The following is a 57,671-nucleotide window of genomic DNA, read 5'->3' on the forward strand; positions in this document are numbered from 1 at the left end:
TAAAACAAAAAAACCAGCCCACTGATACAAGTGAAGTCTGGTCTACTAATAAATATTCTAAGGCAAATCATTACCTGCAGCCAGGTAGATTTGGTACCATTCCTTGCGCGTTAGGGTGACTGTTGCTGCTTTCCCCGCTTCAAGGACATGCTGGGGTTTGGTCGTGCCGATGATGGCCTGCATCTTACCCGGATAACGAAGTACCCAAGCCAGGGCGATAGCTGTCGGAGTGACCTGGTATTTTTTCGCCAAGTCATTAAGGACGTGATTAAGGGCCGCAAACTCTTCCTTGCCGACAAAATTTCCCTTGAAAAAGCCATGTTGGAGGACAGACCAAGCTTGAATCACCGTATCGGTTAAGCGACAATACTCAAAGACACTGCCATCTCGCACGGCTGCTTTTGGCCCTTCCATATTAACGTGAAAACCAGCCTCAAAGCTCGGTGTAAAGGCGGCACTCAACTGCAACTGGTTGACCTTGAGAGGCTGTTTGACAGCCGTTTTGAGCAATTCCATCATCATAGGATTTTGATTGGACACCCCAAAATGACGGACCTTGCCCGCTTGCTCTAAGTGATCAAAAGCTGCTGCCACTTCTTCAGGCTCCATGAGAGCATCCGGTCGGTGAAGGAGGAGACTATCTAAGCGCTCGATTTGCAGACGATCGAGGATGCCATCGACGGAGTCCAAAATATAGTCCTTAGAAAAATCAAAATAGGTAAAGCCGTCTTTGCGAATCCCACACTTGGACTGGATCCACATCTGGTCCCGAAGATCCGGACGGCGCTTTAGAACCTTCCCCAGCAGGACCTCACACTGGCCATCGCCATAGATATCCGCTAGGTCAAAGGTGTTGATGCCAATCGACAAGGCTGCCTCCACCAAGGCCTCCACCTCATCTTCACTCATCTGACTGATCCTCATCATCCCAAGGACAATCGTGGACAGACGCTCATTTTCAGCAAACTCAATATACTTCATGTCCGCCTCCTTTTCATTCTACTTTCATTATAAAGTAAAGAAGACCAAACAGCAATGATTTCACAAAGCAAAACACCTCCAGTATCCACTGAAGGTGTCTCTTTTAACGATAGCTTAAAGCTTTTTTAACAGTCTTGACTAAACCTAGATCATCTGTTTGTAAGATGAGACTAGAATAGATTTTTCCAATGATCATGGTGCCGAGGAGCGTGAAGGCCAAGGCAATTCCGAATGACCCCCATGATTCAAGTCCACTTGCATAGCCATTGATGGTACGGAATGGCATGAAGAAAGTTGAAATGAATGGAATGTAGGATCCAATCTTCAATAGAGGGACATCTCCTGCGCTACCCAAGGCAGTCACTCCAAAGAATCCAACCATCACTAACATCATCAGAGGAGAGATGGCCTTTCCTGTATCTTCAGGACGAGCAACTGTTGACCCTAGGAAAGCTGAAAGAACGACGTACATGAAGATTCCAAGAATGATAAAGAAGAAGGTATTCAAGGAAATGGATTGTCCAATATGTTGGGTGATAGGTGAGTCTGGAGATAAAATATCTTTCACAAGAGGAATGGAATCTCTAAAAATCCAAACGCCTCCCAAGCCAACTGCATAGATACCAATATGGGTAAAAATCACTCCGAAAAGACCAATCATGCGAGCATAGAAATAGTGAGTTGCACGAATGCTTGAGAAGACCACTTCCATGATCTTGGTTCCTTTTTCACTGGCTACCTCTTGAGCAGTGATACTTGAATAAAAGATCAGAATTATGTAAAGAAGAAAACCGATACCTCCAGCTACCATGGTCTGCACCATTTTCAGTCCTTCTTTCTTCTCATCAATTTTTTCAGTCAATGAGACCTGTTGAGAGAGGGCTGTTAACTGCTCTTGGCTTAAATCCGCCTTAGAAACATTGAGCATTTGTTGGACCTGACTCAATTTAGCCATAAGGACTGATTTGAAATCTGGCTTCATGGCATCCTCACTTTGGTAGCGAGCCTCTAGCTGGCCATCCTTTTCTTCAACTGTGAGGATTCCCTTGATCTCTTCCTCTTTCATGGCCTTCTTAGCTGCTGCTTCATCCTTATAGTCAAAGGTCAAGCCATCGGTTCCTTTCAAGCCTTCCTTGACAGGAGCTTGATCTGTTATCAAGGCGATATTGCTTTTCGCAGATGTAGATGAGCCAACGAAGTAGTTCAAACCAATCGACAATCCAATAAAGAGAAAGGGAGAAAGAACCATCAGGAAAAAACTCCATGATTTCACTTGACGTAGATAAGTTTCTTTGATAACAATCAGCATTTGTTTCATACTTCTACTCCTGATTCTAGTTTAAAGATTTCATCAATGGTTGGGGCTTGTTGGTCAAAGGTTGCCAGATAGCGACCCTTGGTCAACTGATCAAAGAGGACTGGACCTGCTGTTTCATCATCCAATACCAACTTCCAAAGGCCTTGCTTGGTCATGGTCACCTTGGTCACATGAGGCAATACTTCCAACTCCTCTTTACTGAAGTCATTGGATACAAAGAGACGAGTCTTCCCGAAGCTATTGCGAACTTCTTGTACAGGACCTGAGAGAATTACAGATCCATCACGAATCATGACCAACTCATCACAGAGTTCTTCCACATTGGTCATGACGTGGTCAGAGAAGATAATGGTCGCCCCACGTTCTTTTTCTTCAAAAATGACCTGCTTGAGGACTTCTGTATTGACAGGATCCAGTCCACTAAACGGCTCATCCAAGATGATCAATTTTGGCTCATGGATCATAGTAATGATCAATTGAACCTTTTGCTGATTCCCTTTTGAGAGGCTCTTAATCTTATCGGTTAATCTCCCTTTTACTTGGAGTTTTTCCATCCAGATTGGAAGTTTCTTCTTGACCTCAGCAGTTGACATGCCTTTGAGATTAGCAAGGTAACGGACTTGTTCGTAGACGGTCAACTTGGGCATGAGGCTCCGCTCTTCTGGCAGGTAGCCAATTTCCTTATAGGTTTCTTGACTGATTGCTTTGCCATCCAATTGGATATCACCACTGTAGTCAAGGAAGCGGAGGATACTATGGAAGATGGTGGTCTTCCCTGATCCGTTCTTCCCGATCAAACCTAAGATAGACCCTTTTTTCGCAGTCAAGTCAATCCCGAACAAGACTTGCTTCTTGCCAAAGCTCTTCTCTAAATTTCTGATTTCTAACATAGATGACTCCTCTACTCTTTATAATAACGTTTGGTAATCTTGTACTGAGAGACCAAGATATAGACATAAATCAGTGATACCACTACTAATGCTAACAAGATATCTGTATGGAAAGCAATGCCAACTAAGAATATCGCAATTAAGGAAAGCGGTAAGACATAATTGCTTAACTTGACGACCACTTCGAAATTTTCCTCGTAGCTAATCTGTTTTTCTGCTTCATCCATCATACTCATCGTGAATTCACGCACTTCCTTGGTATTGGCGTTGCGAGGAATCGGTTTTCCATAAAGCATATGGAAGGTCTTGCGAAAGAAGATATCTGATAAGAAAAATAGGACAATCAAGACAAGAAAAAGATAGAGCATGGTAAATGTTCCAAAGATAAAAGCTAAGTGCCCTGTGGAAGGTCTATCCATATACACCCATTGACTATAAAAGATGATGACTAAAAAGTATGGCAAGATCATGACTCCTTTAAAAATGGTCGCTAACCCAAACAGTTTTTTCTTCTGGATGTCATAGTGATAGGCTTCCTCTTCGTCTTCTATCTGGAGCATTTTTTGATGGACTTTTCTCGCGCTTATTAGTAAGGCTATCGTGACCATAAACACGATAAGAAACAAAAGTATTGAACCCCAAAGGAGTCCTTCTTTACTAAAGAAGGATTGGATTTCAAGGAGTTTTTCGGATCCGAACATGCCTGTCAAAAAACCAATGACTCCTCCAATCAAGCCGGAACCTGTGATGATTCCGACATTTCTCCAAAACCGGTAACGAGCGGATCGTTCTTGTTGTCGCTTTTTCATATTATTCCTCTCCCTCTACTAAACTAAAGACATTCTCCACTGGTTCATTGAAGACCTGGGCAATAGTCATAGCGATAATGACAGAAGGTGTATACTCACCACGTTCCAAGAGACTGATGGACTGGCGCGAGACCCCTGCTAGCTTGGCTAGCTCGGATTGGTTGAGACCATCACGCGCCCTCAGCTCTTTCAGTCGATTTTTTAAGATCATGGCTTTCGCCCCCTTATAGTTGAATACCCTGAATATCTTCGATGCGAACTAACTTGGTTTCCCTCTGTTGTTTATGATTCACACGAGTCAGTTTGACCCAATCTTCATCGATATCTATAATTTCATACTCAAATCCACCACCATCTACTGTAACAGTGGCCGTTTGGCCTTTCAATTCTTCTAAAAGTCTAGACATGTCTTGATTTCCTTTCACTTGTTTTTCTAATCGTCTGATGCGTTTGTTCAACCTTTTTATCTTCTTTTCTGAGTCCGTATAAATTAGAATCAGAAAAGGGATAAATAAAATCCACATGCCTCCCATAAGAATACCTCTCCTTCTTTATCTAAAACCATTGTAACGCTTCTTTTTATTTTTGACAAGTATCTTTATCAAAAATAAAAAGAATGTTGTCAAAGTTATTAAAAATATGATATCAATAGCACCTCTTTTCGAAATCTTTTGTAGTATCCCTCCTTCGATAAACTAATTAGAAAATCTACATTTCAACTTCACCTCTTAAAACAAATCCTTAAAATCAACCATCAAGATCTAGCAGATTTTTTAGTATTCAGTTCGCCAATTTAGTGGGAAAGATTTTAAAAAATTAATGGGCATGCTACCGCGATAATAAATCATTAATTAATCCGGTCAATTCAAAAAAAGACCAGTAGTGAATACAAGTACTTGGAAGTTTGGAGAATTGTCTTAACCTAAGCCTAAAAATTAAAAATCGAGGGAGCCAAACCTTACTCATGGAACTTCTTTGAAGGTCGCTGACATTCGCTATCATCTAAGGAAAGTTTTTAATTTCAAGCTATAAGTTTCCTTGGGTATTACAATTTTTGAGATAGAAAAATAACAAGATTTCTCAATCCTGCTACTTTTTTGTCTTATCATTTTGAAATTCTTTAGTCATAGTACAGCCAATCGCCAAACTGACTGCCTGAGCTAAAGTGATTACTTGTCGCCAAAAACTTTGAAACGACCTTCTGTTTGGATGTCTTTATCTCCTGCTGGTGCTACGATTTGACCAAATGGTGCTTGAGCACGGAGTTTCCAGTTAGCCGGAATGTCATATTTATCAGCTAATTGTGCATCAACAAGTGGATTGTAGTGTTGTACGTTCATGCCGATATTCTTCTCAGCCAAAGCCAACCATGTTGCATAAAGGGCGATTCCATGACCTTGCTCTGACCAAATTGGGAAATTTTCAGCGTATAGTGGGAATTGCTCTTGAAGACCTTTCACTACATCTTGCTCTTCGTAGAAAAGGATTGTTCCCTTAGCTTGAGCAAAACCTGCCAAACGTTCTTTTGTTGCCTCAAAGGCTTCTGCTGGCGTTACTTTTTCAAGCTCTGAATAAGCGATCTCATTCCAGAAAGCATCTGATTCTTCATCCAGCAAGATCACCACACGTGATGTTTGTGAGTTGAAGGCTGTAGGTGTGTTAAGGACAGCTCCTTGAATGGTTTCAATCAATTCTTGGTTAGAGAGCTCAAGGTCTTTTCCCAAAGCATAGATTGAACGGCGTTTTGTTTGTAAGTCTGTAAAGTAGGTCATAGTTATTCCCTCTTTCTTTATGATAAATAGTAATTGTTAAAATTGTTAAGCTGTTTTGTAATAATTTTGATTACAATAACCATTATAGCCGTTTTGAATGTAATGTCAATAGTTACGACTCAAAAAAATCACTAATTATTAATATTTTTTCTTACGCGTGTCAAAATACCATCCTTATCCTCTACTGTTAACTCATTAGAAGATAACCATTTGACCTTCGCTCCACGATTGTTAGCACGTTCTACAATGCCAATCAAATCTTCCTTCTCTTCCACTTCAACAACATAATAGGCTAATCCAGGCATATCTTTATCACGTTTGGCTAATTTTTTCCCACCCCATTCATTGACAGCCAAGTGATGATGGTAATCACCTGAAGCAATCCAACTAGCACTTGGAATGGTAAACTTATCCGCTAGCTTCAAAACATCCTGATAGAAAGTCCTTGCTAGCTGACTATCTTTGACCGATAAATGAATATGCCCCATGCGAGTATCCTTAGCTAGCACAAAAGGCTCAACCTTGCGTCCCATCTCGTAAATTTCTTGAGCTGATAGTTCTTCAGTTACACCAACGATGCGACCATCCTCACGAATATCCCATTCAGCAACCGGCTTGTCTCTATAAAGCTCAATACCATTACCTTCAAGGTCTTCCAAATAAAGGGCTTCACTATAACCATGGTCAGCAGCCCCGACAAAAGGATAGTCCAGCTCGGCAATATGTTTGAAAACATCTGCCAAATCCTCTCGAGACGGCAACAAGATTGCCATATGGTAAAGACCATAACTTGACTTGACCGCTTCCTCACGATTGGTCTGAATCAGATGGACCAAAGGTTTGTTTCCAGCTCCTAAAATAACTTCCCTTTCCGTTTGGGTTTGAATTTCAAGTCCAATAATCTGTGTATAAAAGGCCACTTGACCAGCCAAGTCCTTCACATTTAAAACTGCCTCTGCTAAATAAATCTTACTATTATATGCGTAAACCATGTTCTTTCTCCTTTGTTGTAATTATATATATTACATTATATTCATTCTTATTGTAATGTCAATTATGACATCTTGGCCACAAAAAAAAGAAACCGAAAAACTTTCGATTTCTTGGAGTCTCATGCCTAAAAATCAAGCTCCAGCTTCTTTCCAGTTGGCCTTAGCATCCTTTAAAATACCAGCCAAAGTTTTCTTTTCGAGTTCTTTTTCCATTGCCATTTGAACGTCTTCTAGGCTCTGATCCAAAATCCCATGGATATTACGTCCTACTGGACAGGATGGATTAGGATGTTCATGGAAGCTAAAAAGTTGACCGCTTGGTCCGATACTATCAACAGCATGGTAAACCTGTAGAAGGTTAATCTCCTCTGGTGATTTGACTAGTGTGGCTCCACCTGTGCCTCTTTGAACTGAAATCAAGTCTGCTTTCTTCAGTTGCGACAAGGTTTTGCGAATAATAACTGGATTAACCCCCACACTACCTGCCATTAAATCACTGGTTAGCTTAGTTTCATTTCCCTTATTTTGTGCTATAAGGGTCAAAATATGAACAGCAATGGTAAAGCGACTTGGAATTTGCATAACATAAACCTCCCATTTAATTGTATGATTTTCTTGATTATAACAGAAATTAAGTTGTAAATCAATGAGTTACAACATATAAAATCCTCTCAATTTAACCTAAAAAACAGATATCCTTTCACGGTCCTATCTGTTTTTTTGAGTTCTCATTTGTAACTAAAGCATTAATAATACGATTCTCACTGTGGCTCTAGCTTAGTTTTTTGCTTCTTACGGACACCTTGCCCTTCGATATGTTGTTTGACAAGTTCCACAACTTCATCATTGGTTGGTAAGTCCGAGTGCTGGGCATCTTCGCCCGTAACAGTGATTTCGGTATAGCTCTTTGCTTGATTCTGATAGATGTACTTCCCAGCTGAAACGCTAGCATCAGGAACCAACTCATCCGAGTCATAGGTGATAGTACCTGCTACCGAATAGACATGTAAGGTTGATGGGATATTTTTCTTGGCTGCTATGAAATCCGCCAGCATCACCGATTTATTTTTGATATTAGTTTCAGTGAAATTATAGGGCGTTCCGATAGTCATCAAAGAATTTATCTTGACATCGTAGTCGCTAAGATAATTTTCAATAAAGGCTGTATAAATAAGACCACCATTTGAATGTGCTAGGCCTTTGAAATTATTAAAATTATATTTATTTTGCAGGGCTTCAAAGGCCTGATTCATCATTTTGGCTTGTTTTTTGATATTGCTGTAGCCGTCGTTGTTATTTTCAAATCCGATAACAATAATAGGTTCATTGTCATTTTTCTTGATTTTTCCTTCAAAGGTAATACGCCCATTATTCCAAACCTTGACCTTGAGCAAGCTGTGCTTGGCCCCACGACGATCTTGATTAAGCTTACGCACTAGACCATCAAAACGATTTTCCGTAGCGGAACTCCCCGGAATCATGATAATAGGAGACAATTTCGAGTTGTAGAAAGTCTCAATTTCCTTGACATTTCTTTTGGTCCAGCTATAAGAAGGCACAGCTAAGCCGATGAGAAAGACAGCAACCAAAATAAAGACTAACTTCATTTTTTTATTGAGCTTCATTAGTTTCTCCTTCCTCTTTTAAACCGTGTTGTACCTTATTAGAAAGTCTTACGAAAGGAATAAAGATAGCGACATCAACCGCAAAACAAAACAGACTTACAGACAAGGCACGAAGGCTACCACCAGTACCGATAAAAGCATAGAGCAGGCTAGGGGTACCATCTGGTACAGGATAAACTGCCGCCGGCATAAGACGAAGCGCTAAAGCAATTGCTGCTATTCCCATGTTGACCATTGGTGCTAACAGAAAGGGAACCAGATAAACCAAATTAAGCAAAACTGGTACACCCACCATCAAAGGAGCGCCATTATTAAAGAGACTAGGGAAAACACTAAGAAGACTGACTTTCTTGTCCTTATAACTGGTTGAGGTTAAAAGAAGGGCTACCAAGAGAGCCAAGATTGATCCAACGCCAGCAACCAAACCGTAACTGTGATAAAGATTTGTCAGAGTAAAAAGATGGGGAAGCCCTGTCGTCGTATGATGGGAAACCGCATAAGTCAGATTTTCCAAAGCAAAGCTATCTTCAGCTATAGAATTGAGAGCGAAGGCTTGACTATTCCCAATCCAAGCAGAAAAAGTACTCAAAAGTCCCATCATAAAGGTTGAGAAAAGATGATTACCAGTGACAGTAATGGTCGATGTAAACTGTCTAATAGACTGAAAGATATTTTCCCGTTCACCAATAACCAATAGAATATTAAGTCCAATTGCCAAAATTAAGGACAAAAAAATGGGACGAACCGTCTTAGGCTGATAAATATAGTTCTTATCCACAATTTGGTCATCACTGGCTCTAGAAAATCGAAAAATCTGACCAACCAGATAACCCACGAAGATAGCCAACATAATATTAATCGAAGCCGGTAAATTGATACGTGTCAAATCGCCATCGTTTAGTGGAGACATTAGTAACTCTTGCGACCCTATAATCAAACTGACCAAAAGGGAAGTCACACCAGCCGTACCAGTACTTCTACCATAATGTCCAGCCGTGTATTTTCCAGCAAAATAAGTCGATAAGGGACCTGCTAATCCACCGAGAAAACTAGAAAGATTAATAAGCACCTGACCTGACGTCTTAAAGGCCGGAAGCCAATCAGAAACTGAAAAAAGTTGGTTAATATACCCCATCTCAGAAAAAACAGATAGTGAAATCACCCGAATAATCCCTGAAAATAGTAAAAAGGGGAATAGCGAAACCAAAGTTTTCTGTGTAATCTGAACAAAGCCACGCTCACGAAACCAGAGAAAACTTCGGATCAAATAGTTTGTCATAAAAGACTCCTAGAAAAAGGCCACACTCGCCCTTGTATTAAACATTCACTATCATTATAGCACAAAGGAAAGGGACTTACCTTAATCATGGGTTAAAGCAAAAATCATCACTTTCTCAATACTCCTAGCAATCACTTTCTTATTTATTTTTAGTTTTTTGAACCCTCTTTAATCATCACATACAAAAACCGTAAGCCCCCATTTTCGAGACTTACGGTCAATTATTTATTAAGCAAAAGTAGTCACATCAGAAGCATTCAAACGAACAGATTCGAAACCTTCTTCATTGGCCTTCCCAAGGGCAATGAGCAAGACTGGCACATGACGGTCAGCATCAAGTCCGAACGCTTTGGCAAGACCTTCTTTTTTATAGCCACCGATGGCATTGGTATCATAGCCGTATGAACGAGCGACCAACATCAATTGCATAGCAGCCAGACTAGCATCGATGTGAACAATTTCATTCATCACTTCGAAAGGAGCATTTTCATACATTGGTACAATGCTTGATAGTTGTTTCTCCTTGACCTCTTCGGGCATTTTTCCTTGCGCAACGGCCTTACCATAGATTTCTTCTGCTCTTTCTTGACTCTTCAAATCGGCAAAAATGAGAACCATGGCTGATGACGTTTCATTTTGTACACCATTGTAGCTGATAAAGGGTTTCAATTTTTCTTTGCCTTCTTCGCTATCAACGACAACAAAACGCCAGGGTTGCATGTTCACTGATGATGGTGCTGTAACAGTCTTGTCCAAGATTTCCAACATTTCTTCTCGTGGAATCTTGACAGAAGTATCAAAGTTACGAATGGAACGACGGTTATACACAATATCTGAAAAATCATTACTTATTACAGGCATCTTATGTCTCCTTTATTCAGGGTTAAAAAAAATTAATATAATCAAGATTATAACATAGGAGATTTTTTATCAAAAATAATTGCTACATAAGTGCTTAAAGATTGGTTTCCTTGAGTCCTAGTCGTTTCACTTCAGATGAATAATAAACCATGATGGTAATGAGGCTGAGTGTAATTAGCCAGATTGACTTAATATAAATGATGTGCATTAGAAGAGCTGATACAACAGCACCAACCACAAAACTGCCTACGACAAAGCCATAATTGACCGCCTGGCGACGATATTCTTTCTGATCCTCGCTACCCTGAATAACATAATAAAGTGCCGTCAGCATTCTTCGATAATTTCCTGAAGTCATAAAAATCACAAAGGGGTGATTTTCAATCTGACTACCGGTAAAAGTCTTCATCATAACACCTGCAGAAAAAGCGATAATCGGAAGCTCTAATAGGGCATTTGGTGTTAAAAATGGTAAAATGGCAGTCATCACACAAAGAGGAAGTAGACCATAAACACGCCAATAAGCATTCTTACGATGGTCTTTAAACCACATGCCAAAAAGAAAACCTAAGGTAAAGAAAAGAATAGAAAAGCATCGCAACATGTTATGGTACATGCTACCACTACGCCAGTCAGCAATTAACAGGAGAATATTCCCTGTCTGGGTAGCAACTAAACTATGGTAATACATATGACAAAAGACATCCAAAGCTCCCCCTGAAAAACTAAGCAAATTGGCCATCATACGTGTATTCTGAGGCAAAAGATTTCGAGACTCCATTACGTAACTCCCATCTATGAATAAGAAATGATAGTTTCATTATAGCAAATCTAAAGAAACACGCTAAAAAGCAACCCTCACGAGTTGCTTCTATCCTATTAAAAATTAACTGTATCAGGATCATCCTGAGTTTTAATGCCTTGAATCTTATCCAATACTGCCATATCTTCCTCTGACAAATCAAAGTCAAAGATATCCAAGTTGGCTTCGATATTTTTTGCTGTCACTGACTTAGGTAGTGGCAAGAAACCTTTTTGAAGGCTCCAACGTAAGGCAACTTGAGCAACTGATTTTCCGTTACGTTCAGCCACTGCTTCTACGTCTTCATTTCCAAAAATGCTACCAGTACCTAGTGGGCTATAGGCTTCAAGAAGAATGTCACGCTCTTGGCAATAGGCAACCAAATCTTCTTGGGCACAACCTGGAGCCAAAAGAATTTGATTGACATGTGGCACAATTTCAGCCGTTTCAAGGAGAGCATCAAGGTGATGCTGCATAAAGTTAGACACACCGATAGCACGCACCTTACCATCTTTGTAGGCTTCTTCCATTGCCTTCCAAGCACCTGCATTGCCAACCTTCCAAGCATCATTGTCACGAAGAGCCTTTGGATTAGGCCAGTGGATGAGCAAAAGATCCAAATAATCCACACCTAGTCTTTCAAGAGACTCGTCGATAGAGGCCTTAGCCAAATCGTAATCGTGCTTGTCATTCCAGAGTTTAGTCGTTAGGAAAATATCCTCACGCGCCACATCACTATCTGCAATCGCCTTACCTACAGAAACCTCGTTACCGTAGATTTGCGCCGTATCAATATGTGTGTAACCCGCCTTAAGTGCGAAACTAACGCTGTTATAAGCTTCTTCCCCTTCTGGAATCTGCCAAGTCCCAAAACCAATTTTAGGAATCGTAACGCCATTTGAAAGTGTATATGTTTCCATCCTGTTCTCCTTTTCAAGTTGTAACAGAATTATCTTAAAGGATATAAGATAAAATTGCAAAGATTTGCTACGGCTTGTTTGATGAATAGTTCCTTACTTCTTTTTCCGCTTCTTTTTAAAGACAACACCATTTTCTTTAAGGATTTCCATGCTCACCTTTCCAACTCCTCTAATCGCTGCTACTTCCTCTTCCGTTTTCTTTTTAAAATCTTTAAATTCTATTAAGCTATGTTGACGAAGTATACGCTCCACACTTATTGAAAGTCCTTGGAGGGCTTTGCTTGGTTCTATACTTTTTTCCAATTCTCTAATTAGTTTGTGCAATTCTGGATTTTTCTTTTTCGAAACATGTCTTTGTGGACGTTTTGCACGATATTTTTCGATTAACCAAGTAAAATAATATTCTGACTGGGACAGATCAACGACTTGATTAAAAACCATTAAAAGACTTTGCATACTATTGGCTTCAAATAAGATAGGGTTGACTTTAAGCGTTTCGGCAACTAGACGCTCTTCATCACCTTGTTCAATCATTTTTAAATAATTTTCGAACTCTGGATTTTTTGCATAGAGAAGATCAAAATAGAAATCCGCATCCTCACTATGTCCCGTCATTAGAGAGACCGTCATCATTGGTACTATCATCAAATCTTCTTCATGATATTCCATTTGCTCACATTCGAAAAAGCTTTTAGCCTTATCAAACTCCTCCAGATTACAATAGGTAGCCATCAATTCGTAACAGACTCCCATGTGATCTTGAACATCTATCTCTAGAATCTCTTCAAATTCCTTAATAGCAAACCGCTTCATACTGTTGCTTAAATAAAATTTAGCAAGATTATACTTCAAAGACAAATAAGGACGCTCGTCAAGATTAGCCCAGCCCATTTTTGGACCTTGATCCCACTTGGACCTTTGCTCTTTTTCTAAAGCAATTAGGCCTTTTAGATGTTCAAGTGGACTTTGAAAAGTTAAGAGCATCTGCTTAGCATCAAGATTTTCAGGATCTAGTTTTAAAGCTTCTGTCAAAAATTCCTGACTTCTCGAAGGATCTTCCTCGTGATAATGATAAGCCTCTTCAATGAGTTTCCAAGCTCTCTCCTGCTTTGAATCAGGGGAAGTAATCTCATCAAAAAGCCCTTGGTTGTATTGTCTTGCAAAATCTTCAAGAGCCATGTCCACACTGAGATACTCTGTAATATGTTCTTCTAAGAATGCTTCTGCTTTTTTTGTGAAGTCTTCAAAAGATGATGTCATCAATCTTCTCCAATCTATGTTTATTTCTCTAACTACTATTGTATACGTTTTCATAGAACATTACTATATTCTAAGTGAAATCAACAACCTCTTAAATTTTTATTGACAAAAATAGTCGCCAATCACAATACAGATAAGAATCCATAGAGTCTTATTTTTGGACATCTAGACTCAAAGTTGTACACTCATATTAGATAGAGTGCCATTGGACGATTAACATCAAGGCATAATCTTCAAGTTTCATTTAAAGCTACAAAAAATCATTAACGTCTTGGGAGTGGTTTAGTTCCTTTTCTATATCAATAACTTTAACTCACTTTTTCATAATTTTACTTGACCACTCCCATTTTTAAAGGAATTGAAAACTGAGTTAAATTTTAAAAGGAAACAGAGATCTGTTTCCTTTTTTCTTACTTCAAACCATGACAAAAGGAAACCCTTTCGAGTTTCCTTTATCATATATATCGTTGGAGGCAAAGTCCAATAATACTTTAGTTGAGTGGTTCAATCACGAAACTCAATTGATAGCTATCTGCTGAGCTAACCAAGAATTCGTCATGAACTGGAGCACCCCATGAGTCGTCACCACCGACACCCATTTGAGCAGCAAGAACTTTAATCCATGTAGCATCAGATTGTTGCAACTCATATTGATGACGAGCATTTTCAATTTGTTCAGTACTGTTACGCAAAGCACTGAATTCGAATGCCTTATTAAGTGCGGTGAATTTAAGACCATTATGGTTATCATCAGATACTGTAAATTCACGAGTACCATAGTGATTACCAGATTCTTGTGGCATTAGATATGGAGCAAATGTCTTTTCAACAGATGTTTCATATCGACCAAGATAGGCACCAGGAAGTTTATCAAGGTAGCTTTCTTCTGCACCGTATCCATAATAGCTTAGGTTTGTAAATTGTGAACCGATAGCAAATTCTAGACCAAATTCAGGGAAGTTTGGCAAACCTGCTTTACCATCATAGTTTGCAGTAACAAAGATTCGACCCTTGTAATCAATTTGATAAGTCACCTTAACTTCGACATCAGACAAGCCAGGCAATTCATGAACATAAGTCACTTTAACAGAGTCATCTTCAATTTGAATTTGAGTATCTGTAACCTTACTATAGTTTCCAGCAACTTTCCAGCCTGCCATTTCGAATGGATATCCAGCACCACGATCGTTGTCGGTGTAAGCACGAGTAAAGTTAAGTTTAGGACCTTTCTCAATGAATTCAACACCGTTATACTTAGCAGATACTAGCGTATTTTGTGCACGTGAAAGCAAGATAGAGAAGTTTTGTCCTTGAATTCCGATGTTGAAGTCGCCTTCAACAACATTCAAAGGTGCTTTAACTGGTGTTTCAGTGCTAATCTTTTCAGCAACATATTGACCACGAATAATTTCATGTCCTTTTGGAGCCCATTCAGTTGCTTCATTCTGAACACAAGCAACTTCATAAATTCGTTCAGCATTTGAAGCTCCAACAGCGAATTCTACTGGGAATGTTGCTTCTTCACCTGGTTTAACATCAAAGTGATATTCACTTTCGCTAACTTTTCTACCATCTTCGTAAACTCTAGCTAGGAAAGTATAAGCAGAAAGATCTTCAAAGACATTATCATTCTTGATAGTTACTGATTTTTCATCAACAGCAATCTTAATATTAGAGTAAAGATGTTTAACTGTTTGAAGTTTTGGAGTTAGGGTACGATCTGCGAAGACAATACCATTTCCACAAAATTCGTAGTCAGAAGGTCTATCATGCCAGTCACCACCATATGATAGAAATTCGCTACCATTTGGAAGTGGTTTGTAAATAGCTTGGTCAATGAAGTCCCAAATAAATCCACCTTGGTATTCTGGATATTTCTCTAAGTCAGTGTAGAGTTTCAATCCACCACCAGAGTTACCCATTGTGTGCATGTATTCACATGAAATATAAGGTTTTTGAGGATTGTTAGTGAGGTATTCTTCAATATCAGCTGGTTTCGCATACATACGACTTTCGATGTCTGTAATGTAATCAAATTCACGACACCATGTAACACCTTCATAGTGAACTGGACGAGTATTGTCAACACTACGGAAGTAATCAGCCATGTCAGCAATATCTTTACCAGCATATGATTCATTACCACAAGACCAAATGATAACACTAGCATGGTTCTTATCACGTTGGAACATGTTATTGGCACGATCCAAACAAGCAGGCAACCATTCTGGTTCACTAGCTGGGATATTCCATGAAGGTTCGCTTAGACCAAGTTTTTGCCATGTACCGTGTGTTTCAAGGTTGGCTTCATCGATAACATAAAGTCCATATTCATCACACAATTCATACCAACGTGTTTGGTTAGGATAGTGAGAAGTACGAACAGCATTGATGTTATGTTGTTTCATCACTTTGATATCCCAAAGCATATCTTCTTCAGTGATACAACGTCCTGTTCTAGCGTTAAATTCGTGTCTGTTAACCCCTTTAAAGACAATTCTCTTACCATTCAAAAGCATGAGTTTATCTTTAATTTCGAAGTGTCTAAATCCAACCTTAACTGGAACGACTTCAACAACTTGGTCATCATCCAAAACATGAAGGGTCAAATTGTAAAGTTTAGGACTTTCAGCACTCCAAGGTTTGATTTGCAAATCTTCAAGACTTACATATAGTTCACCGTCAGCATTAACAGATGCATCACCTTCTGTAACGATGCCTTCATGATCTGAAAGAACATATTTAATTTTCTTATCTTCGTAATCACCAACAGTCTTCAAATCAATATCCAATTGACCTGCTTTTGTTTGGTAATCATAATCTCCCTTAACAAAGAGATCTTGAACGTGAACTTTTGGAATAGCGTACAAGTAAACATCTCTGAAAATACCGTACAGTCTCCAGAAGTCTTGGTCTTCCAACCAGCTTGCTGTAGAGTAACGATAAACAGCTACCGCCAACTTGTTATCACCTTCAACAAGGTAATCACTAATTTCAAATTCACTAGGTGTAAATGAATCTTCACTGTATCCTACGAAGTTACCATTGACCCATACAAAGATGGAAGTGGCAACCCCTTGGAATGAGATAAATACTTTTTTATCTTTTAATGCATCATTCAAGGTAAAATGTTTAACGTATGATGCAACAGCATTTGATTCTTGAGGAACTTGAGGTGGACGAAGGAATTCTTTACCATCCCAAGGATATTGGGTATTCACATATTGTGGAGAACCAAAACCTTGAAGCTCTAAATGACCTGGTACATTGATGAAATTCAAATCAGTTTCATCAAATTCTGTTTTATAAAAGTCTTTTAAAACTTGATTTGTATTCTGAGCATAGTGAATTTTCCATTTTCCATTAAGAGATTGTCTTAACTTCATCTCCCCTTCAGAAAATTCTGCAAGAGATTCAAAATACTTATGATCTGAGTGAGCGTCAACAGTATTAACGCTAACAATCTTTGGATCGTTTAAGTAAGTTTGAATTTTTTCAGTCGTGTTCATAGATTATTCTCCTTTTTTGAAGGTAATAACTTCAGACAAAGCTTCTACCTTTTCTCCAACTTCTTGTTCAAGATGGAAAGCACTGAATTTTTCTGAATTAGTTACAGTGACAAGTACTGTGTCATCAAGACCATTTTTCTCAATAATTGGTGACCAGAACTCAAGAAGTTTATCTCCAACTTCAACACGATCACCTTGTTCTACGTAACTAATGAATCCTTCACCTTTAAGTTTAACTGTTCCGATACCAACGTGGATAAGAACAATGACACCATCTTCACTTTCAATACCAACTGCATGGCGAGTAGGAAGAACTTGACGAATGGTACCACTAATTGGTGCAAAGACAGCTCCATCAGTAGGTTTAATGGCGAAACCTTTACCCATGCTACCTGAAGCAAAGTGTTCATCATTAACACTTGAGAGGTCAACCAAATGACCAGTTGTAGGGTTTACAAGAGATACGACATTAGCTTTTACTTCATTTTCAGAAGTTGCTACGCTAAAGCGATGTTCCAATTCTTCAACAATTTCAGCGTGACGTGCTTCAGTCAAAGTGATTTTACGAGCAATAATGAAGGCTCCGATAAGCATTGCTGCTGCTGGGAAACCAAACATGCTAAGCTTAAAGATAGACTGTTGATGTGTTGTAATTGTTGATGCTGAGGCACCTGTTGTCATACCAGCAGCTACGGCAATTGTAGAAACAAGCCAGTTTGACATCGCACCACCAAGTTTATCAACAAGTGGACGAACTGACAAAGTAAGTGATTCATCACGGTGTCCCAATTTCCATTGACCATATTCTACTGAGTCAGAGATAATCATGAGGATAACAAGGAACACAAGAGGTTGTGGAATAAAGAAGAGTTCAGCAGCAGTCAAGATCATTGGAAGTGATGTTCCTGCAATACTAAAGATTCCGATACCACCGAGCATTACTGCAATACATCCATAGAACAAACGTTTACGGTTGAATTTACCAGCTAGGCTAGGGAAGAGTGAAACTGAAACCAAACCAACAACTGTATTCAATCCGTAAAGGATTGAGTATTTCCCTGGATCACCAAGGATAAATGTGAAGTAAAAAAGTTGAAGAGCATTAAGTGTATTAATACCAAGACCATAGAACCAATATCCGAGAGACAACCACATCAATTGGTCGTTTTTACCAAGAACTTTAAAGACTTGTTTAAGGCTAGTTTTTTCTTTGTTATCACGAAGTTTTGACTCAACTTCACGTGTACCAATACCAACAGCAATTGATGTAATCACACCAATGAGAGCAACGATAAATGCAAACCAGAACCATCCAGATTTATCTCCAGAGCCACTACTGTTCGTCATAGAGAAGAACAAAACGATTGGCATGATGGCAACACCTACAATATTGGCACCAATCGTAGAACCAATACGGGCAAAAGTTGCCATTTTTTCACGTTCATGACTGTCAAGAGACAAGGCAGGAATCATTGACCAGAAACCGATATCTTTAATTGAGTAGAAGACATCCATTACAAGGTAGATAATTCCGAAAAGTACAAGGTACAAGAAAGGATTTGTTTTATTCAAACCACCTAAATCGGTGAAGAGAAGCAACAAGGCGATAGAACTGATGATACCACCACCAACTACCCATGGTTTGAATTTACCATACTTAGTATGAGTGTTATCAATCATGTTACCGATCAATGGATCGATAAATACTTCCAAGATACGCAAAATAGCGATGATGTTAGTAATTAATAGTACGTAGTGACTATTTTGCTTTGGATCACCTGTGTTAAACAAGTGAGTTGTCACAAACATGATAAAGTATGTTGACAACGTTGCATAGAAGACGTCGTTACCAAAAGCACCAGCTGAATAGGATAGACGAGACTTCATTTGACCTTTAGATTTTCCCATTACGAAAACCTCCTGTTAGTTGTTTTTTTGAATACGCTTACATTATATAAGTATTAGTTTAAACCGTCAATAGTTTTAGTGGTTTTTTACTAAACTTTTACTAAAACATGGTTATTTTGATGAATTAAAATATTGGAAACCGATTTCATAGCTTACACTATGACCCTCCTCCAAGATGATATCTCCAAAATCTGTATGATTAACGGCATCTGGGAGTGTTTGAGCTTCCATAGCTATAGCTTCTCGTCCTTTTGCAATTGTTCCTCGATCTCTCGCAAAGTAAATATTATCCTCTATAATATCCATAGTATAAATAACTAAACCATTTCTGTTAGAGAAGATTTCAATACCATCTCCGCTTTCTTTGTCATGCAAAATAGCTACTTCTTTCACATGATCACAAGTTTCCCCTCCAACTACAAAGGCATCATCAAAACCATTATTTGCTTCAATTCGAGGTAGCAAGTCAGTTGTCTTTCTGAAATCATAATTCGTTCCATCTACATTAATTTTTTGTCCTGTTGGAATTAACTCAGAATCCAACTCTAAACGATAGTCTGAATAGATTTGTAACTCATGACTTGATAAATCCTGTTTGTCGCTAAGATTAAAGTAAACATGGTTTGTCGGATTAAAGACTGTTGACTCTGTAACATCGAAGGCTTCAAAGAGTATTGTTAAGCGGTTATTATTGTTAAGTCTATAACTAATAGAGACTGTAACATCACCAGGAAAGCCATCTACACTTGAATAAAGTCTTCTAATAAATTTTGTCTCAACATATTCATCATTCAGGTTTGTGACATAGTTCCAATTTTGAACCTGCATTCCTTTTGGACCGCCATGTAAACAGTTTTCTCCCTCATTCTTAGGAAGGCTATAAAGAACCATATCATGAGTATACGAAGCTTTTCCGATTCTTCCAGCAACCCTACCAATGGACTGGCAGGCACATAAATTATTCTTATAATAATCCTCGTAATCACTGAAACCAAGTACTATATTTTTAAGAGCACCAGTTTCCGTTGGAACCAAAAACTCCTGAAGTGTAGCACCTGTTGTGAGTGTGGAAATGACAACACCATTATTATTTTCCATTGAAATTTTACTGACATCGCCTGAATCAACTTTTCCAATAATTTCGCAGTTTATTTTCATATTATTTCCTCAAAAAACAAAGAGTACAATAATTATATATACTCTTTGACCCTTTGTTTATTATTTTAATTATCCTCGATCATCGTACCCTTTTGGATGGCTAGAATGCCATGCCCAAGCACTTGCGATGATTTTTTCGATGTTATCAAATTGTGGTTTCCATCCAAGAACTGTACGTGCTTTTTCAGATGAAGCAATCAATGTATCAGGATCACCAGGACGACGATCAGCTTTTTCAGCTGGAATTTCTTTACCAGTTACCTTACGAGCGGCTTCAAGAATTTGAAGGTTTGAGAAACCTGTTGATGAACCTAAGTTAAAGGCTGTAGATTCATTACCTTTACGAAGATATTCAACAGCAAGGAGGTGAGCATCAGCCAAGTCAAATGGGTGAACATAGTCACGAACATTTGTACCATCTGGAGTGTTGTAGTCATCACCAAAAATCATGATTTTTTCACGAACACCTTGAGCTACTTGAAGGATAATTGGAAGAAGGTGAGTTTCTGGACCATGGTCTTCACCGATAGATCCATCAGGTTTGGCACCAGCGACGTTGAAGTAACGAAGTGGCACATATTTAATACCATAAGCTTTATCAGACCACTTCATGATAGTTTCCATCATCAACTTACTTTCACCATATGGGTTGATAGGATTTTGTGGTGTTGTTTCAAGAATTGGAATTTCTTCTGGGATACCGTAAGTTGCTGCTGTTGATGAGAAGACAATGTATTTAACACCGCATTCGTTCATAACTTCAAGCAATTTAACCATTCCAGCTGTATTGTTATCAAAATATTTGAGTGGTTTTTCCATTGATTCACCAACCAATGAATAGGCCGCAAAGTGAATAACGGCATCAACATCAGGATTTTCTTTGAAGACCTTTCTCATAAAATCTTGATCAGAGAGATCGCCTTGGTAGAAAATAGCATCTGGATGTACGGCAGCACGGTGACCGGTTACCAAACTATCTACTACTACTACTTTTTCTTGACCTTTTTCAACTAAGCGATCAACCATGTGAGAACCGATATAACCAGCTCCACCTAATACTAAAATTGCCATTTCTTATCTCCTTTCTTCAGAAAAAACAATTAATCAGCTAAATTTACAAAATCTACAAATGCTTTAAACTGATCTAAGCCTTCACTATTAGTCTTATAAACACCTGCATCTTCTAGTACACGAGCAAAGATATCTGCAACAGATTGTCGAACAACTTCTGTCACTTCCTCAGCCGTAACATTCGGATTTTGAGCTTTGAGTTCATCTGCCCATTCTTGGTGAATTGGAGCAACTTGCTTACCTTGACCCAATAGATAATCTTCAACATCTTTAAGTTCTGTTTTCAAACGAGGTGGAAGAATGGCCAATCCCATAACTTCAATCAAACCGATGTTTTCTTTCTTAATATGTTGAACATCTTTATGTGGGTGGTAGATACCGTCTGGATGTTCTTCAGAAGTTTGATTGTCACGAAGAACCAAATCCAATTCAAATTTGCCGTCTTTTCTACGAGCAATTGGGGTAATGGTGTGGTGAGGTTGTCCATCAGACTCAGCCAAGACACCAGCTTTTTCGTCTGAATAACCACGCCAACAATTTAAAATTTTGGTTGCAAGAGCAATAAGTCTTTCCTTATCTTCACTTCTTAAACGAAGAACTGACATAGGCCAATTAACGATACCAGCCTCAACATCAGAGTAACCATCAAAACTAACTTTTTCTTTAATGCCTGCTACTTCCATTGGGAAGGTATGGCGACCACCTTGATAGTGTTCATGTGTAAGAATCGAACCACCTACAATTGGAAGATCGGCATTTGAACCTGCGAAGTAACCAGGAAATGCTTCAACAATTGATAGGAGACGACCAAACGTCAATGGACTGATGTGCATTGGTTCGTGCTTACTATAAAAGAAGATAGAATGTTCATTAAAGTAAGCATATGGTGAATATTGGAAGCCCCAGTCATTTCCTTCCATTTGGAAACGAATAACACGATGATTACTACGTGCTGGGTGATTGATGCGACCAAGATAACCTTCATTTTCCATACAAAGTTGGCATTTTGGATAATCAGAAGCTACCGCATTTTTAGCAGCAGCGATGGCTTTTGGATCTTTTTCAGGTTTTGAAAGGTTAATCGTAATTTCCAAGTCACCGTATTTAGTTGGTGCTTTATATGCAATATTTTGTGCAATGGCTTTGACTTTCACATAATCATTTCGTTTACTTTGTGCATAAAAGTCAGCAATTGCTTGCTCTGGGTTAGATTTATAAGTATCCCAGAAGTTACGATTGACAAGGCTAGGGCTTGGTGTAATCAAGTCCATGAGTTGAGCACCGATGATATCTTGTTCTTCATTAAGTTCACCTACAGAACCAGCTTTAACACCTGCTTGAAGCAACTGGTCTTTAAGGTCAATCAATTCAGAGCTATCTGTTTCAACATCAGAAACTCCTTCTCCAACCAAAGCAAAAACTTTGTTTGTCAAATAGATACGGTCCAATTCCTCATAATCACTATTTTCAATAACCTGAGTTACAAAAGTGTTTACTAAATTTTCAGCCATAATCTCTACTTCTTTCTCATTAATCAAGTACTCGTGAACCGCCAGCTACTTCAGCGATATAGAAGCTTGGTGCATAACCAACGACTTCTTCATAACGTTGACCAACTGCTTTTTTGAAGTCTTCAACTTTGTCTTTGTTTACAAGTGCGATGGCACATCCACCAAATCCCGCTCCTGTCATACGAGCTCCAAGGACACCTTCTTGTTCCCATGCTGTGTGTGCCAAAGTATCAAGTTCAAGACCTGTAACTTCGTAATCATGCTCCAATGATACGTGAGAAGCATTCATAAGACGACCAAAGCCTTCCAAATCTCCTGCTTCAAGAGCTTTACGAGCTTGAAGTGTACGTTGATTTTCAAGAACTGCGTGACGGGCACGTTTGATACGGTTTTCGTCTTTAATCAAGTAGCTGTATGCATCAAATGTCCAGAGGTCCAATTCTCCAAGTGTTTGGATATCAAGTTTTTCTTGGAGTTCAGATACTGCTGTTTCACATTCAGCACGACGTTCATTGTATTTAGAATCAGCCAATTCACGACGTTTGTTAGTGTTCATGATAACAACAACATTGTCTTTAAGGTCAAGTGGTACCAAGTCATACTCTAAAGTATTTGTATCCAAGTAAATCGCACGTTGATCAGCTCCCATACCAATAGCGAATTGGTCCATGATACCAGAGTTAACGCCGATAAAGTCATTTTCAGTCTGCTTACCGATTTTAACCAAGTCAAGTCGTTCCAATTTAAGGTCATAAAGTTTTTCAGCAATAACACCAATCAATAATTCCAAAGATGATGATGATGACAAACCTGATCCATTTGGAATATTACCATAAATGTAAATATCCATACCTGAATCAATCGTATGACCAGCTTCTTGCAAGAAATGAAGAACACCTTTTGGATAGTTTGTCCAGTTGTGTTCTTTTTCAAAACGAAGATTTTCAAGTGGTACTTCGATGATTCCCTTATCTTCAAAGTTACCTGAGAAAAAACGCAAAACTTTGTCATCACGTTTGCGGGCCGCTCCGTAAGTACCTAGAGTAATAGCTGCTGGGAACACATGTCCACCGTTGTAGTCTGTGTGTTCACCAATCAAATTAATACGACCTGGAGAAAAGAAAGTATGGTCTGCTTCTACACCAAAAACTTCTTTAAACTTTTCTCTTAACTGTGATGTCTTCATAGGATGTACCTCGCTTATTCTTTTTTACACTAACAGTGTAACCCCTTTCGCAAGGAAAATCAATATTTTTACTGTTTTTTAGTAAAAAATAGGTAAAATTTTAGAATTTATGGTATACTTTGGATGAAAGGAGAACAATATGGCTACATTAAAAGATATCGCAAAATTGGCTGATGTATCAATCGCAACTGTTTCACGTGTTCTCAACCAAGATGAGAGCCTCTCCGTTACTGAAGAAACCAGGCACCGTATTTTAACTGCGGCAGATGAAATCGGATATACCAAACATAAGAAAATCGGAAACTTGAAAAAAGAAAAACATCAAGTGGCAATTATCCAATGGGTAAGTGAGGAAGATGAGTTAGACGATCTCTACTACTACAACATTCGGCTTGGAATTGAAACAAGAGCCCATGAGCTAGACTACGAGATGCTTCGTTATTTCAATGACATTCCTTTTAGTCTCGCTGAAGAAGTCATAGGTATACTTTGTATCGGAAAGTTTAGTCGTGAACAGATTACTGAATTGGAATCATTGGGTAGATTACTGGTCTTTGTAGATAGTGATACCCTACTTCAGGGACATCCTTGTGTGACAACTGACTTTGAAAATGCTGTTCAAACGGCACTAAGTTATCTCACTGAGCAAGGGTGTAAGAGCATCGGTCTTTTAACAGGGCAAGAAAAAACAACGGATTCAACTGAAATCGTTCCGGAGCCTCGTTTACGTTCTTATCGTAACTACTGTATTGAAAAGAGCATCTATGACCCTCTTTTGATTCTTTCAGGTAATTTTACAGTTCAATCTGGCTATGACCTTTTAGCCTCTAAAATAGCAAGTGGTACACCCCTACCAGATGCCTACTTTGCTGCTAGTGATAGTCTGGCTATCGGTGCTCTTAGAGCCCTTCAGGAAAATGGCATTAATGTCCCAGAAGATATCCAGATTATCTCCTTTAATGACACCAGTCTAGCCAAACAAGTTTATCCGCCACTTTCTAGTGTCACTGTCTACACCGAAGAAATGGGACGAACTGCCATGGATGTCCTCAATAAACAAGTCTTGGCTCCAAGAGAAATCCCGACACTTACTATGTTGGGCACTAAACTGACTCTGAGAGAAAGTACGAAATAACAACTATTTAATAGATAAAAAGTGGTCGCCAACAGTTAGTTGACAACCACTTTTCTTTTTATTTCACTTTCACACAAATAGCATCCCAGGCTTGGAGTTTGCCTTGGTCTTTAATTGGCTCTAATTCGGTATTTGCAATGACAACTTCTGCTCTTTCGAAATCATAACAGAAGTCTTGTTCTTGGTCTGATAGGTTGACTACAACCAGATAACTGCTATCTTTGGTTTTCCGAATATAAGCAAAGACTTTGTCAGCAGTCTCTAAAAGTTCAAAGTCAGCATCAATTAGCCAATCCTGTGTTTTACGAAGCTCAACCAGTTTCTGATAGGTATAGAAAATCGAATCTGGATTGGCCAGGGCTGATTCAACATTTATGTCCTTATAGTTTGGATTAACAGGTAACCAAGTCTTATCCGATCTGCTAAATCCAGCATTTTTAGACGTATCCCATTGCATTGGTGTTCGAGCATTGTCACGACCCACCTGGCGGATTTGGTCCATGATAACTTCTATCGATGCCCCTTTTTCGAGAGCTTCTTTGGCATAGTTGAGAGATTCAATGTCATTCAATTCTTCCAAAGTTCTAAAAGGATAATTGGTCATGCCGATTTCTTCACCTTGATAAATGTAAGGTGTTCCTCTCATCAGATGAAGGAGGATAGCCAAGGCCTTGGCTGACTTCTCACGATAGACACCAGTATCTCCCCACATTGAGAGAATACGAGGCAGATCATGGTTATTCCAAAAAAGTGAGTTCCACCCTTGTCCCAACTCTAACTCGGTTTGCCATTTATTAAAAATAGCCTTAAGTGCTGAAACATCCAACTCCTTCTCATACTCCCATTTAGGGCTATCTGGCTTATGCTGAAGTCCAATATGTTCAATCTGGAAAACCATGGAAAGTTCTTGATTATCTGGATTTGAATACTGTTTAGCAATTTCAGGTGTTGCTCCCCAGGTTTCACCAACGGTTAGAAGGTCGTGCTTTCCAAAGCTTGCCTGGTTCATCTCCTTGATATAATCGTGAAGTTTTGGACCGTTTGTATCAATCAGTTGATCTGGGATCTTACCAATCATATCAATCACATCCATGCGGAAACCACCGATTCCCTTATCAATCCAGAAATTCATCATGTCATAAACTTTCTGGCGCAACTGTGGATTTTCCCAGTTGAGGTCTGGCTGTTTCTTACTAAAGAAATGCAGATAATATTGCCCTGAGGTCTCATCATATTCCCAAGCGGAGCCACTAAAGATAGACACTAACTCATTAGGTTTGTCTCGCCAGATGTAGAAATCTCGTTCAAGACTTTCTGGATTTTCACGCGCTTCGATGAACCATGCATGCTCATCAGACGTATGGTTAACCACCAAGTCCATAACAATTTGAATATCACGCTTCTTGGCTTCCGCCAAAAGCTCATCCATGTCACTCATATCCCCAAAAATATCCGCAATAGCCTCATAGTTAGCAATATCATAACCATTGTCGTCCATTGGACTGTCATAGACAGGCGAAAGCCATAGGGCTGTTATTCCAAGCTTTTGCAAGTAGTCTAACTTACTGGTAATCCCCTTGAGGTCACCGATGCCATCACCGTTGGAATCCATGAACGACTTGGGGTAAATTTGATAAATCGTAGCTTTATGCCACCAATGTTTTTGCATGATTCTACTCCTCGTAGTTATTATTATCGTGAGTCTGATAGTTCTATTTTACGTTTTTCTAGAAGTTATGCAAGCGTTTTCTTTTTGTTGTTTAAAACATTTCAATAATCTATACTCCAGACTCCTTAAACTTTTGGTAATATTAAAAAATAATAGAGTTGAAATGTAAGGTCAGCCTTTGCTTATTTAACAATACAAAAAAAACGATGGTTAATACCTTAACCATCGCTTTTTAATTTTTGGGCAAGACCATAACAAAGCGCCTCCCCGTAGAACTTTCTTCAAATCTATAGCTAAGTTCCTCATGCTCTAAAAGGTATTTGACCACAAAAAGGCCTAATCCTCCTTCTTTCTTAGACTGAGCTTTAGTTGAAATATTTTCTTTAGATACACTCGTATTTTCAATGACAAAATCAGTTCCTTCATTTTCTAAACCTATTCGAATCACTCCACCCTTATCAGAATGCTTGACTGCATTACTGATGATATTTGAGAGAACCAATTTCAAAATAGGTAAATTCATGAAAATACTAGTTGCCGGAAGATAATTGTCAATTGATAGGGAGCGATTCTCAACCAACACTTGATTTTGAGTGAGTATGCGATTTACCACATCATCTAACTGAATCCACTCCTTATCACCACCTAATTCTTGAACAGAAGATAAAGACAGGATCTCTAGGACAATCTGGTTCATCTCATCGACGATATCGAGGGAGACAGACAGATAGCGGTCCCGATCCTTGTAGCGACCAATTTTATCTCGCATATTTTCTAGGATAATCTTCAAGCTGGCCAGAGGCGTCTTGAGCTCATGCGAAGCCCCACGTAGGAATTCCACCTTCATCTGCTCCAACTTCAGATTTTCCTGTTTCTGCTGCTCAAGATTGTCGATCACCTCTAAAAGATGATGATAGAGGTCGTTGATCTGCTGCTTAAGAACACCAATCTCATCCTGTGAATGAATAGGAAGACTGGCTGTCCGATCCAGCCGCTTCATCCGCTTGGTCATCTGCTTGATCTCAAGGATTGGAGCAGAAATCATGCGGGCATAGAGATAGGAGGCAATCAGCGATAGAACAAAGGAAGCAAGGAGACTATAGGGAAGAAAGCCCAGACTGATGTCCCGCGCTTCCTTTTGCGAATCGACGGTCGCTAAGAATTGCAAGGTCAAGTCCTTCCCCTCTTTTGTCTGGATTTTTCGCTCTTCAATGACCAGGGAATTGTTCTGGCTATCCGGGTTCAGGAGCAAGTCATCCTTGACCTCTAGGGCATTTTGTTTTTCCTTGCCCTTGATAGAAATCTTGATATCATTGGTCTTGGAATAAAGATCGATGACGGACTCAATGGTCCCTTCTTCCTGACCTTGTAAACTCTTAGCCAGGGCCTCTGATTTCTTCAAAATCGTCTGACGCTGGGACTCGATATAGGTCGATGGAAAAATAAAGTAAACCGAAGCGTGTAGAAGGATGACTAAGCCACTAAAAAGGGCAAAGGTGATCAGAAAGATCTTTGCAAAGATACTCCGTTTGGTCATGGTCTCTCCAATTTATAGCCGACATTGCGTACCGTAACGATACAGTCCAGCTCTAGTTTTTTTCGTAGTTCCTTGATATAGACATCAATCACCCGGTCAAAAGGTATCTCCTCAGTCTCCTTCCAGACGGCATCAAGGATCTGAGATCGGGTCCGGGCCTTGCCTTCATGCTGGAGCAGGTATTCCAAGATTTCCAACTCCTTGGCATTCATGGAGATAGCTTGACCAGCTAGGCTGGCTGTATAGCTCTCAAAATCCACCCGTGCCTCTCCATAGGTGAAGACCCGGGAGGGCTGGAGCTTTTTAAAAATAGCTTCGATGCGGACCTTCAAGAGGGACAAGGAAAAGGGTTTTTCCAGGTAGCCATCTGCCAACTCTCCAAAGGCCGTCAACTTATAGTCCTCGTCATGGAAGGCCGTTAGCATGAGGACAGGGACTGAGCTGGTCTTGCGAATGGTCTTGAGGACTTCCAAGCCATTGAGGATAGGAAGCTGGATGTCCAGCAAGACTAGATCCGGCGCTTCTCTGTGAAAGAGGTCCAGGGCCTCCTGCCCATCACCTGCTTCAAAGACCTCATGGCCACATTCCATGAGATAGTCGCTCATCCCTTCTCGAATCAGGACTTCATCTTCTACGATTAGTATCTTCATACATTATCCTTTTAATCTATATATGGTCTCTTTCTTCCATTATACCGTTTTTTATAGGTGCAGCAAACTTATCATTCAACATCAACTAAGAGGTCCTTGGGTTTCTTGTGAAGAAGCCAGCGAGAAGAAATCAAGGATACCAAGCTTAAAATAAATCCACCGACTAGAATGACTACCAAAAGTTGCTTAGGTTGGACTGTCATGTGAATCTGAGTTAGAGTCTTACCGAAGCTTTCTGCCTCAGCCCCTCCACCAAGATTTGCAGCTAGAGATTCTTTGGTCATTTGCTTATTGATACCTTCTGTTACATTGGAAAGGACTGTATTACCAACTTTTTCGGCAAAGAAACTAGCTAAACCATATGACAAAAGAAAGGCTGGTAAGGCAATCATCAGCAATTCTATTAAAAATTGACCCGCAACCTGTGTCTTTTTAAGTCCCAAGGCCAAAAAGATACCAACTTCTCTACGACGAGCATTTAACCATAAAATTAACAGAAGAGTTAGCAATAAACTTGTAAAAATGAGACTTCCAATAAACATACGGTTTGCCACACGATACATCCCAAGAATAGATTTCTGTAAAGCAGGGTAATTTGACGAGCTCTTAACAAGATCGTAGAGGGACCAGTTAATATTCAACTTTTTAATCTTTGCTATCAAGGAATCAAGATTTTGATCGCCTTTAGCAAAGAAAGTGGCATCCTCATAAGTGGCAGTTTCTACAGTATTACCATAGAGTTTTGCTACTGTATCTAGATCAGTGATGAGGGTGTTTTCATATAACTCCTGAGCATAGGTAACGGCTGCTTTATTTTGACCAGAAAATAAACCTTTGATAGTCACTTCTACTGTTTCATCAGCCCTTTTTTCGTTATCAGCATCATAGAGATTAGATTTAAGCTTTACTTTATCTCCTACATTAAGACCATTCTTTTTAGCTAAATCTTCGTGCATCAAGATTTGATTATGATCCTTATCGGTTAGATGTTCTCCTTCAACTAGTTTATAAGCACCTGAAACAAATTTATCTTCTTTTGATGAGTCATTGACTCCTGTCAACATCAAGGTAGACTTAAAATTTTTAGCACGTTCTGGCGATTGATTTTGTAGCGTTTGCTCTGTTTCAATAATCTCATAATCTAGTAAATCACCAATACCATTTATCCGTTTAATAGTCGAAACAATTCCTTTAGTCTCACTAATCTTTTTAATATCTTCTCCCTTAAGATTTCCAGCCCCTCGAGGAGTTCCAGGATTCGTGTTACGATTAATCTGCATTGAAAAACTATTGGTAATTGCCCCTAGACTCTTGGATGCAGCTTCTTGGGTTGCACTTCGCATAGCAAGTCCTAACAAACTAAGAGTACTCATCAAAAGAATAATAATTAACAGTAATAGTGACTTTGACCATTTTCGTGTAATATATGCAAAAGCGTTTCGAAACATAAGAGTCCTTTCTTTATTTTTTCTTTTCTATGAGTTGTTTCTTCTTCAACTCTAAAACCACATCAGATGCCTGAGCAACTTCCTTACTGTGCGTGACAACAATAACACATTTTTGGCGATCTAAGGCCATTCTTTTAAGGATAGCAATAATATCCTTCGCAGTTTCCTCGTCTAGATTTCCTGTCGGTTCATCTGCTAAGATAATTGGAGCCTCTGAAACCAAAGCCCGCGCAATAGCTACACGTTGTTGTTGCCCACCTGAAAGTTGCAGGACATTTCGATTAATTTGTTTTTCATCTAATCCCAATTCAGAAAGTATCTTCCTATCGGCATTTTTATTAACAAGTCGTACATTTTCTAAAGGTGTAAGATAATCAATGAGATTGTAATTTTGAAAAACAAGCGCAACATGGTGTCTACGATGATAACTAGAGCCTTTTTTCTTGATATTTTCTCCATTAAACAAGACCTGCCCCTTCTTGGGATAATCAAGACCTGCCAAAAGGGAAAGTAAGGTCGATTTTCCCGCTCCAGATTGCCCAATAATACTATAAAATTTACCTTTCTCGAAACGATAATTCACTTTCGAGAGGATAGCTTCACTTTTATTTTGATAACTATACGTAACATCTTTGAGTTCTAACATAGTGTTCCTTTCTCCTTAACTCATATTAGATAAGATTTCTTTTGGAGTTTTACGCCAAATGAGACCTGTTGTCACACCGAGCGATAATATTACCAAGACTAGAAGACTTAGATAAGATTGGCCTAAAGGTAGTCCCTGAGGTATTTGATCTAATAACTGAAGAGCCTGCTGCTGTCCTTGCTGTCCTATAAATTCTTGCAAAAACAGTCGACTTAGTAGCCGTCCAATAGCAAGGGCAGGTAGCAAAGACATAAGGGACACCAACAATATCTCCATAAGAAATTGAGCAAAAATGCGTCCCTTACTCTTCCCAATTGCTAAAAGAATACCTATCTCATGATTTCGCTCACGCGTCCATAGTGCCATTAAAAATGAGAGGATCCCTGCTCCTGTAACAATTAAACTAATCATCATCGTTCTGACGATTCCTTGTAGCGCTTTAGACGATTCCTTCAAGGAATCAAAAGCCTTACGGTCCTCGTCTAAACGTAGACGATTCCAATCGATATTCAATTGTTCCACTTGTTTAATGACTTGATTGATTCTATCTGGATTCTTAATACCAAAGGATAATTTTGTCACTAACTTATCAGTCAAATTAAGCAGTTGGCTATTATCGTCATAATGGAGGAAGATTTGATTTTCACTTAAATCTGAGGACATTCCAGTAAAAGTCTCCTCCTTCTTGCCAGAAAAAATACCAACGATATCAAAGGTCATTTCCCTAGCTCCACTTTCAGTCATCTGGAAATTGGACAAGGTCAGCTTATCTCCGACGCTTAGCTTATTTTTCCTAGCAAGCGATTCATGAATCATAATTTGCCTTTTAGCAGATATGTGCTTCCCCTTAATGAGTTGAAAAGCACCACTCCTAAAATCAACACTTTGGCCTGTTTCCTTAGTAAAAGTGGCTCCCAAGGCTTGATTAGCCTCATTATCAAGATCATCACGTTCCACCGTTTGTTTTCCTGTAACTACCTTCTTATCGATAAGTCGCACCGGACTTACATATTGAGGTATCGTTGAAATCACATCAGATAGATGACTAATCTTTGCCCCCTCTTTCCAGGAAAAGGCACTCCCTCTTTCTTTACTTACCAGATCAAAACTGGCCCCACTTGACTTCCTGATTTGTGCCTCCATTCCTCCACCAACTTGCATAAGAGAAAAACAAAAATACAAGCAAGATAATATCAAAAATAAAATAAGAAAAAGGATAAAATTCCGCGTTTTTTTGCGGAAAATATAAGCAACTGCCTGTTGTAAGAGAACCATCTTCCACCTCCATTTAAGACATTGGCCCTCAGCTACACCAAAGATAAATGAGGACTCTTCATTTTTCTTATCCTAATTATAGACGACAAATGTGAAACCTTTATGAAATTCAATATTCTAAAGTGATTGTTATCTAAAAATCTAACTGCTGAGATGAGAACTCCAATTAAATAATAACTCTAAAGGACTATCATAAAAAAATACGTTTCATGATTGACTTCACCTCTTTTTCTCCCATAAATCGTCTCTCGCCAATAGCATTTACCTTCGGCATTTGATATAATTTTCCTCAGAGGTATTTTTATTTATGAAGAAACAAGCTTTTAGTTCTGAACAGTATTTGAATCTACAACGCGACCATATTTTGGAGCGTATTAACCAGTTTGACGGGAAACTCTACTTGGAGTTTGGTGGTAAGATGTTGGAGGATTTCCACGCTGCTCGTGTCCTTCCTGGTTATGAGCCTGACAATAAAATCAAGCTCCTTCAAGAGCTCAAAGATCAGGTTGAAGTGGTTATCGCCATCAATGCTAGCAATATCGAGCACTCTAAGGCTCGTGGTGACCTTGGTATTTCCTATGACCAAGAGGTCCTTCGTCTGATTGATAAATTCAACGAGCTTAATATTTATGTAGGTTCTGTTGTCATCACGCAGTATTCAGGTCAACCTGCAGCCGATGCTTTCCGTAACCAACTGGAAAAAAATGGCATCACGTCTTACATCCACTACCCTATCAAGGGCTATCCAACGGATATGAACCATATCATTTCTCCTGAAGGTATGGGAAAAAATGACTATATCAAGACCAGCCGAAACCTTATCGTTGTTACTGCTCCTGGTCCTGGTTCTGGTAAATTGGCGACATGTATGTCTAACATGTACCACGACCAAATCAATGGCATCAAATCAGGTTATGCAAAATTTGAAACCTTCCCAGTTTGGAATTTGCCGCTTCATCATCCAGTCAACTTGGCCTATGAAGCTGCCACTGCCGACCTTGATGATGTCAATATGATTGACCCCTTCCACTTGGAAACTTATGGCAAAACTACGGTAAACTACAACCGTGACATCGAGATTTTCCCAGTCCTCAAACGTATGCTTGAGCGCATCCTTGGTGAGTCACCTTACGCTTCACCTACAGATATGGGTGTTAACATGGTTGGTTTTGCCATTACGGATGATGAGGCAGCCAAAGAAGCTTCTAAACAAGAGATTATCCGTCGCTACTATCAAACCGTCCTTGATTTCAAAAATGAACGTGTTCCTGAGACTGCTGTCAAGAAGATTGAGTTGCTCATGAATGATCTTGGTATTACTCCTGAAGATCGCCAAGTGGTCGTTGCAGCACGCGCTAAGGCTGAAGAAACAGGTGGTTCTGCTATTGCCCTCGAATTGCCAAATGGTCAAATCGTCACTGGTAAAAATTCGGAACTCTTTGGTCCAACAGCAGCTGCTTTGATTAATGCTATCAAGACTTCTGCAGGTATTGATAAGGATACTAAACTTATCGAGCCTGAAGTGGTTAAACCTATCCAAGGTCTGAAAATTGACCATCTGGGTAGCCGTAATCCTCGTCTCCACTCCAACGAAATCCTTATCGCCTTGGCCATTACTGCTGCCAACAATGCGGATGCGGCGCGTGCCATGGAGGAACTTGGTAACCTCAAAGGTTCTGAAGCTCACTCAACAATCATTCTTACCGATGAAGACAAAAATGTTCTTCGTAAGCTCGGTATCAATGTGACCTTCGATCCTTACTATCAATACGACAAATTGTACCGTAAGTAATTCATGATTTAAAACAAGAAAGACCTCAGTTTTACCAACTGGGGTCTTTTCGAAATGACTTTAACTGGAGAAAGAAAAAAGGGAAACTCTATCGAGTTCCCTTTTTGATAACCCACTCTTTCGTCTCGACCCGTTCCCAATGAAAAGGGAGTGGCCTAGCATTATTATGAAAAAGTGAGTTAAAGGTATCAAACAGAGGGCTAAGCCACTCCCGATTCTAATCAGCCTACGATTTCTAACTTGAGAAAAGGTAAGCTAAAAAGCAAAATTATGGTAGATAGGACAGCAACAAACGGGAGGTAACGACCTCCAAAAAGGTAGAGAAACAATGGAGCTATCGCTATGAAACGATTTAGAAAATTACTAGTAACCCGAACAGTTTGTCCGTCCTCAACAGTAATCGTATTAGACTTGTAACCCAATTTACCAACACTCAAACGAGCTTTTGTTGAAGGTAGGGAAACTGTCACATCTTCAACCCCAGAAACCGTTCCCACAAGACTAGTGTCTACTCGAATGGGACTCTTTCTAGCCACCTTGCTCGCTTCAATTGTTATACTAGCCACTAGCCATCTCCTTTTCCTATCTTTCTACTTACAGTATACACTTTTTGAAACGCTTACACAAGTGAAATGACTGTTAAATCAGGATTTCTTGAAAATATTTTATGTTTTCAAAAGTTCTTAAACCGCTTTGAGGAACTTTGAAATTATTGGATTTTAAATAGCAAAAAGGGCTTAGTCCTATCTAATACAGAACTGAACCCTTTCCTATAAGAATTTGTCTATCCTGTTTGGATAAGTGCCAGAGGGGGATAATATTCCTATACGGGAATAGTGGCACTTCCCCTACAAAAGACCAAATTCACTTAGGCTAATCCATGAACATAAGCATCTACAGCAACGATGGCTTGAGCAATATCAGAAGCTTTCACTTCAAATGGCATTTGATGAATAGTCTCTCCTTCGATTGTTGCTTGTTGACCAACCTTGAGAAGATCTTCGTAGCTTGCATTTTCAAGATGCATTTCTTTAAGAGTGGTTGGCATGCCAATTTGTTGATAGAAACGAATGTATTTATCCAAAACTTCTTTTGGACGATTTTCTAGGAACAATTGTACAAGAGTTCCGTAAGCTACTTTTTCACCATGAGTCAAATGGTGAATATCGCCAGTGAGGGCTGTGAAACCATTATGGATGGCGTGAGCCGCAGCCAAGCCACCACTTTCAAATCCGATACCACTGAGAAGGGTATTGGCTTCAATGATGTTTTCAAGGGCAGGCGTTACCACTTTTGCTTCACAGGCAGCCATGGCTTGTAAACCATCTGCAAAAAGGATTTCTTCACAGCGTTCAGCAATGGCAACACCAGCAAGTGTTTGGTGTTTGCCTAGCATGGTTTTACCATTTGCTTGCATAACTGCTCGAGCTTCTACCCATGTTGCTAAGCCATCTGCAATACCAGATGCTAACAAGCGTTTTGGCGCTTGAGAGATAACCTTACTATCGACCAAAACCAATTCTGGGTTCTTAGAATAGAAGATGTAGCGTTCAAAGGCACCTTCGTCCGTATAGATAACAGACAAGGCTGAAACCGGAGCATCTGTAGATGCAATGGTAGGAGCAATCACTACTGGTGATTTAAGAAGATCTGCGATGGCTTTAGCACTATCAATAGTCTTACCACCACCTAAACCAATGACTAAATTACAGCCCTTTTCTTGGGCCAAACTTACCACACGATTAATTTCATTATCTGAAGCTTCACCATTAAAGAAGACTGGAACAACTGTAAGTCCATTTTGAACGAGGTATTCTTCGAAACGTTGACCCACAATGTCATAAACTACTGAATCACACAATAGTACAGGATGACTTCCTAGTTCCAAAATGGTTTTTGCATTTTCAAATAAGGCGTTTTCACCTTGAATGTAACGTGACGGACTTGCAAAATTTCTCATAGTCTTTCTCCTTTGATATAAATGTATTTATATAGAATCAATTAAATGACCTTAGTTCTATGGGATACAGAGCTAAACCCTCACTTTAATTGACAGTATATCTATTTAGAGTCAGTACATAAGTCTAATTTTTTACTCTGTTTGCAAAACTCCTACTCTTCTTCTGGGTAGGTCAAACCCCAGTCTTTGCGGAGTTGTGTCATGAGGTCCATGACATCTCGGCTGTAATTGAGGTAGGTATGATCATCCTCGCCTGCAACGGCTGCTTCCATATCGAGAACTTCATACTGAAGGGCTTTAGCGGTTTCTCCTGCTTCGATGACTTCTTGTGAGCCATCTTCCGTATAGGTGATGACCGCCTTTTGCCCACGTGGGTATTCATAAAGTTCGATATAGCCCTTGTCATAGGCGATAGTACCACGTTTAGGTTGTTTAGCATGAAGACTCAGGGTTACAGTCGCCATTTCCCCTTCTGCATTGGCAAGGAGAATACCCGCTTGTTCATCAACACCAGTTGGAGCTAATTTAACCTGTGAAACCATCTCTGTCGGTTGCGACGCCATGAACCAACGTACAAAGGAAAGGGCATAGACACCGATATCAAGCAAAGCTCCACCAGCCAAGTTACGATTGAAAAAGCGGTTGGTCATGTCATATTCTTTATAGGAACCAAAGTTCATCTGGATAACCTTAAGAGGTCCCAACTTACCACTTTCCACGATTTCAGAAAGTTTCCGATAAATAGGCATATGGAAAATGGTCATGGCTTCTGCCAGTTTGACATGATTTTCTTCGGCAAGTTGAATAGCTTCTGCCAATTCCTCACTATTTAGGGTGATAGATTTTTCACAGAGGACGTGCTTGCCAGCTGCTAAGGCCTTGCGAAGGTAATTAATATGCGTATTATGAGGCGTTGAAATGTAGATGATATCCACTTCAGGATCTTCAAACACTTGGTCAATCTCTTCATAAACCTTTTCAATGCCATATTTTTCAGCGAAGGCTACACCCTTGTCATAGGTACGATTGGCAACGGAATAGAGTTTCCCACCAAGAGCTTCCAAGGCTTGTGCCAATTCGTTGGCGATAACGCCAGTTCCAAGACTAGCCCAGTTGTACTTAATTTGGTTTGTCATAGTTTTCCTTTTTTCTATTTTTGAATAGTCAATTCGTTGATTTGAGATAAGATTTCAACCTCACTCGCTCCTGCCTGAAGCAAGGCTGCAGCCGCATAGGCCCCCTCAATGAGAGGTACCTGTTGAATAAGGATTTCCTTGTCTGAAAATTCCTCAAGCATTTCCAAGTTCATACGGGCACTGCCTAAGTCGTAAAAGGCCAAGAGTCGGTTGGCGGGCTGACTGTCCACAGCCACTTGCACATGGTCAAAACTAGATCCCAGGCCGCCATCTTCCAGACCACCTGTAGCCGTCAAAGGGATATTTGGAGCGACTTCTCGAATCAGGCTCACTAAACCTTTAGCAATATCCGCAGAGTGGGACACAATCACAATTCCAAGTTCTGGCATATCCTAGCCCTCCGCTTCTAGCAAGGCTTTGAAGAGTAGCCCAGACGAATAAGAACCTGGATCAATGTGACCAATAGAACGCTCACCTACATAAGAGGCACGCCCCTTGGTAGCCGCAACTTCCTTGGTTGAAAGAACTGCTTGATCAATGACATCATTGGTGAGTTGGCCTTGTTTGACCGCTTCAACAACTGGATGCCAAACATCCACCATGGTCTTTTCACCAACCTCTGCATGGCCTCGTTTTTTAATCATCTCGAGACCTGCCTCAAGCACTCCTGCCAAATCTTGACCAGCTTGTTCAGCCTTCATCATGCCCATAAAGGCAGACCCATAAAGTGGTCCTGAGGCACCACCAACCTTACTAATCAAGGCCATAGAGACCGCCTTGAACACTTCTGCTGCACTTTGTGGTTCAGTGTTGTTAATAGCCTCAATGGCTGCCGCCATGCCACGCGCCAAGTTAGCACCATGATCACCATCTCCAATAGGACCATCTAATTCAGACAAGTGGTCTTTTTCTGCTTCAACCTTTTGATCAAAGCATTGCATCCATTTTACTGCAACTGTTTTATCCATAATATACCTAATTTCTAGTTTTCATGTCAGACTACCAAGCGATGGTCTTAACAGGACTCTCCAGAGCCTCAAGCCAAGCGTCATTTTCAATCTTCATGAGCGTCAATGAAAGACCTGCCATATCAATCGATGTCATGTAGTTACCTAATTTTCTATAAACCACATCTAAGCCCGCATCTCCAAGAATACTTGCTACATCATTAGCAAAGACATACTGCTCCATGAGAGGTGTCGCACCCATACCATTGATGAGAAGGGCATAGCGTTCACCTGAATTAGCCTCAAAGGCTTCAAGGAGCTTCCCTGTCAATTCTTCAGCTAACTGTCGAGAAGGTTGCATAGACTCCTTGCGATAGCCTGGTTCACCATGGATACCAATACCGTACTCTATTTCATCCTCTGCTAGGACAAAACCAGGTTTACCAACCTCAGGAACCGTCGCACCACTAAGGGCCAAACCAATGGTGTGGATATTAGGAACAATCTTGTCAGCCAAGTCTTTGATTTCAGCCAGAGACTTACCTTCGCGAGCCGCATGACCTAGGATCTTATGCACGAAAATGGTACCTGCAACCCCACGACGGCCTTGAGTATAGAGGCTATTTTCCACAGCAATATCGTCGTCCACAACGACACTGGCAACCTCGATACCTTCCATCTCAGCCAATTCTTGAGCCATCTCAAAATTCATGATGTCACCAGAATAATTTTTAACAACCATGAAGACACCAGCTCCTTGGTCCGCTTCCTTGATGGCTTCCAAAATTTGATCAGGCGTTGGTGACGTAAATACTGCACCTGCGATGGCTGCAGAAAGCATACCATCACCTACAAAACCAGCGTGTGCTGGCTCATGACCACTTCCACCACCAGAAATGAGACCAACTTGACCAGCAGCCTGCTCATTTCTTACAATGATGTCAAAGCCGTCAACACGATGCACCAAATCACTGTGAACATAAGCCAAACCATCTAGCATCTCTGTCACAACATTTTCAGGTTTATTGATAATTTTTTTCATGGAATTGTCTCCTTTTCAAAGGTATCATCTATTTGCACTTACATTTGTTCCCTTCTCTAATTGCTAAGACCCCTATAAATAAAGGAATTAAACGCTTTTTAAGAAAGGTAGCGTAAAATATGTAAACGCATACATTTTATAATTTAATTGTAGCATTTGCCTCTACCAATGGCAAGGCAAAAGGCAAGCCCTCCATTTTCCTGCCCCCCTATCATTAAGTAGGAGAAAAATCTCATAGAAAGTCCTATTTTAGTCGTCAAAGCTATTGAAAAACCACCATTCAAGCCTTATAATGGAATGACGAATTAAGCGATAAGGAGGTTCAAATGACCATCGATTTTCCAAGAGAAACAGAAATAGAAACCAAAAATGAAATGGATGCCGTCCTTCAGGCAGGCCGTGTCCTGATGGAGAGCGGTGCTGAGATTTACCGTATCGAGGACACCATGGGACACATGGCCAAGTCTCTTGGTATCAGAGACTTCTCCACTTATGTGGTCAATCGAGGAGTCATGATTTCTGGACTCAACCGCTCAGGTCTTAAAGAGTCTCGTGTCCTAGCTACCTCAGTCCCGTCTATCCATCTGGGCAAGCTCGAGGAAGTTAACCGCCTGTCTCGTGAACTGGCAGAGCAGCCAAATCAGCCTGTGGCTAGTATTTTCCAAAAGCTGAAAACCATAGAGCAGAAGACTTTCTATCGTCCTTTAGAGGACATTATAGCCTGTGTCATTGGTGCAGGAAGCTTCTCGCTAGCCCTTGGAAGTAGCTGGATTGATGGAACTGCTGCGGCTATATCGGGACTTTTCGTAGGGATTGGTATGCAGCTTTTCTCACGTTTTATTCATACCAGTTTCTTGCAAATTATCCTCTCTAGTGCCATCGCTGCTTTATCAGCCAATGTTCTCTACTATCTAGGAATTGGCCAGCACCGTAGCGTGATTATCCTGGGAACCTTGATGATTTTGATTCCTGGGGCCTACTTTGTTAATGCCATTCGTGAATTCACCCAGAACAACTACTACAGTGGACTGGCCCTAATGCTGTCAGGGGTCTCCACTTGTCTGTCTATCTCTGTAGGTGTTCTTGCCATGATTTCCATTCTACCCTTTGCGGAACAATTATCAGGCATGTTCTCAACACCATCCACCTCTTGGCAGGAGGTCTTGATTCAGACCTTTATGGCAGGCCTAGGGACCGCAGCCTTCTCTGTGCTTTACCGAGTGCCCAAGAAATACTTCTTAGACCTCGGAACCCTAGGTGCAGGCTCATGGCTCCTCTACCTCTTGATTTGGAACAATACCCATCATGAGGTCCTTGCCATCCTCTTTCCTGCCCTACTGGTCACTTTCACCTCACGCTTTTTAGCACACTACCGTAGATGTCCAGCTACAGTCTTCCTAGCCTCAAGCATGTTCCCACTCATCCCAGGGATGAGCTTCTACCGTGCAGTCTACTTCCTCTTGATTGGAAATTCAGACCTAGGTCTAAGCTTCCTACGGGCTTGTTTCCTGGCCTCATTTACCATCGCCATCGCCGTCAGTTTGACACAACAAATCCCTAGCCATTATTTTGTACTAGGGAAGAAGAAATAAAAAACAAGAATACCCATAGCATTCGTACGCTAAGGGTATTCTTGTTTTATTTAGGCCTTGGACTCCATTTGTAACAACTGATAACATTCCACCTAAATCTTCTTTAATTCACCAAAATAAGATGTCACAATGACATCCAATTGTTTCGCAATGTAATCGAATGGTTGGTTTAAATCTAGTGTAGCAACACTAAATTGATTACCAAGAATATGATAAGTGTTATCAGGCTGAATTAATTCATCAGTTTTTGCATATAACAACATTCCTGAAACTTTGCAATTTTCACTTGAGTATTGGTATTCACAATTTTTCACATAGGCAAAAATCTGATAGAGATTGTGGGAATGAACAGTATGCTTATCGAAATGTGATTGTGTAGTACTCGAATAATATTTTGCATCAATTATTAAGATATTTTTCCCTCTCATTAAGACAATATCTGATCTCATACTTGGTAGCATCTCACCACTCCCATTATCTAACGCCCACGGTATCAAAGATGCACATGCATTCAACTCAGGATAATGCTTCTTATAGTATGACAGAAGGAACTTTTCATATAAATGACTCATTCGCTGGTCATCAAGAAACTCTCTGACCTTCATATTTCCATCAGTGGTTGACTGTAATAGACCCTCAAAAAACAAATAGCAAATAGAAATAATTAATCTATAGGATTGATTATTCCTATTGTATCGTATGTTCCAATTAACTTGTTTCAAATCGATTACTTCAATATCATTGAAAAACACCATTAACTTTCGCAATTCTTTTTTACGTTTTTTAGGAATATCAACTTTTAATAGTAATGTAAGTGTTGTCTTAATAATGCAGTTCATGGTATTGTTAACTGAAAAATCTTCGTAAGAACAAACAACCCGTTGCCTCAATGAACATTGATTTCGTATAGAATCACTGATTTCAATCTTCCCTCTTAATGTCTGTATTTCTTCAGTTTTAGGTATGTACTCTTTTAATAGACCTTTTTTAAGCTGATTTGAAATTGCACGAACCAATATAGCGCTCATCAAGTCAGCAGTATTTTGAAATTCTTCGGTAGAAATTTTTCTGTATCCCTGTCCCCTTAATGAACTATATGCATATGTCAACATATAATAGATATTTTTGATTGATATCACTGAATAGCACTCCTTAGGTTTTTAGACCATTCTTTTACTAAGCTTGGCTCATCAAACCAATATTCTTTTAACAAAGGGATCAATTCATATTCAACAATACTAGAAAGAATATCATCTGTTATAAATTCAGCACTAAAATTACAGAAATAGCTGTGCCCGATACAAAAGCCTTCGCCAAGAGAATCATCTGTTGAAATGATATCATTGAGATTTTTAATACAGTTAATAAGTTTATCGAATTTTTCATTATTAATTTCATCCTGATATTTTTTAAATCCATCTGTTTCAAATCCGGGCTTAAGCTCAAAGAAAGCGAATCTACGTCGCAACGCATAATCAAGCATAGCCAGACTTCTATCAGCTGTATTCATCATCCCTATAATATATAAATTCTTTGGAATAGAGAACTTTTCATCAGAATAAATAAGCTGTAAACTTGCTCCTCGTTTATCATTTTCTAGAAGCATAAAAAGTTCACCGAATATTTTACTTAGATTCCCCCGATTAATTTCATCAATAATAAAATAATAGTCGTTATCCTCATCACCTTCTGCTTTTTTACAAAAATTATAGAAGGCACCATTTTTTAATTTAAATCCATTGTCAGTCGGCCTATATCCCATAATAAAGTCTTCATAAGAATAACTCTGGTGAAATTGAATCATCATAACTCTCTCGCTATTTCTTTCACCCATTAAAGAATATGCTAATCTCTTTGCAGTGTATGTCTTACCTACTCCCGGGGCACCTTGTAAAATGATATTTTTCTTATATCGAAGAATAGAGCTCAAGCGTTCATATTCTTCTTCACTCATGAATACGTCATCTAAGAAATCATTTTTAGAGTATGGTCGATAAATCCTATCAATTTCATCAATCTCTGAAACAGAGTCATCCTCTAAAAGTACTGAATTCTCAGAAACTATACCATTAACTTTATCTTCATGGCTTATTATTTTTGAAGTTTTCCATGCCTCAAAGGATAACTCCTTAAAGCTCTTGAGTGTCGCTTCTTCACTATCTAAGTAAGTCTGTATAATCTCAATAGTATTAAAATAATCAACACCCGAAATTTTGGACTGAATTTTAGGCAGCTTTTCAGTAATTTTTATCGGAATTTGACCCGATTCAAAAATAAACCAAATATTACATCTATCTAAATTCAAGAAAGAATTTGGTGCAATCCAATAGAGCCCCATAGTTGTTTTACTATTGCCATTTCCTTTTCTAGTATTGACAATATCAAAAAACTCTATAACTTTTTCTTTATTCTCGATAACTGGCTCTTTATCATAATCTAAGGCTGAAATAAAAAGTGACCACAAATCATCAATGTCATTCTCTCCCCTTTCATCAATAAAATAGTAATAGGTTGCATTCAGGGGATTAAGAATTGGTATACTATCGAATGATGTTGGAACTTCACTTTCTAAATTGAATAGTTCTGCAATCGCACTTAAAATCTTTACGCGATTTTCATCTTTTATCCTTTTATTGAATAGACCGAAGACAGTAAAGGGATCAATATCTACGAGCTTATTATCTTTCTCTAAGGTTGGCATGGATAAACCTGTACGTTCGTAAATACCTTTCACTTTTTCGATTAATTCTGCTCTATTATCCTGATAATTCACTAGTTCTAAAGCAAACTCTTTGTAAAACTCTGCCCAGGCAAATTGATTTTTTTCTTTCATAATAAACAGCTCTCTTAATTTTAAAATATTGATAACATCTAAATTTATCATTAACAAGAACTATTATACCATGTTAAAAGTTTAGTTATCAAACAATTTAATAAAACATATAATCAAGGTTAGTTCAATGTAAGCGCAAAAGAAAAGACCGCTTTCACAGTCTTTTAACCTTTTTACCACAAACTAATACGTTTGCTTGGTGCTAAATACATGGCGTCTCCTTCCTTGATTTGAGGGTAGGCCTCATAAAACTCAGGAAGGTTTTTAAGTTGTTGGTTAACACGCAACTCATTTGGTGCGTGGACGTCTTGTACCATGGTATATTTATTGTACTGTAGGCTGGCCTTTTGTTTCCAGATATCTGCGTAGTTCTCAAAGTAATCCTTGAGATTAGGTTTTGTCATTTCTGTTTTGAGCACTTGGAGTGTGGATGAAAGACCACCAGCATCTGCGACATTCTCAGTGACTGTGAGTTTTCCATTTACCTTAGTCCCGTAAATTTCCAAACCATTCCACTGGTCTTCAAAGGCTTTGATCCTCTTGTCGAAAGCTTTAGTATCTGCTTTTGTCCACCAGTTATGCATGTCGCCGTTCTCATCATAGTCAGCACCATTGGAGTCAAAGGCATGGGTAATTTCATGTCCAATCACGACACCGATACCACCATAGTTCTTTTCAGTACTTTGGTTTTTGTCATAAAACGGAGCTTGCAAAATACCAGCTGGGAAGTTGATGCTATTGCTTTCTGGGTTGTAATAGGCATTGATATCAAAAGCAGAACCAGACCATTTATTCTTATCAATAGGATCATCAAAATGATCAATGGTATAACGTTTTCCGAACTGGGCAATGTCTTCCGACAATTCAAAGAAGGACTTGTTCGGATCAAGATGTAGTTCCTTAGTACCGGGATCCACATCTTCCTGATAACCTACAAAAACCTTCATTTTATCCAACTTTTCGATGGCCTTGTTGCGTGTATCTTCCGTCAACCAATCATTTTGTTGGAGACGGCCACGATAGACATTTTTGATTTTATCAATCATGCCTGTCACGTCAGTCTTGGCTTCCTCACCAAAGTATTTACGTCCATAATAGACACTCATGACATCACTAAACAGATGGACACTCATCTCGTAAACCGTATCTTCCTTAGAAATTGGCTTCTGTGTACCCATAATAGCCATGCTAATCGATTGAAAATTCAAGCGGTAATCTTCTGTCAGAGAATTTGAGGCCGCCATAGCTTCTTGAACCAAGATCCATGATTTGATTTTAGAAAAATTGTCCTGATTGACGATCTTACTATAATTCTCAAAATACTTGGTATTAGGGACGTTGATGGTTTCTAAATCACGTCCCATAATGCCTTTAATGACATCATATAATTTGAAGGAACCAGAGTAGGCATTAATCTCTTCTGCTGTTTTAGGGTGAACCAAATTCTTACTTTCAGACATCTCTTCGTTACTGAGACTGTACTTAGCAATGATTTCGTCGAACTCCAGTGCTTCTTTGACAATGCGTTTACTATTTTTTTCGCTATATCCAAGCATTTCCAAGGCTTTTTGCGTAGCTGTTTCAATTGGAGTCAAATATTGTTTCTTGCTGGCCTCGTCTTTATAAATGGACACATCTGGCAATAAGATACTTGGGGGACTCAATTGGATTTGTTTTTGGCTGGTATTCTCTGCGTTAGTTCCTACGTCATAACCAAATGGAAGAGGAATACCCTTATCAGTCAGATTAGCAGATTTACTGGCCAAATCATTTAGATCCTTGATATCCTCAATCTCTTTTAGATAAGGTTTGAGAGGTTCAAGGCCATCTTTCTCACGTTGCTTGTAATCACTAGCAGCCTTGTAGAAGGTGATAAACTCAGACATCCCTGTAATATCTGACGTTTCCTTGCCCTCCCCTAAATTTTTGATATCCTTCTTTAACTTTCCTTTGATATCTTCATCTAAAGTATAAAAATTATCAATACTTGGAGAATCAGCAGGGATTTTAGTTTTTAGGAGCCAGTCCTTGTTAACAGCTTGGTAAAAATTTGAGGCTACCGTAGCATTCTTGTCAATCGGTGTCTCTTGTGGGACAAAGGTTTTATAGGCCCAAAAACCACCTCCTGCAAGAGCCAAGGCCAAAGCTCCCGTTATGGAACCAAGAATAATTTTCTTACGCTTTTTCATAGATACTCCTTAGAAAATTAGATTAATATACTTGTATTATATCATTAGAACACTTGTTTTAGCAAGCTGTTTTTGGGAGACAAAAAGAAGTAATCAGACGATTACTTCTCTTTATTTTCTTAAATAGCGAAAATTAGGTATCATGACATTCAAGATAAATCATCTAAAAGACAAACTACCGAGTGATGTTAATCCTCTTGCTAGATTAAAGTTACGCTCTGATTTTTCTTGGAATTCTGTGAGCGTCTTACTCAAGTCACTCACTCCAGAACTCAGTGATTTGCCTTTAGAAAGATTGCGGACTGCTAGAACTTGAATAGCTCTGCATAATTCTGCTAGAAGTTCGTCATTATCCTTCTTTCCAACTTCGATTTCATTTTTAAACGTTACGAGCAACTCTCTCTCATTTTCAGTTGTTTCTGGATTTACAATCAGATTATAGATATTGTTTAAGATATCCGTAATTTGCGTGTTATTGCTTTTTGTCATCTAGATTACCTCCTATAACCTGTAGCAAGATTAGGTCGAGCAAGTGAATTAAATTGGTTAATTGTTTGTGTTGTCATGAGCAACGACCTCTTTCAATAGTTCGCTGTGACATCATTATACACATCTAACATAGCAAATTCAAGAATAATAATATCCTTCGACCACAAATGGTCCAAATATAGCACCAACAGACAAAAAGAAGTAAGCACATCGAGCGGTTATTTTTCTATTGCTTTATTGACATAAAAACATATGTCTAACGCTATTCCTTATATTTTTCTATCATTCTTTATGATACAATAGCATCAATTTATTTTTAGGAGGATAATATATGACTTCTACTATTGGTATTATAAGTTTATCTAGTGGGATTATCGGTGAAGACTTTGTCAAGCACGAAGTGGACTTGGGGGTCCAACGACTCAAAGACCTGGGACTCAATCCTATCTTTTTACCTCATTCGCTAAAAGGCTTAGACTTTATCAAAGAACATCCTGAAGCTCGTGCAGAGGATTTGATTCAGGCCTTTTCTGATGATAGCATCGACATGATCCTATGCGCCATCGGTGGAGACGATACCTATCGCTTGCTACCTTATCTTTTTGAAAATGACCAACTACAAAAAGTTATCAAACACAAGATTTTTCTTGGTTTCTCAGATACAACCATGAACCATCTCATGTTGCATAAACTAGGAATCAAGACTTTTTACGGCCAATCATTTCTAGCAGACATTTGTGAGTTAGACAAAGAAATGTTGCCATATAGCCGCCACTACTTTAAAGGATTGATTGAGACTGGTAGAATCTCAGAAATCCGCCCTAGTAACGTTTGGTATGAGGAACGGACTGATTTTAGTCCCAAAGCCTTGGGAACACCTCGTGTCAGCCATGCAAATACAGGTTTTGACTTGTTACAAGGCAATGCTCAGTTTGAGGGAGAAATCCTCGGTGGTTGTCTTGAGTCTCTCTATGATATTTTTGACAACTCTCTACACGCAGATAGCACAGACCTCTGCCAAAAATACAAACTTTTCCCTGACTTATCCGACTGGGAAGGAAAGATTCTATTGCTAGAAACAAGTGAAGAAAAGCCTAATCCTGAAGACTTCAAAAAGATGTTGCGAACTTTAAAGGACACTGGTATATTCGAGGTCATCAGCGGACTATTAGTCGGAAAACCTATGGATGAAACTTTCTATGACGACTATAAAGAAGCACTATTGGATATCATTGATAGCAATATCCCGATTGTCTATAATCTGAATGTCGGCCATGCCACACCAAGAGCGATTGTTTCCTTTGGAGTCCACGCGTATGTAGATGCAACGGAGCAAGTCATTCGCTTTGATAATCACAAATAAAGCTGGGAAGAATTTCTCAGCTCAGATTGAAGTAATCAGACGATTACTTCTTTTTATTTTCTTAAACAGCGAAAATTGGGTAACAAGATACTCAAAATAAGAACTATAAAAATGCCCAAAACCATAATTGTAGTATAGGGATTAAAGCAGAGACTTATTAGCAAGGCAAGACTTATTCCAATCATTAGGTATCCCAACTTTCTCACTACTGATTTACTGCTCTGGTTATGATTTTTTGTAGCCAGGCCAATACTTTTAGGAAGATAATTTCCAATCACTAGAAAAATAAGTGCCACTAACCAAATCACAGTCAAGCGAACTTGAACATGACCTCCTAAGGCAACAGTCAATATAAGACCTTGGATAAGCACAGTAGAGATTGGGAGCAACCATAGCATAAACTCTTTTAAGAATGGGATCGTTATTTGTTTAAAGAATGAAAAACAGAGATTATATATGATTAACGCAAGAAAAGGTAGGGCTACTATTGCTAGATTGCGGTTCATAAAACCATTGGCTTGCTCTTCCACATTAAAGTGGATTGCAATCTGATTTGGCAGTTGTTTGTAAAAGACTAGTCCGATAATAACCGGTGTAAGTATTACTATATTACCAATGACTCTTTGCATATTATTTTTCATCTTCTTTTCCTCCAAGTGATTGAATCCAAGTTAAAATTTCTTCAAAAACGGTCAGGTTTAAACTGTAGTAGATAAAATTCTTCTGCTTTTCTTCTTCAATAAGTCCCGCTTTTCTCAAGGTAGACAAATGATGGGAAACTGTTGCGGGAGCTAAATCAAACTGCTGGCTGATTTCACCAGCGGACTTGGGTCCAGACTTTAGATAGTCTAAAATTTCTCTCCTCACAGGGGCAGAGATAGCTTTAAGTGTTTCTGATAATCCCATGACTTCCCTCCTTCTTCCAAATTTTGCTTGTCAGGAGTCCTACACCTAGAACATAAATAGCTAAAATGGCTTCGATTAGTAAGAGATTGCTAACTATTCCTTGTTGATAAGCACCTGCCAAAAAATCGATGGTAGCATGAAGTAATATCGCCACAAAATAGAATGAGAGCTTATGCTTAGTGACTGCTAGAAAATCCCAAGCTGTAAGCAAGACTTGTAGTAGTAAGGCAACTAGTCTTTCAAAGAGAGACATAACAACAGCAAAGCCTGTTAATTGTTTGACCTGACCTACTAGAAGTGAAGGTAACTGACTGGCCTGACCTGAATGGATGGCCTGTAAAACAATTATGTTAGTGAGTAAGCCCATCACTCCAATCAAGATAAATTCACTAAGACCATGTCCAAAACCGTAGGCTACAATATCAGACGTCATCAAACTTCTTTTCTTTTCGAGAATCTTAAAAACCAAATAGCGTGTTGTTTCTTCAACAAGGCCAGCCATAAATCCTCCATAAAGAATGGGCAACCATTTAGAAGAGTGAGCAAGACCAGAAAGAGCCACAGCATTGATAGGTCCTTCAATCATCATGACAGGTAAGGCAAAACCAATCAGACCTACTAAGAAGAGCTTGATTGAAAATTGCCATCTTTTCTTCAGAATGATAAAACCAATTACGGCGATAACTAACATGGTAAGAATTGTCATAAAAAGGAATGTTTCCATTTGATTTATCCTTTCATTGAAACGGAGCATCAATACGACTTGAGTCAGAATACCTATTTCCATACTTTTCGAAATAGATTCTACGCTTTTCTGAAAGCACTGTCAAGACTATTTCGAAAATAATCTAAATAGGAGCACAAAAAAGACCGTTTTCACGATCTTTTTTGTCATTTTAATTATTAAGCATCACAAACAGATAAATCATCTCAAAAACATGGCGATTGATGACAATCCTATTGCTAGATTAGCGTTACGTTCTGATTCATTTTGGAATTCTGTGAGTGTCTTACTCAATTCACTCAATCCTGAACTCAGTGAAATCCCTTTAGAAAGATTGTCGACAGCTAGAACTTGAATAGCTCTGCGTAACTCTGCAAGAAGTTCACCATTATCCTTCTTTCCAACTTCTATTTCGTTTTTAAACGTTACGAGCAAGTTTCTCTCTTCTTCAGTTGTTTCTGGATTTAGAATCAGATTATAGATATTGTTTAAGATATCTTCAATTTGGATATTATTACTTTTTGTCAACTAGAACACTCCCTAAATAGATCCTGCTTTTCTCAAGGTAAACATTTGATTTATACTATCATCGAATTCGGAAAGAAATGCTATCTTGGTGAGCACACCTATTTTCTTTTTTTGAAAAATATTCTACGCTTTTCATAGACTACTGTCAAGACTATTTCGAAAAAATCGAAATAGAGATACAAAAAAAGACCGTTTTCACGATCTTTTTTCTTGAGAATTTTCCCTCATTCTCGTCTCTGTGTTCTCTGGACAGTCACTGGGCCTACTACTGCTTATCTTCCTGGGACATATTCGCCAGTGTTGGCATCGTAATAACGGCGTTGGCCATTGACTGTGACGTAGGCTCCTTTAACTTGGCGACCTGATTGGTCAAAGTAAAGGTGTTGGCCATTGATGACTTGTTCGCCTGTTACGGCATAGCCATCAGCTCCGAAATAAGCCCAAACGTTTGGCTCGATTTGAGCAAAGCGGTTGGTTACAGGTTGACCATCGTTTTCGTCATAGTACTTGTAACGACTACCGACCTTAACGGCTTTGCCCTTGTATTGGATACCATTTTGGTCAAAGTAGTATTCCTTGCCATTGATAGTCCACTTGCCTTTAAGGGCTTGGCCATCAGTATTGAAGTAAGACCATTGGTTTGGTGCAATCTCAGCAAAGCTGCTTGTGACAAGAGCTCCACTGTGGGCATCATAGTAATAAGTCTTACCATCTTCAACAATGGTTTTACCCTTGACTTGGATACCATTTTTATCAAAGTACTTAAGGTATCCATGATCAGCACGAACTTGGCCGATAGCCAATGAACCGTCATGTTTGAAGTACATCCACTGGTCATCACCAACTTGGAGGTAGCGTCCGCTAGCAAGAATACCTGATTCAGGCTCATAATAATATTTGATGCCATTTTCTTCGATAATTTCACCCTTAGCTTGGCTACCATCTTCCTTGAAGTAATAGAGGTGACCATCAATGTATTGACGTCCTGTGACACGGTTACCTTCTTTATCAAAGTAGTTCCAAGCCTTAGTTGCTGGGTTATAGACAAAGATGCTACGTCCGATTTCGCCTGCTGGTGTGATATAACGAGCCTTACCATTTTCAAAGATAATAGAATCTGCACGATTGCTGTAGGCCGTACCGACACTACCATCTTGGTTAAAGTAATAAGTCTTACCGTCAATGACACGTGAACCTGTCACAGTGTTACCATCAGCGTCAAAGTAATAACGTTTACCAGTGCTACTATCTGTCGCAAAGACATTGCGTCCCATATCACCGGTTCCAGCAACATAGTAATGCAATTTGCCATCATCGGTACGGACAATGCGATCCTTAGCCTGAAGACCAGTTTCACGGTCAAAGTAGAAATGGTGACCACTCCAATGAAGGTTACCCACTACCATGGTTCCTTGTGTTGTAAAGGCACGGACTTGCTTACGTTTATCATCAAAATCAACGAAGGCATTCTTAACCATGGCACCGTCTAGACCGTAATAGTAAGTATAGCCGTTGTTAGCACGACGCAGGGCATTACGCAATTGAACACCATTATCAAAGAAATAGTAATCCTTGCTATTGATGTTTTGGGCACCCTTGGTCATCTTACCGTCAGCACCGAAGTAATACCAGTTACCGTTACCGTCTTGAACAAATTCATTCTTGATGACTTGATTATCACGAAGGAAGTAAACATCTTGTCCACGACGTTGGAAGACTTGAGTGCTTGTGATGGCACCTGTGTCACGAAGTGGTGTTGGCAAGAGTTGGCCGTTGGCTGAAGTATTAAAGTACTGGTTGGTCTTGTCATCACGAAGGACAAAGTTGATGCCTCGTCCAAGGATGTTGGTTCCGTTAAAGTACTTAGCAGACCATTTGGTAATCTTTTCATTCGTAGGTAACTGCTTACCATTTGAGATTTGCACACGGTTGAAAATAGATGGGTACTTAGCTTTAAGCTCATCAAGGAAGGCTCCACCGTATTTACCTTGATAGTCTGTACCATCTGTACGGGTATTTGCCACATAGGCTTGGTCCACAATTTGATAACCTTGTTGGTGATAACCGTAGCCGTTAACACGTGTGGCATTAACTACTTCTTTTCCTGGAAGGTTATAAATTTGGTCTGGCACCCAGTCAGCAATGGCTTGAATACCATCTTTGTGGAGGGCACGAAGAACATTAAGGAGGTCCTCAAGTGAGCCATACTTGTTATTTTGACTCAAGGCCATGTCATAACGGTCATCAAAGGCATAACCATTGTCAATTGTTGAATCAAGGAAGCTACCATCCTTACTTGAAACGTACTGTGGTGGAAGTCCAACAGACGTAACACCCCAAGCTTTGAGCAAGTCAGTGTGCTTAGCCAAGACACGGTTCATGTAGAGTTCTGGCTGATCGTCCGCAAAAGCTTGGAAGTTTGAGAAGGCTTCATACATGACTTGCGAATCAAGGGCTGCTGAAGACTTGTAAACTTGACCATCGCTATTGGCACGGTTACTTGGTTGTGTACGTGCGTCTTGGTTAGCCTTAGCCCCGACTGGTACCCAGACACCGAGGTAACCTGATACTTGCACATTTTCCACACCAAAAATATCATTGGCATTGAAGGTCAAGTTCCCATTCCAGTCAGTTCGTTTAAGAAGGTTTTTAGGCACATCAGAATCGTTGAGGTAGGTTGCTATACCATCCTTAGTCGTCAAAAGCAATGGGCGATAAAGCTGATTACGGTGAGCTCTACCCATGTTCATCGTTACAGTTTCATTGCTACCCAAGCGGAAATCATAGTTGTTGGTCATGATGACACCCATCCCTTGCGTACGGGTTTCAGCAGTTCCCCAATCAGTTCTGTTATTGGCACCTTTACCATAACGAACAGAAGTCAAAAGTCCGTCATTTCCGACTTTCTTCACTTCCATGTCTTGACCACCAGCTACATACTTGATACGAGCACGCAAGAGGGTGTCGATGGCATCAAAGTAAGGTGTCTTTTTAGCCATGTAGTGACCATCCTCACGATAGAGGTCTCCGTAATAAACACGTGTTACAGAATCCTTATTGGTCAACATGAGAGCATAGACAGATGGTAAGTTGTATGACGCATAAGTCTTGTGAGCCTTATCAATATCCTCATTGTAAATCTCGAAGGCTTTCTTGATTTCATCACGAGTGAAATTGTAACCAAACAGATTTGGGTTGATACGATCACGGATGATACGTTGGATAATGGTTTGCGCTTCCGTATCGTGGGCACGGGTGAAAATATAGTTGGCCATACGTTCACCGTTTTTATCGTTGGCACCACGTGGATTCAAACTACTGTTGATGAAGGCAGTCATGTCCCCAAGCTGCATACGTGTATTTTTATCACGCATCAAGAGGTTGGTAAGGGCATTACGAAGGGCATTATCAATCGGAAGTTGTGCCCCCTTAGTGTCCTTGTTGTAATATGGGTCGTTGTAAGACCACGCTTCCAAGTATGACAAGTGTTTGATCGCATTGGCTTCAGACTTGTCAACACCATAGGCTGCTTTGAAGTAATCTGAAGCGATCTGGAGAAGGTCAGCATCCACATCGTCCACGGCATCGACACGCAAACCGTCAAAGTTGGCTGTTGGGTCATTGGCCATGATACTTCCGATATTCATCATGAAGTGGAGCCAGTTAAGTTGCTCCGCTTGAACAGCTGGGTTTGAGTTGTCAATATCGTTGGCAAGCAAGAACTCAAGACCACCGATAGAATTGTCCTTGAAATACTTACGTGTACCGGTCTGGTTTGTAGGTGTGCGGTTAAGCAAACGATAATCAGAGTTGGCGTGGCTAGTACGGTTGCCAGTATCACCCTTACTGTTGTTAAAGAGCAACTGTCCACCTTGCAAGTGGTCATATGAACTATTTTCAGTACTGCTATTCCAACCTGGTTGAGTTTTAATGAACTGGTCGATACTTGTACGCAACCAGTTGGTATTGCCTTCACGCGCGATACGTTCTTCAATCTTAGTCTGAACCATCTTGGCAGCTTGATCTAGACTTTCCTGACTAGAGTTAGTTGAAAATGATCCTGCACCAAGACCTTGATTTTGCATGTAGTTTAGGTAGTTAACCTGAGTCGATTTGTCAGGCCACCAAACCATCAAAAGTGGACGTTTGTCAGCCTCCGTTGAAGCTGTCCAAGTCTTACCATCCTTGAGAATACTCTTTGGACGGTACCAAGCATCCGCTGTGATAAAGGTGTCCAGTTGGTCCAAAGATTTGTCATCGTTTTTGTAGAGCTGGTTTCCAGATGAAAAATCCACAGTCGCCTTGATAGGTTCTGATGAAAATTCATCCTGTGACTTGGTCGCAAGAGCCCCTGTTTCAGCATCAAAGTAATAAGACTTACCGTCTTGCTCAAAGACGAAGTTCTTACGCACACTACCGTCACTATTGACATAATATTGTTTGCCGTTGATCCATTGGATACCAGTCGCTGTGTTGGTGTTAGCTTCTCGAGTTTCTGCCAAGTCACGGCGACTACGTGTACGAGCTTCTGTACTTGCCGTATCAGTTGTTGCTGCACGGTCTGTAGTAGCTACACGATCCGTTGCAGTTACTGAAGCGTTAGTGTTAGTATTTGTATCTGTAGCTGTGGCCCTAGTATCAGTTGCAGCTGGTTGCACATTTGTACTTGGTGCTGCTTGACCTGAGTTAGTTTCCACTGTCGCTGCGTTTGAAGCAGATGCCACTGCCCTATCTGTAGCATTTGTTGTCGTGCTAGTCGAATCTGCGACAGGAATGGCCACGCTCGCAGTATTAGCATCTGCTGAGATCGTTGGTGCTACAGTAGTGGCTGCATCATTAGTTGTAGCAGGTGTTTCTTGAAGCAAATCCTGACTGCTATCACTCGACTGATTTGCAGGATTTTGCTCGTCGGCCTGAACCTGCTGATCCGCCAACAAAGTTCCACCAGCAACGGTAACCATTGAGAGTGCTGTCACCCCAATAGTCACCCAGTTCTTCTTCACTTTATGCATTTTAAAGCGTACTTTTTGTTCCATAATATTTACCTTTTTCCCTTATATTATTTCTATCATAAGCTATTTGACAAGGGAATACAATTACACAATCATAATCTATTTTTAATAGTTATTCATTTAAAAACTATTAAAATCGAATTTCTAATTTTACCCAACTTAAAAAGGAAATTTCATTCATGAAGAACCCCTTTATCTATCACAATCTATAGTAACAAAAGGGAATTAGACTATTTTAGATTTTTTAAGCTTCCAAAAATAGTACTAATATTTTTTAAAGAATAAATTGTAAAATATAGTGCAACAAAAAAACTCATAGCCTTTCATTGGTGTAGACTGTAAGTAACCACACAAACAGAACCCGAGGAAAAACTATGAGCTACTCCCATCTTACCATAACCGACCGAATAAAGATAGAAGCCTACTTAGAATTAGGTTTGAAACCTTGCCAAATTGCAAGTAAACTTGGTGTCCATAAGTCTACCATTTCAAGAGAGTTAAGACGATGCCAAAATGGTTATTCCGCAGCCTTAGCACAGGAACAGTACGACCACAGGGCTAAGCAAAAAGGTCGGAAGTCTTGTTTGACACCAGAGTTGAAAAAGGAAATTGAGGACGGTTTAAAATCCTCCTGGTCGCCTGAACAGATTTGTGGCCGCTATCAGCTTGAACAAAAGCCAATAGTAGCTTTTAAAACTATCTATAACTGGCTCTATGCTGGTTTGATTGATCTGGATTTAAGCGTCCTTCGTCGTAAAAGAAAGACTCGACAACTCAAAGAAACACGTGGGACATTTAGGATTGGCACATCAATTGCCAAACGTCCTAAAGAGGTCAGGAATCGTGAGACTTTTGGCCACTGGGAGCTTGAATACTGTGGTGTCTTCCAGAGGCAAAAGCAATGGCTGTTTAGCGACCTTTCTGGAGCGAAAAACGCGCTTTTACTTAGCTTTCAAGATACCAGACAGAACAGCCAAATCCATGTTTTCAGCCATCAAACAACTTTGTAAGCTATTTCCAAAAGAGGCTCTTAAAACCTTCACTTCAGACAGGGGAAAAGAGTTTGCCTGCTATCCTCTGGTGGAGAACTTAGGAATTCCCTTTTTCTTTGCGGACGCCTATTCTTCCTGGCAGAGAGGAAGCAATGAAAACACAAATGGCTTACTAAGAGAATAAGTTCCCTAAGAAAACAGATTTAGCAGCTATCTCTGATGAGGCTTTGAACAAGGCCTTATATGATGTCAAACACTGACCACGCAAATGTTTATCTTACAGAACTGCTTGTGAAGCTCTAGTGGATGAGTAAGAGTAAATGTTGCACTTATTCTTGCAATTTATCAAATAAAATTACTTAAATAAATTCTAACATTTTTTAAACACTCAATTTACTACCGTACTATTTAATCAATGAACTGTGACCTTTCATAAAAAATTAGACTATGTTTTTTCAGTTTATTGAAGAGAGTTCTGAAACCTCTCCAAAAATCTAGAATTAGGATTTTTCTTTATATATGCACTACATGCATAAGGATATAGACTTATTCTTGATAAATATGAAACAGTCATCTCAAATTCATCGTTATAAAATTCAATTATTCCATTACAAGGTAATTTAAGTCTCAACTTACTATTATCCATATCCATCTTTTCAAATAACATCATCCAAAATCTAAAAACTTTTTTCACTTTCTTCAAGCCCTCAGGATTAGATAATTTTACTATATTATCAAGACTTATTGATGTAAATAAGTAAAATTCAATGTCTTCTACAGGAAATAGCTCTACGAAACAATCTAGTAACCTCTTATCATATTCAGCATTATTTGTTGAGTTTTCAAGCATATGATCCCAGAGAAAAATACTATCAAATTCTTTTTGAATTTTTAATAGTTTAGAAATATCTTCTAGTAACATGGAGTTATCTTGATTATTTGAAATAAAGTTTTCACTTATAATCTCAAGTACAGGATAGTAATATGAAACATTTTTTTCTTTTTCTTTCAAAATTATCGAAGTTTTATTACTCAATAATAGCTCTAGATAATATTTTAGGAAACTCCCTTTAGAAAATTTACTTGCTCCATCAAAATTAGCAACATTAATACCATCGAAAATGTAATTTAAATAATAGTCTTTTTCTGACTCTTCTAATTGTTCAACTAGAGAAGAAATTCTTTCGAATATTTTTCTGTAAGTATAATCTACTGTTGATTTATCCGGTGATAAGAGATTATTGATATTTTGGGGATTAAAATACATCTTTATTTGATTTTTATGAATATCAAAACAATGTTTCTTCATTTCGTCAAATTGTACCTCAATACTCGTATTTAAAATAATTCTATAACTCTTATATAAACCTAATAGATATGTGAATAATATTATTAGAAATATTGAATTCCAAATAAATGTTATTTTAGTGGAAATTATTATATTAGTAATAGGTATAGTAATTTTTATTTGATCACCGAAAGTTTTCACTATGATTGGAAGAAAACTAAAAACCATCAAATATAGAAAAAAGATTTCTGATTTAAAAAAACCATATACTCTAGAATTATAAAAAATAGAAGAGATATAATTAATTCCAAAAAATGTATTTTCCTTTTTCTTACTCTCCAGTGCAAACTGAACAAGAGCAAAATAAATACCAAATAATGAAATGACGGTTGCTATAAAAGAATAAACTTCAAAAAAACTCTTATCTAAAGTCCGGCTTTGCCCCCTATCATGTAAAAAGTGTTGGAATATTACTAAAATAAATATACTCCCTGCTGTTAGCAATAAGTGAAAAATGTTTCTCTTATAAAAGTTACGTAATCTTTTTTTATCCTCTACCATTAAAATCAAACTCCAATTTGTAATTTCTTTTAGTAGAATGGATTTAAATATAACTGTCACAGATAACATAGAAATACTAGTAAACACTTTTTATTAAATATTATT

General features: G+C 39.2%; 47 protein-coding genes and 1 pseudogene. 5 read left to right on the forward strand and 43 right to left on the reverse strand.

The window, feature by feature from the left end:
* Positions 1-57 precede the first annotated feature (57 nt).
* From A6J31_RS05690 to A6J31_RS05790, 21 genes are all read right to left on the reverse strand, one after another.
* Positions 58-981: an aldo/keto reductase gene (locus tag A6J31_RS05690; RefSeq protein ID WP_080610654.1), complete on the reverse strand. Its 924-nt coding sequence runs from the start codon at positions 979-981 to the stop codon at positions 58-60.
* Positions 982-1,084: 103 nt separating this feature from the next.
* A complete protein-coding gene (locus tag A6J31_RS05695) occupies positions 1,085-2,299 on the reverse strand; it encodes an ABC transporter permease (protein ID WP_049528047.1) in 1,215 nt (404 codons plus the stop codon).
* On the reverse strand, positions 2,296-3,189 hold the full coding sequence (locus tag A6J31_RS05700; protein WP_049528044.1) for an ABC transporter ATP-binding protein: 894 nt from the start codon (positions 3,187-3,189) through the stop codon (positions 2,296-2,298). The genes A6J31_RS05695 and A6J31_RS05700 overlap by 4 nt, the downstream gene beginning before the upstream one ends.
* A gap of 11 nt (positions 3,190-3,200) precedes the next feature.
* A complete protein-coding gene (locus tag A6J31_RS05705; protein ID WP_080610655.1) occupies positions 3,201-3,998 on the reverse strand; it encodes a DUF3169 family protein in 798 nt (265 codons plus the stop codon).
* A 1-nt stretch (position 3,999) separates the two neighbouring features.
* The gene (locus tag A6J31_RS05710) at positions 4,000-4,209 is read right to left on the reverse strand and encodes a helix-turn-helix transcriptional regulator (protein WP_080610656.1); all 210 of its coding nucleotides are present in this window, start codon (positions 4,207-4,209) and stop codon (positions 4,000-4,002) included.
* A gap of 13 nt (positions 4,210-4,222) precedes the next feature.
* Positions 4,223-4,531 carry a hypothetical protein gene (locus A6J31_RS05715; protein WP_049528035.1) on the reverse strand — a complete coding sequence of 103 codons (309 nt, stop codon included), beginning with the start codon at positions 4,529-4,531 and terminating at the stop codon, positions 4,223-4,225.
* 636 nt (positions 4,532-5,167) lie between these two features.
* Complete coding sequence (locus tag A6J31_RS05720; protein WP_049528032.1) at positions 5,168-5,770, reverse strand: nitroreductase family protein; 603 nt, start codon at positions 5,768-5,770, stop codon at positions 5,168-5,170.
* 131 nt (positions 5,771-5,901) lie between these two features.
* The gene (locus A6J31_RS05725; RefSeq protein WP_049528030.1) at positions 5,902-6,762 is read right to left on the reverse strand and encodes a VOC family protein; all 861 of its coding nucleotides are present in this window, start codon (positions 6,760-6,762) and stop codon (positions 5,902-5,904) included.
* A gap of 132 nt (positions 6,763-6,894) precedes the next feature.
* On the reverse strand, positions 6,895-7,344 hold the full coding sequence (locus A6J31_RS05730; RefSeq protein WP_049528026.1) for an Rrf2 family transcriptional regulator: 450 nt from the start codon (positions 7,342-7,344) through the stop codon (positions 6,895-6,897).
* A gap of 179 nt (positions 7,345-7,523) precedes the next feature.
* Positions 7,524-8,387, reverse strand: coding sequence for an alpha/beta hydrolase (locus tag A6J31_RS05735; RefSeq protein WP_080610657.1), 864 nt, complete (start codon positions 8,385-8,387; stop codon positions 7,524-7,526).
* Entirely contained in the window at positions 8,374-9,666 is a 1,293-nt protein-coding gene (locus A6J31_RS05740) for a PTS sugar transporter subunit IIC (protein ID WP_080610658.1), read from the reverse strand. Before A6J31_RS05740 ends, A6J31_RS05735 begins: the two co-directional genes overlap by 14 nt.
* 228 nt (positions 9,667-9,894) lie before the next feature.
* Positions 9,895-10,527: a nitroreductase family protein gene (locus A6J31_RS05745; protein WP_045772302.1), complete on the reverse strand. Its 633-nt coding sequence runs from the start codon at positions 10,525-10,527 to the stop codon at positions 9,895-9,897.
* A 94-nt stretch (positions 10,528-10,621) separates the two neighbouring features.
* On the reverse strand, positions 10,622-11,308 hold the full coding sequence (locus A6J31_RS05750; protein WP_080610659.1) for a YoaK family protein: 687 nt from the start codon (positions 11,306-11,308) through the stop codon (positions 10,622-10,624).
* Between the two features lie 98 nt (positions 11,309-11,406).
* Positions 11,407-12,249 (reverse strand): aldo/keto reductase, encoded by an 843-nt coding sequence (locus tag A6J31_RS05755; protein WP_080610660.1) that lies wholly within the window; start codon positions 12,247-12,249, stop codon positions 11,407-11,409.
* A 93-nt stretch (positions 12,250-12,342) separates the two neighbouring features.
* A complete protein-coding gene (locus tag A6J31_RS05760; protein WP_225791581.1) occupies positions 12,343-13,509 on the reverse strand; it encodes a hypothetical protein in 1,167 nt (388 codons plus the stop codon).
* Positions 13,510-14,000: 491 nt separating this feature from the next.
* Positions 14,001-17,018: a glycoside hydrolase family 2 TIM barrel-domain containing protein gene (locus tag A6J31_RS05765; protein WP_080610661.1), complete on the reverse strand. Its 3,018-nt coding sequence runs from the start codon at positions 17,016-17,018 to the stop codon at positions 14,001-14,003.
* 3 nt (positions 17,019-17,021) lie between these two features.
* Complete coding sequence (locus tag A6J31_RS05770) at positions 17,022-18,926, reverse strand: PTS sugar transporter subunit IIA (protein WP_080610662.1); 1,905 nt, start codon at positions 18,924-18,926, stop codon at positions 17,022-17,024.
* Between the two features lie 111 nt (positions 18,927-19,037).
* A complete protein-coding gene (locus tag A6J31_RS05775; protein WP_070575692.1) occupies positions 19,038-20,084 on the reverse strand; it encodes a galactose mutarotase in 1,047 nt (348 codons plus the stop codon).
* A 69-nt stretch (positions 20,085-20,153) separates the two neighbouring features.
* Positions 20,154-21,155: a UDP-glucose 4-epimerase GalE gene (galE, locus tag A6J31_RS05780; RefSeq protein WP_002888050.1), complete on the reverse strand. Its 1,002-nt coding sequence runs from the start codon at positions 21,153-21,155 to the stop codon at positions 20,154-20,156.
* A 29-nt stretch (positions 21,156-21,184) separates the two neighbouring features.
* On the reverse strand, positions 21,185-22,666 hold the full coding sequence (gene galT / locus A6J31_RS05785) for a UDP-glucose--hexose-1-phosphate uridylyltransferase (RefSeq protein ID WP_080610663.1): 1,482 nt from the start codon (positions 22,664-22,666) through the stop codon (positions 21,185-21,187).
* A gap of 19 nt (positions 22,667-22,685) precedes the next feature.
* Positions 22,686-23,852: a galactokinase gene (locus A6J31_RS05790; RefSeq protein ID WP_002888055.1), complete on the reverse strand. Its 1,167-nt coding sequence runs from the start codon at positions 23,850-23,852 to the stop codon at positions 22,686-22,688.
* 139 nt (positions 23,853-23,991) lie between these two features.
* On the opposite strand from A6J31_RS05790, the gene A6J31_RS05795 reads away from it, so the two are divergent.
* Positions 23,992-24,987 (forward strand): LacI family DNA-binding transcriptional regulator, encoded by a 996-nt coding sequence (locus tag A6J31_RS05795; RefSeq protein ID WP_080610664.1) that lies wholly within the window; start codon positions 23,992-23,994, stop codon positions 24,985-24,987.
* Between the two features lie 58 nt (positions 24,988-25,045).
* Here the strand turns inward: A6J31_RS05795 and dexB are convergent, their stop codons facing one another.
* The 6 genes from dexB to A6J31_RS05825 form a co-directional block, all read right to left on the reverse strand.
* A complete protein-coding gene (dexB, locus tag A6J31_RS05800) occupies positions 25,046-26,656 on the reverse strand; it encodes a glucan 1,6-alpha-glucosidase DexB (RefSeq protein ID WP_080610665.1) in 1,611 nt (536 codons plus the stop codon).
* A gap of 232 nt (positions 26,657-26,888) precedes the next feature.
* Positions 26,889-28,193, reverse strand: coding sequence for a sensor histidine kinase (locus A6J31_RS05805; RefSeq protein ID WP_080610666.1), 1,305 nt, complete (start codon positions 28,191-28,193; stop codon positions 26,889-26,891).
* Positions 28,190-28,843, reverse strand: a complete 654-nt coding sequence (locus A6J31_RS05810; protein WP_080610667.1) for a response regulator transcription factor — start codon at positions 28,841-28,843, stop codon at positions 28,190-28,192. The genes A6J31_RS05805 and A6J31_RS05810 overlap by 4 nt, the downstream gene beginning before the upstream one ends.
* Positions 28,844-28,914: 71 nt before the next feature.
* Complete coding sequence (locus A6J31_RS05815; RefSeq protein WP_080610668.1) at positions 28,915-30,291, reverse strand: ABC transporter permease; 1,377 nt, start codon at positions 30,289-30,291, stop codon at positions 28,915-28,917.
* A 13-nt stretch (positions 30,292-30,304) separates the two neighbouring features.
* Positions 30,305-30,937 (reverse strand): ABC transporter ATP-binding protein, encoded by a 633-nt coding sequence (locus A6J31_RS05820; RefSeq protein ID WP_002885283.1) that lies wholly within the window; start codon positions 30,935-30,937, stop codon positions 30,305-30,307.
* A 15-nt stretch (positions 30,938-30,952) separates the two neighbouring features.
* A complete protein-coding gene (locus tag A6J31_RS05825) occupies positions 30,953-32,212 on the reverse strand; it encodes an ABC transporter permease (RefSeq protein ID WP_080610669.1) in 1,260 nt (419 codons plus the stop codon).
* 307 nt (positions 32,213-32,519) lie between these two features.
* On the opposite strand from A6J31_RS05825, the gene A6J31_RS05830 reads away from it, so the two are divergent.
* Positions 32,520-34,004, forward strand: coding sequence for a DUF1846 domain-containing protein (locus A6J31_RS05830; protein WP_080610670.1), 1,485 nt, complete (start codon positions 32,520-32,522; stop codon positions 34,002-34,004).
* 221 nt (positions 34,005-34,225) lie between these two features.
* On the opposite strand, the gene A6J31_RS05835 is transcribed toward A6J31_RS05830, so the two are convergent.
* From A6J31_RS05835 to dhaK, 6 genes are all read right to left on the reverse strand, one after another.
* The gene (locus A6J31_RS05835; RefSeq protein ID WP_080610671.1) at positions 34,226-34,570 is read right to left on the reverse strand and encodes a hypothetical protein; all 345 of its coding nucleotides are present in this window, start codon (positions 34,568-34,570) and stop codon (positions 34,226-34,228) included.
* 302 nt (positions 34,571-34,872) lie between these two features.
* A complete protein-coding gene (locus A6J31_RS05840; protein ID WP_080610672.1) occupies positions 34,873-35,964 on the reverse strand; it encodes a glycerol dehydrogenase in 1,092 nt (363 codons plus the stop codon).
* A 152-nt stretch (positions 35,965-36,116) separates the two neighbouring features.
* On the reverse strand, positions 36,117-37,100 hold the full coding sequence (locus A6J31_RS05845) for a Gfo/Idh/MocA family protein (RefSeq protein ID WP_080610673.1): 984 nt from the start codon (positions 37,098-37,100) through the stop codon (positions 36,117-36,119).
* A gap of 14 nt (positions 37,101-37,114) precedes the next feature.
* Positions 37,115-37,489, reverse strand: coding sequence for a dihydroxyacetone kinase phosphoryl donor subunit DhaM (gene dhaM / locus A6J31_RS05850; RefSeq protein ID WP_080610674.1), 375 nt, complete (start codon positions 37,487-37,489; stop codon positions 37,115-37,117).
* A gap of 3 nt (positions 37,490-37,492) precedes the next feature.
* A complete protein-coding gene (gene dhaL / locus A6J31_RS05855; RefSeq protein ID WP_080610675.1) occupies positions 37,493-38,068 on the reverse strand; it encodes a dihydroxyacetone kinase subunit DhaL in 576 nt (191 codons plus the stop codon).
* Between the two features lie 31 nt (positions 38,069-38,099).
* A complete protein-coding gene (dhaK, locus tag A6J31_RS05860; protein WP_080610676.1) occupies positions 38,100-39,089 on the reverse strand; it encodes a dihydroxyacetone kinase subunit DhaK in 990 nt (329 codons plus the stop codon).
* A 326-nt stretch (positions 39,090-39,415) separates the two neighbouring features.
* Here dhaK and A6J31_RS05865 point away from each other — a divergent pair, with 326 nt between their 5' ends.
* Entirely contained in the window at positions 39,416-40,681 is a 1,266-nt protein-coding gene (locus A6J31_RS05865; protein ID WP_080610677.1) for a threonine/serine ThrE exporter family protein, read from the forward strand.
* A 92-nt stretch (positions 40,682-40,773) separates the two neighbouring features.
* On the opposite strand, the gene mcrC is transcribed toward A6J31_RS05865, so the two are convergent.
* The 4 genes from mcrC to A6J31_RS05885 form a co-directional block, all read right to left on the reverse strand.
* Positions 40,774-41,820: a 5-methylcytosine-specific restriction endonuclease system specificity protein McrC gene (gene mcrC / locus A6J31_RS05870; RefSeq protein WP_080610678.1), complete on the reverse strand. Its 1,047-nt coding sequence runs from the start codon at positions 41,818-41,820 to the stop codon at positions 40,774-40,776.
* The gene (locus A6J31_RS05875; protein WP_080610679.1) at positions 41,817-43,514 is read right to left on the reverse strand and encodes an AAA family ATPase; all 1,698 of its coding nucleotides are present in this window, start codon (positions 43,512-43,514) and stop codon (positions 41,817-41,819) included. Before A6J31_RS05875 ends, mcrC begins: the two co-directional genes overlap by 4 nt.
* A 173-nt stretch (positions 43,515-43,687) precedes the next feature.
* A complete protein-coding gene (locus A6J31_RS05880; RefSeq protein WP_080610680.1) occupies positions 43,688-45,703 on the reverse strand; it encodes a M13 family metallopeptidase in 2,016 nt (671 codons plus the stop codon).
* 159 nt (positions 45,704-45,862) lie between these two features.
* Entirely contained in the window at positions 45,863-46,192 is a 330-nt protein-coding gene (locus tag A6J31_RS05885; RefSeq protein WP_073949642.1) for a bacteriocin immunity protein, read from the reverse strand.
* A gap of 331 nt (positions 46,193-46,523) precedes the next feature.
* Here A6J31_RS05885 and A6J31_RS05890 point away from each other — a divergent pair, with 331 nt between their 5' ends.
* A complete protein-coding gene (locus A6J31_RS05890; protein ID WP_080610681.1) occupies positions 46,524-47,555 on the forward strand; it encodes a S66 peptidase family protein in 1,032 nt (343 codons plus the stop codon).
* Between the two features lie 53 nt (positions 47,556-47,608).
* On the opposite strand, the gene A6J31_RS05895 is transcribed toward A6J31_RS05890, so the two are convergent.
* The 5 genes from A6J31_RS05895 to A6J31_RS05915 form a co-directional block, all read right to left on the reverse strand.
* A complete protein-coding gene (locus tag A6J31_RS05895) occupies positions 47,609-48,196 on the reverse strand; it encodes a DUF1648 domain-containing protein (protein WP_022496790.1) in 588 nt (195 codons plus the stop codon).
* Positions 48,186-48,461 (reverse strand): autorepressor SdpR family transcription factor, encoded by a 276-nt coding sequence (locus A6J31_RS05900; protein WP_002891308.1) that lies wholly within the window; start codon positions 48,459-48,461, stop codon positions 48,186-48,188. The genes A6J31_RS05895 and A6J31_RS05900 overlap by 11 nt, the downstream gene beginning before the upstream one ends.
* Positions 48,439-49,167 (reverse strand): YhfC family glutamic-type intramembrane protease, encoded by a 729-nt coding sequence (locus A6J31_RS05905; protein WP_225791582.1) that lies wholly within the window; start codon positions 49,165-49,167, stop codon positions 48,439-48,441. Before A6J31_RS05905 ends, A6J31_RS05900 begins: the two co-directional genes overlap by 23 nt.
* Before the next feature lie 219 nt (positions 49,168-49,386).
* Positions 49,387-49,713, reverse strand: coding sequence for a bacteriocin immunity protein (locus A6J31_RS05910; RefSeq protein WP_021143892.1), 327 nt, complete (start codon positions 49,711-49,713; stop codon positions 49,387-49,389).
* 272 nt (positions 49,714-49,985) lie between these two features.
* Complete coding sequence (locus A6J31_RS05915; RefSeq protein WP_080610682.1) at positions 49,986-54,749, reverse strand: glycoside hydrolase family 70 protein; 4,764 nt, start codon at positions 54,747-54,749, stop codon at positions 49,986-49,988.
* Positions 54,750-55,099: 350 nt separating this feature from the next.
* On the opposite strand from A6J31_RS05915, the pseudogene A6J31_RS05920 reads away from it, so the two are divergent.
* Positions 55,100-55,977: pseudogene (locus tag A6J31_RS05920) on the forward strand (IS30 family transposase).
* A gap of 200 nt (positions 55,978-56,177) precedes the next feature.
* Here A6J31_RS05920 and A6J31_RS05925 read toward each other — a convergent pair.
* Complete coding sequence (locus A6J31_RS05925) at positions 56,178-57,566, reverse strand: hypothetical protein (protein WP_080610683.1); 1,389 nt, start codon at positions 57,564-57,566, stop codon at positions 56,178-56,180.
* Positions 57,567-57,671: the final 105 nt, after the last annotated feature.

Source organism: Streptococcus sp. FDAARGOS_192 (genome assembly GCF_002073815.2).
In the GTDB taxonomy this organism is placed as follows: Bacteria; Bacillota; Bacilli; order Lactobacillales; family Streptococcaceae; genus Streptococcus; species Streptococcus salivarius_H.

Coding starts and splice junctions, on each gene's coding strand:
- dexB (WP_080610665.1), bottom strand. CDS start 26,656: ATGCAAAAACATTGGTGGCATAAAGCTACGATTTATCAAATTTACCCC.
- A6J31_RS05710 (WP_080610656.1), bottom strand. CDS start 4,209: ATGATCTTAAAAAATCGACTGAAAGAGCTGAGGGCGCGTGATGGTCTC.
- A6J31_RS05750 (WP_080610659.1), bottom strand. CDS start 11,308: ATGGAGTCTCGAAATCTTTTGCCTCAGAATACACGTATGATGGCCAAT.
- A6J31_RS05725 (WP_049528030.1), bottom strand. CDS start 6,762: ATGGTTTACGCATATAATAGTAAGATTTATTTAGCAGAGGCAGTTTTA.
- A6J31_RS05830 (WP_080610670.1), top strand. CDS start 32,520: ATGAAGAAACAAGCTTTTAGTTCTGAACAGTATTTGAATCTACAACGC.
- galT (WP_080610663.1), bottom strand. CDS start 22,666: ATGGCTGAAAATTTAGTAAACACTTTTGTAACTCAGGTTATTGAAAAT.
- A6J31_RS05875 (WP_080610679.1), bottom strand. CDS start 43,514: ATGAAAGAAAAAAATCAATTTGCCTGGGCAGAGTTTTACAAAGAGTTT.
- A6J31_RS05745 (WP_045772302.1), bottom strand. CDS start 10,527: ATGCCTGTAATAAGTAATGATTTTTCAGATATTGTGTATAACCGTCGT.
- A6J31_RS05720 (WP_049528032.1), bottom strand. CDS start 5,770: ATGACCTACTTTACAGACTTACAAACAAAACGCCGTTCAATCTATGCT.
- A6J31_RS05770 (WP_080610662.1), bottom strand. CDS start 18,926: ATGGGAAAATCTAAAGGTCAAATGAAGTCTCGTCTATCCTATTCAGCT.
- A6J31_RS05695 (WP_049528047.1), bottom strand. CDS start 2,299: ATGAAACAAATGCTGATTGTTATCAAAGAAACTTATCTACGTCAAGTG.
- galE (WP_002888050.1), bottom strand. CDS start 21,155: ATGGCAATTTTAGTATTAGGTGGAGCTGGTTATATCGGTTCTCACATG.
- A6J31_RS05915 (WP_080610682.1), bottom strand. CDS start 54,749: ATGGAACAAAAAGTACGCTTTAAAATGCATAAAGTGAAGAAGAACTGG.
- A6J31_RS05895 (WP_022496790.1), bottom strand. CDS start 48,196: ATGAAAAATAATATGCAAAGAGTCATTGGTAATATAGTAATACTTACA.
- A6J31_RS05775 (WP_070575692.1), bottom strand. CDS start 20,084: ATGAAAATAAACTGCGAAATTATTGGAAAAGTTGATTCAGGCGATGTC.
- A6J31_RS05805 (WP_080610666.1), bottom strand. CDS start 28,193: ATGACCAAACGGAGTATCTTTGCAAAGATCTTTCTGATCACCTTTGCC.
- A6J31_RS05740 (WP_080610658.1), bottom strand. CDS start 9,666: ATGACAAACTATTTGATCCGAAGTTTTCTCTGGTTTCGTGAGCGTGGC.
- A6J31_RS05705 (WP_080610655.1), bottom strand. CDS start 3,998: ATGAAAAAGCGACAACAAGAACGATCCGCTCGTTACCGGTTTTGGAGA.
- A6J31_RS05905 (WP_225791582.1), bottom strand. CDS start 49,167: ATGACAATTCTTACCATGTTAGTTATCGCCGTAATTGGTTTTATCATT.
- A6J31_RS05840 (WP_080610672.1), bottom strand. CDS start 35,964: ATGAGAAATTTTGCAAGTCCGTCACGTTACATTCAAGGTGAAAACGCC.
- dhaM (WP_080610674.1), bottom strand. CDS start 37,489: ATGCCAGAACTTGGAATTGTGATTGTGTCCCACTCTGCGGATATTGCT.
- A6J31_RS05820 (WP_002885283.1), bottom strand. CDS start 30,937: ATGTTAGAACTCAAAGATGTTACGTATAGTTATCAAAATAAAAGTGAA.
- A6J31_RS05815 (WP_080610668.1), bottom strand. CDS start 30,291: ATGTTTCGAAACGCTTTTGCATATATTACACGAAAATGGTCAAAGTCA.
- A6J31_RS05825 (WP_080610669.1), bottom strand. CDS start 32,212: ATGGTTCTCTTACAACAGGCAGTTGCTTATATTTTCCGCAAAAAAACG.
- A6J31_RS05885 (WP_073949642.1), bottom strand. CDS start 46,192: ATGACAAAAAGCAATAACACGCAAATTACGGATATCTTAAACAATATC.
- A6J31_RS05755 (WP_080610660.1), bottom strand. CDS start 12,249: ATGGAAACATATACACTTTCAAATGGCGTTACGATTCCTAAAATTGGT.
- A6J31_RS05690 (WP_080610654.1), bottom strand. CDS start 981: ATGAAGTATATTGAGTTTGCTGAAAATGAGCGTCTGTCCACGATTGTC.
- A6J31_RS05890 (WP_080610681.1), top strand. CDS start 46,524: ATGACTTCTACTATTGGTATTATAAGTTTATCTAGTGGGATTATCGGT.
- A6J31_RS05765 (WP_080610661.1), bottom strand. CDS start 17,018: ATGAACACGACTGAAAAAATTCAAACTTACTTAAACGATCCAAAGATT.
- A6J31_RS05845 (WP_080610673.1), bottom strand. CDS start 37,100: ATGACAAACCAAATTAAGTACAACTGGGCTAGTCTTGGAACTGGCGTT.
- A6J31_RS05925 (WP_080610683.1), bottom strand. CDS start 57,566: ATGGTAGAGGATAAAAAAAGATTACGTAACTTTTATAAGAGAAACATT.
- dhaK (WP_080610676.1), bottom strand. CDS start 39,089: ATGAAAAAAATTATCAATAAACCTGAAAATGTTGTGACAGAGATGCTA.
- A6J31_RS05735 (WP_080610657.1), bottom strand. CDS start 8,387: ATGAAGCTCAATAAAAAAATGAAGTTAGTCTTTATTTTGGTTGCTGTC.
- A6J31_RS05865 (WP_080610677.1), top strand. CDS start 39,416: ATGACCATCGATTTTCCAAGAGAAACAGAAATAGAAACCAAAAATGAA.
- A6J31_RS05795 (WP_080610664.1), top strand. CDS start 23,992: ATGGCTACATTAAAAGATATCGCAAAATTGGCTGATGTATCAATCGCA.
- A6J31_RS05760 (WP_225791581.1), bottom strand. CDS start 13,509: ATGACATCATCTTTTGAAGACTTCACAAAAAAAGCAGAAGCATTCTTA.
- A6J31_RS05715 (WP_049528035.1), bottom strand. CDS start 4,531: ATGGGAGGCATGTGGATTTTATTTATCCCTTTTCTGATTCTAATTTAT.
- A6J31_RS05700 (WP_049528044.1), bottom strand. CDS start 3,189: ATGTTAGAAATCAGAAATTTAGAGAAGAGCTTTGGCAAGAAGCAAGTC.
- A6J31_RS05730 (WP_049528026.1), bottom strand. CDS start 7,344: ATGCAAATTCCAAGTCGCTTTACCATTGCTGTTCATATTTTGACCCTT.
- A6J31_RS05810 (WP_080610667.1), bottom strand. CDS start 28,843: ATGAAGATACTAATCGTAGAAGATGAAGTCCTGATTCGAGAAGGGATG.
- dhaL (WP_080610675.1), bottom strand. CDS start 38,068: ATGGATAAAACAGTTGCAGTAAAATGGATGCAATGCTTTGATCAAAAG.
- A6J31_RS05900 (WP_002891308.1), bottom strand. CDS start 48,461: ATGGGATTATCAGAAACACTTAAAGCTATCTCTGCCCCTGTGAGGAGA.
- A6J31_RS05790 (WP_002888055.1), bottom strand. CDS start 23,852: ATGAAGACATCACAGTTAAGAGAAAAGTTTAAAGAAGTTTTTGGTGTA.
- A6J31_RS05880 (WP_080610680.1), bottom strand. CDS start 45,703: ATGAAAAAGCGTAAGAAAATTATTCTTGGTTCCATAACGGGAGCTTTG.